Annotated in this window: 43 protein-coding genes, 2 tRNA genes and 1 pseudogene (1 of these 46 running past the window's edge); 19 read left to right on the top strand and 27 right to left on the bottom strand. The window is 64.0% G+C overall.

What is annotated here, in order from left to right:
• Positions 1-364 precede the first annotated feature (364 nt).
• Together RJT37_RS07190 and RJT37_RS07185 are read left to right on the top strand one after the other, a co-directional pair.
• Positions 365-634 carry a type II toxin-antitoxin system HicB family antitoxin gene (locus tag RJT37_RS07190; protein WP_313688995.1) on the top strand — a complete coding sequence of 90 codons (270 nt, stop codon included), beginning with the start codon at positions 365-367 and terminating at the stop codon, positions 632-634.
• On the top strand, positions 634-885 hold the full coding sequence (locus tag RJT37_RS07185) for a type II toxin-antitoxin system HicA family toxin (protein WP_313688993.1): 252 nt from the start codon (positions 634-636) through the stop codon (positions 883-885). Before RJT37_RS07190 ends, RJT37_RS07185 begins: the two co-directional genes overlap by 1 nt.
• 163 nt (positions 886-1,048) lie before the next feature.
• Here the strand turns inward: RJT37_RS07185 and mtnP are convergent, their stop codons facing one another.
• The 5 genes from mtnP to RJT37_RS07160 all read right to left on the bottom strand — a co-directional run bounded on the left by mtnP (position 1,049) and on the right by RJT37_RS07160 (position 6,787).
• Positions 1,049-1,909 carry an S-methyl-5'-thioadenosine phosphorylase gene (mtnP, locus tag RJT37_RS07180; RefSeq protein WP_313688991.1) on the bottom strand — a complete coding sequence of 287 codons (861 nt, stop codon included), beginning with the start codon at positions 1,907-1,909 and terminating at the stop codon, positions 1,049-1,051.
• Between the two features lie 113 nt (positions 1,910-2,022).
• Positions 2,023-2,979: an AEC family transporter gene (locus RJT37_RS07175; RefSeq protein WP_313688989.1), complete on the bottom strand. Its 957-nt coding sequence runs from the start codon at positions 2,977-2,979 to the stop codon at positions 2,023-2,025.
• Between the two features lie 85 nt (positions 2,980-3,064).
• Complete coding sequence (locus tag RJT37_RS07170) at positions 3,065-3,778, bottom strand: phosphoribosyltransferase (protein WP_313688987.1); 714 nt, start codon at positions 3,776-3,778, stop codon at positions 3,065-3,067.
• Between the two features lie 288 nt (positions 3,779-4,066).
• Positions 4,067-5,416 carry a serine--tRNA ligase gene (serS, locus tag RJT37_RS07165; RefSeq protein WP_313688985.1) on the bottom strand — a complete coding sequence of 450 codons (1,350 nt, stop codon included), beginning with the start codon at positions 5,414-5,416 and terminating at the stop codon, positions 4,067-4,069.
• A 105-nt stretch (positions 5,417-5,521) separates the two neighbouring features.
• On the bottom strand, positions 5,522-6,787 hold the full coding sequence (locus RJT37_RS07160; protein WP_313688983.1) for a hypothetical protein: 1,266 nt from the start codon (positions 6,785-6,787) through the stop codon (positions 5,522-5,524).
• Between the two features lie 261 nt (positions 6,788-7,048).
• Between RJT37_RS07160 and RJT37_RS07155 the strand changes: the two genes are divergently transcribed.
• From RJT37_RS07155 to RJT37_RS07140, 4 genes are all read left to right on the top strand, one after another.
• Positions 7,049-10,957: a PAS domain S-box protein gene (locus RJT37_RS07155; RefSeq protein WP_313688981.1), complete on the top strand. Its 3,909-nt coding sequence runs from the start codon at positions 7,049-7,051 to the stop codon at positions 10,955-10,957.
• Positions 10,958-11,453: 496 nt separating this feature from the next.
• On the top strand, positions 11,454-11,999 hold the full coding sequence (locus tag RJT37_RS07150) for a hypothetical protein (protein WP_313688979.1): 546 nt from the start codon (positions 11,454-11,456) through the stop codon (positions 11,997-11,999).
• A gap of 221 nt (positions 12,000-12,220) precedes the next feature.
• Complete coding sequence (locus tag RJT37_RS07145) at positions 12,221-12,907, top strand: glycosyltransferase family protein (RefSeq protein WP_313688977.1); 687 nt, start codon at positions 12,221-12,223, stop codon at positions 12,905-12,907.
• Positions 12,805-13,419 (top strand): glycosyltransferase family 2 protein, encoded by a 615-nt coding sequence (locus RJT37_RS07140; RefSeq protein ID WP_313688975.1) that lies wholly within the window; start codon positions 12,805-12,807, stop codon positions 13,417-13,419. The genes RJT37_RS07145 and RJT37_RS07140 overlap by 103 nt, the downstream gene beginning before the upstream one ends.
• Positions 13,420-13,444: 25 nt before the next feature.
• On the opposite strand, the gene RJT37_RS07135 is transcribed toward RJT37_RS07140, so the two are convergent.
• On the bottom strand, positions 13,445-13,606 hold the full coding sequence (locus tag RJT37_RS07135) for a hypothetical protein (RefSeq protein WP_313688973.1): 162 nt from the start codon (positions 13,604-13,606) through the stop codon (positions 13,445-13,447).
• 95 nt (positions 13,607-13,701) lie between these two features.
• Here RJT37_RS07135 and RJT37_RS07130 point away from each other — a divergent pair, with 95 nt between their 5' ends.
• The gene (locus tag RJT37_RS07130) at positions 13,702-14,127 is read left to right on the top strand and encodes a universal stress protein (RefSeq protein WP_313688971.1); all 426 of its coding nucleotides are present in this window, start codon (positions 13,702-13,704) and stop codon (positions 14,125-14,127) included.
• Positions 14,128-14,467: 340 nt separating this feature from the next.
• Positions 14,468-15,973 (top strand): pentapeptide repeat-containing protein, encoded by a 1,506-nt coding sequence (locus tag RJT37_RS07125; RefSeq protein WP_313688969.1) that lies wholly within the window; start codon positions 14,468-14,470, stop codon positions 15,971-15,973.
• Positions 15,974-15,985: 12 nt separating this feature from the next.
• On the opposite strand, the gene RJT37_RS07120 is transcribed toward RJT37_RS07125, so the two are convergent.
• The 3 genes from RJT37_RS07120 to RJT37_RS07110 form a co-directional block, all read right to left on the bottom strand.
• Positions 15,986-16,059, bottom strand: a tRNA-Phe gene (locus tag RJT37_RS07120).
• A 101-nt stretch (positions 16,060-16,160) separates the two neighbouring features.
• The gene (locus RJT37_RS07115; protein WP_313688968.1) at positions 16,161-16,580 is read right to left on the bottom strand and encodes a hypothetical protein; all 420 of its coding nucleotides are present in this window, start codon (positions 16,578-16,580) and stop codon (positions 16,161-16,163) included.
• Between the two features lie 75 nt (positions 16,581-16,655).
• Entirely contained in the window at positions 16,656-18,002 is a 1,347-nt protein-coding gene (locus tag RJT37_RS07110) for a glycosyltransferase family 87 protein (protein ID WP_313688967.1), read from the bottom strand.
• Positions 18,003-18,145: 143 nt separating this feature from the next.
• On the opposite strand from RJT37_RS07110, the gene gatB reads away from it, so the two are divergent.
• On the top strand, positions 18,146-19,636 hold the full coding sequence (gene gatB, locus RJT37_RS07105) for an Asp-tRNA(Asn)/Glu-tRNA(Gln) amidotransferase subunit GatB (RefSeq protein ID WP_313688965.1): 1,491 nt from the start codon (positions 18,146-18,148) through the stop codon (positions 19,634-19,636).
• Between the two features lie 152 nt (positions 19,637-19,788).
• Positions 19,789-22,389 carry a DNA topoisomerase I gene (locus RJT37_RS07100; RefSeq protein ID WP_313688963.1) on the top strand — a complete coding sequence of 867 codons (2,601 nt, stop codon included), beginning with the start codon at positions 19,789-19,791 and terminating at the stop codon, positions 22,387-22,389.
• A 27-nt stretch (positions 22,390-22,416) separates the two neighbouring features.
• Here RJT37_RS07100 and RJT37_RS07095 read toward each other — a convergent pair whose 3' ends face one another.
• Together RJT37_RS07095 and RJT37_RS07090 are read right to left on the bottom strand one after the other, a co-directional pair.
• Entirely contained in the window at positions 22,417-23,325 is a 909-nt protein-coding gene (locus tag RJT37_RS07095) for a phosphoribosyltransferase HisG-related protein (RefSeq protein ID WP_313688961.1), read from the bottom strand.
• Positions 23,326-23,405: 80 nt separating this feature from the next.
• Entirely contained in the window at positions 23,406-25,235 is a 1,830-nt protein-coding gene (locus RJT37_RS07090) for a hypothetical protein (RefSeq protein ID WP_313688960.1), read from the bottom strand.
• A gap of 209 nt (positions 25,236-25,444) precedes the next feature.
• On the opposite strand from RJT37_RS07090, the gene RJT37_RS07085 reads away from it, so the two are divergent.
• The 8 genes from RJT37_RS07085 to RJT37_RS07050 all read left to right on the top strand — a co-directional run bounded on the left by RJT37_RS07085 (position 25,445) and on the right by RJT37_RS07050 (position 35,382).
• Positions 25,445-25,606, top strand: a complete 162-nt coding sequence (locus RJT37_RS07085; RefSeq protein WP_313688958.1) for a hypothetical protein — start codon at positions 25,445-25,447, stop codon at positions 25,604-25,606.
• Between the two features lie 110 nt (positions 25,607-25,716).
• Complete coding sequence (locus tag RJT37_RS07080) at positions 25,717-29,226, top strand: ATPase, T2SS/T4P/T4SS family (protein WP_313688957.1); 3,510 nt, start codon at positions 25,717-25,719, stop codon at positions 29,224-29,226.
• Positions 29,223-31,268 (top strand): type II secretion system F family protein, encoded by a 2,046-nt coding sequence (locus tag RJT37_RS07075; RefSeq protein WP_313688955.1) that lies wholly within the window; start codon positions 29,223-29,225, stop codon positions 31,266-31,268. The genes RJT37_RS07080 and RJT37_RS07075 overlap by 4 nt, the downstream gene beginning before the upstream one ends.
• On the top strand, positions 31,268-31,789 hold the full coding sequence (locus RJT37_RS07070) for a DUF7287 family protein (RefSeq protein ID WP_313688953.1): 522 nt from the start codon (positions 31,268-31,270) through the stop codon (positions 31,787-31,789). The genes RJT37_RS07075 and RJT37_RS07070 overlap by 1 nt, the downstream gene beginning before the upstream one ends.
• Positions 31,789-32,373, top strand: a complete 585-nt coding sequence (locus RJT37_RS07065) for a DUF7288 family protein (RefSeq protein ID WP_313688951.1) — start codon at positions 31,789-31,791, stop codon at positions 32,371-32,373. The genes RJT37_RS07070 and RJT37_RS07065 overlap by 1 nt, the downstream gene beginning before the upstream one ends.
• Positions 32,361-33,335: a hypothetical protein gene (locus tag RJT37_RS07060; protein ID WP_313688949.1), complete on the top strand. Its 975-nt coding sequence runs from the start codon at positions 32,361-32,363 to the stop codon at positions 33,333-33,335. The genes RJT37_RS07065 and RJT37_RS07060 overlap by 13 nt, the downstream gene beginning before the upstream one ends.
• The gene (locus RJT37_RS07055) at positions 33,332-33,895 is read left to right on the top strand and encodes a DUF7266 family protein (protein ID WP_313688947.1); all 564 of its coding nucleotides are present in this window, start codon (positions 33,332-33,334) and stop codon (positions 33,893-33,895) included. The genes RJT37_RS07060 and RJT37_RS07055 overlap by 4 nt, the downstream gene beginning before the upstream one ends.
• On the top strand, positions 33,892-35,382 hold the full coding sequence (locus tag RJT37_RS07050) for a DUF7289 family protein (RefSeq protein ID WP_313688945.1): 1,491 nt from the start codon (positions 33,892-33,894) through the stop codon (positions 35,380-35,382). The genes RJT37_RS07055 and RJT37_RS07050 overlap by 4 nt, the downstream gene beginning before the upstream one ends.
• Before the next feature lie 73 nt (positions 35,383-35,455).
• On the opposite strand, the gene RJT37_RS07045 is transcribed toward RJT37_RS07050, so the two are convergent.
• The 3 genes and pseudogenes from RJT37_RS07045 to RJT37_RS20645 all read right to left on the bottom strand — a co-directional run.
• A complete protein-coding gene (locus tag RJT37_RS07045) occupies positions 35,456-35,827 on the bottom strand; it encodes an Ig-like domain-containing protein (RefSeq protein WP_313688944.1) in 372 nt (123 codons plus the stop codon).
• A gap of 42 nt (positions 35,828-35,869) precedes the next feature.
• Positions 35,870-36,466 (bottom strand): DUF7289 family protein, encoded by a 597-nt coding sequence (locus RJT37_RS07040; RefSeq protein WP_313688942.1) that lies wholly within the window; start codon positions 36,464-36,466, stop codon positions 35,870-35,872.
• A 61-nt stretch (positions 36,467-36,527) separates the two neighbouring features.
• A pseudogene (locus RJT37_RS20645) lies at positions 36,528-36,785 on the bottom strand (DUF7289 family protein); the annotation flags it as partial.
• A 593-nt stretch (positions 36,786-37,378) separates the two neighbouring features.
• Between RJT37_RS20645 and RJT37_RS07035 the strand changes: the two are divergent.
• Positions 37,379-40,510, top strand: coding sequence for a right-handed parallel beta-helix repeat-containing protein (locus RJT37_RS07035; protein ID WP_313688940.1), 3,132 nt, complete (start codon positions 37,379-37,381; stop codon positions 40,508-40,510).
• Positions 40,511-40,586: 76 nt separating this feature from the next.
• On the opposite strand, the gene RJT37_RS07030 is transcribed toward RJT37_RS07035, so the two are convergent.
• From RJT37_RS07030 to RJT37_RS06970, 13 genes are all read right to left on the bottom strand, one after another.
• Complete coding sequence (locus tag RJT37_RS07030; RefSeq protein WP_313688938.1) at positions 40,587-41,159, bottom strand: type IV pilin N-terminal domain-containing protein; 573 nt, start codon at positions 41,157-41,159, stop codon at positions 40,587-40,589.
• 137 nt (positions 41,160-41,296) lie between these two features.
• Positions 41,297-45,844, bottom strand: a complete 4,548-nt coding sequence (gltB, locus tag RJT37_RS07025) for a glutamate synthase large subunit (protein WP_313688937.1) — start codon at positions 45,842-45,844, stop codon at positions 41,297-41,299.
• Between the two features lie 337 nt (positions 45,845-46,181).
• Positions 46,182-47,414, bottom strand: a complete 1,233-nt coding sequence (locus tag RJT37_RS07020; RefSeq protein WP_313688936.1) for a UbiA family prenyltransferase — start codon at positions 47,412-47,414, stop codon at positions 46,182-46,184.
• 227 nt (positions 47,415-47,641) lie between these two features.
• Positions 47,642-48,286, bottom strand: coding sequence for a hypothetical protein (locus RJT37_RS07015; protein WP_313688935.1), 645 nt, complete (start codon positions 48,284-48,286; stop codon positions 47,642-47,644).
• 283 nt (positions 48,287-48,569) lie between these two features.
• Positions 48,570-49,571 (bottom strand): phosphotransferase family protein, encoded by a 1,002-nt coding sequence (locus tag RJT37_RS07010; RefSeq protein WP_313688933.1) that lies wholly within the window; start codon positions 49,569-49,571, stop codon positions 48,570-48,572.
• On the bottom strand, positions 49,568-50,245 hold the full coding sequence (locus RJT37_RS07005) for an HAD family hydrolase (RefSeq protein WP_313688931.1): 678 nt from the start codon (positions 50,243-50,245) through the stop codon (positions 49,568-49,570). Before RJT37_RS07005 ends, RJT37_RS07010 begins: the two co-directional genes overlap by 4 nt.
• Before the next feature lie 201 nt (positions 50,246-50,446).
• Positions 50,447-50,517 (bottom strand) — tRNA-Gly (locus RJT37_RS07000).
• Positions 50,518-50,704: 187 nt separating this feature from the next.
• A complete protein-coding gene (locus RJT37_RS06995; protein ID WP_313688929.1) occupies positions 50,705-51,769 on the bottom strand; it encodes an NAD(P)/FAD-dependent oxidoreductase in 1,065 nt (354 codons plus the stop codon).
• Positions 51,770-51,861: 92 nt separating this feature from the next.
• Entirely contained in the window at positions 51,862-52,656 is a 795-nt protein-coding gene (locus RJT37_RS06990; RefSeq protein WP_313688927.1) for a class I SAM-dependent methyltransferase, read from the bottom strand.
• Between the two features lie 222 nt (positions 52,657-52,878).
• Positions 52,879-55,059 (bottom strand): type II secretion system F family protein, encoded by a 2,181-nt coding sequence (locus RJT37_RS06985; RefSeq protein ID WP_313688925.1) that lies wholly within the window; start codon positions 55,057-55,059, stop codon positions 52,879-52,881.
• Complete coding sequence (locus RJT37_RS06980; RefSeq protein WP_313689902.1) at positions 55,046-56,677, bottom strand: type II/IV secretion system ATPase subunit; 1,632 nt, start codon at positions 56,675-56,677, stop codon at positions 55,046-55,048. Before RJT37_RS06980 ends, RJT37_RS06985 begins: the two co-directional genes overlap by 14 nt.
• A 209-nt stretch (positions 56,678-56,886) precedes the next feature.
• Positions 56,887-57,420 carry a DUF7549 family protein gene (locus RJT37_RS06975; RefSeq protein ID WP_313688923.1) on the bottom strand — a complete coding sequence of 178 codons (534 nt, stop codon included), beginning with the start codon at positions 57,418-57,420 and terminating at the stop codon, positions 56,887-56,889.
• 85 nt (positions 57,421-57,505) lie between these two features.
• Positions 57,506-57,671: the 3' portion of an ornithine cyclodeaminase family protein gene (locus RJT37_RS06970; RefSeq protein WP_313688921.1), read on the bottom strand. The gene runs 824 nt beyond the window's last position; 166 of the gene's 990 nt are visible here — the last part of the coding sequence; the start codon falls outside the window, past its right edge; the stop codon is at positions 57,506-57,508.

Below are 57,671 nucleotides of genomic sequence, written 5' to 3'. Positions count from 1 at the left end.
CGACCGCTCGCGCAAAAAATCTGCACCAAAAAAAGCCCGACGGCGACCGCCGGGAGCCGTCGGGGAACCGATCGCTCACTCCGTTCGCTTGCGGATGCTATCGTACGGTAGACGTCCTGGGTAGAGCGTCCGCGAGCGAGGCCGAAGGCCGAGTGAGCGGTCGGTTTTTGGTCCAGCTTTTTGCAAGGAGCGGTCGCGCGCAGCGCGACCCGACGCAGTAAAAAGGTGGGTTATACTGAACGATTCGTCGTCTCTCGTGCGAGGAACTCGGCGGAGGTTTTCAACACCGGTTTGGCTGCCGTAGGAACGCCGAAGAACCCGGTCGGACCAAATACTTATTCTCTTCATCCCGTAACAATCGGTAATGGCTACCTCAACGTGGGACGGCGACAACCACGAAGACGAAATCCGGCTCTGGCGAGAGGACGATGGGTGGATCGCCAAAGACGTCGAAACGGGAGTGACAACTCAGGGGACCTCACGAACGTTGGCACTGGAGAACCTCGATGACGCTGTTGCCCTTCGAAAGGGTGAGGCCGGACGCGAACCCACAGACGAGGAACTCAAAGAGGTGGGAATCGATCCCGAGGATAATACGACCGGTGAGCAGGGACCACCGGACGTCCTGGAGTAATGGGGAGACGGACGTTCTCCGGCCGAGAAGTGGTCAAGGTCCTCGTCAACGCAGGCGGATTCGATTGGCGTCGAACGACCGGCGATCACGCTCAGCTGTACTACGAGCACCCGACCAACGAGGACGACCAACGGAACGTAACTGTGCCGCTCCACGATGAACTTCGGATCGGAACCCTTCGAGAGATTGCCGAGGACGCAGGTGCGAACGACTTCGACGACTTCTGTGCGTGGATCGACCGGAATTCGTGAGAAAGTATCAAACGATTATTCCAGGTTACTACCGGTTCTTGAGAGCGTCAGACAAGTAACGTCGTGATTAGTCTCTGTTCCATCAATTTGTTCACTATACTCACTGTACTGACCGATTCCCGTTCGCGTGCGATAACCCTTCTATGACATCCTCGCCGTCCTCCTACCCGAGATAGTCCCCGAGCAGCGGCGCCAGATCCGCCTTCGTCGACTCGGGGATCGCCGCGTCGGGTGTGTTGATCGTGCCCGAAAGCGCGGTGTGACAGTCGCAGTCGTGGTCGTCCGGGATCGCCCGGATCGCCGCCTCGACCGTCTCCTTGATCGCGATCTCGTTTTGCTCGGCGTTCTCCAGCACCTCTTCGAGGGTGACTTGGCTTTCCTCCTTCCAGACGTCGTAGTCGGTGACGCCGGCGACCGTGGCGTAGGCCATCTCCGCCTCCCGGGCGAGTTTCGCCTCGGGGATCGTCGTCATCCCGATGACGTCCCACCCCTGCGCGCGGTAGAACTCGCTCTCGGCGCGCGTCGAGAACTGCGGCCCCTCGATGCAGACGTAGGTGCCGCCGCGGGCGACGTCGGCGTCGGTGGCCGATTCGGCCGCATCGGCGAGGATCTCGGCGAGTTCCGAACAGTACGGATCCGCGAACGGCTGGTGGACGACGACGTCCTCGTCGAAGAACGTCAACTCGCGGTGTTTCGTCCGGTCATAAATTTGATCCGGGATCACGAGCGTCTGCGGCGGGAGGTCCTCGCGGAGGCTTCCGACCGCGTTAGAGGCGATGACGTGTGTGACGCCGAGTTGCTTCAGCGCGAAGATATTCGCGCGGTACGGCAGCGTGGTCGGCGAGTAGCTGTGGTCGGGGCCGTGCCGGGGGACAAACGCCACCTCGCGGCCGGTGTCGCCGAACTCCCCGACCGTCAGCGGCGCGGAGGGTTCGCCGAACGGTGTCTCGACGTCGACTTCGCGCGTCTCCCGGAGCGGCAGGGCCTCGTAGATGCCGCTGCCGCCGATGAATCCGATAGTCATAGTGGGAGTCTGCACGCGACGGCGCTAAAACGTGGCGGGAGCGTCGCCGGCGGTATAACGTGGCGGGTGCGTCGCCGACGCTGCAACCGCCCCGTCCGATCCGAGACAGACTCTCAAATCACGACGCCGCTCTGCAGGACGGCGATGAGAACGGTCAGCGTGACGACGGAGACGAGGGTCGTCGCGAAGATGGCCGCCGAGACGAACTCCACGACCGGGACGCCCGCGACCTCCCCCTCGGTGAATTCCCCGACGAGGATCATCGGCGTCACCGCGGAGGGCATCGCGGATTCGAGCACGAACGTCCGCGCCACAACTGGCTCCCCGAAGCCGACGACGAGCGCGACGGCGATCCCGAGGATCGGCGCGACGACCATCTTCAGCCCGACGACGCCGCCGATGGCCGAGAGTGTCGAGCCGACGTCCGTGCGGGCGAGCTGGATGCCGACCAGGAGCAACATCACCGGAATCGCCGAGTCGCCGACGAGCTGCAGCGTCGTCATCGCGGTCGAGTCGGCCGGCGGGACCACATCGAGTGCGCGGGCGACGAGTGCGACGACGACCGCGTAGACGAGGGGGACGCTGAACACGCGGCGGACGCCGTCGAGGCGGCTGTCGGTGCTCCCGCGGGAGGCGATGTACACGCCGACCGTCCAGACGAGAACGGCCTGCACCGAGAGGTAGACGACGGCAGTCGCGCGCCCGGTGGTCCCGAACGCGAAGTTCGAGACCGGCACGCCGTAGTTGCCCGAGTTGGGGAAGGCGGTCACGAGGATCAGCGCCACGAGCGCCGTCTCCGACGCGCCGAACAGGCGGCCGGCGGCCTCGGCGGTGACGATCGCGAAGGCGTGGAACGCCACGACGGCGAGCGTGATCTTCGTGAGCGTCGATCCCGCGAGCGTCGTCGTCGCGAGGCTGTGAAAGACGAGCGCCGGCGCGAGGACGTAGACGATGACCGTGTTCAGGCCGTCGGTGTCGATCTCGCGGAACCGCCCGAGGAGATAGCCCACGCCGCCGACGGCGACGATCGGGAGGATCGCAGTCGCGAAGACGGAGACCAGAGAGACCACACCGGAGGGACTTGGAGTCGATACTCAAACGCTTCGATAGCCGGCGGGGACTCGGGACGGCAGGTCCGGCAGGTTCCCAGCCCAGTCAGGTCCCGATACCGTCGCTGTCGCGGAGTCGCCAGCCGTCGCCGTCGACCTGCTCGACGTGTCCGCGGCGTTCCATCTCGGTCAGTACCTCCTCCATCCGGTCGGGTTGGGCGATCTCCATCTCGATCCGGTCGATGTTGTGGTACTCCGACAGGAGGTGTCTGATCTCCTCGGTGTCGACGATGTCGGCGTCGGCTTTCTCCATCACGCCCGCGGTCAGGTCGATCAGATCCTCGATGAAGTTCCAGGGGTAGACGATCCAGGCCCACTCCTCCAGCCGCTCGCCGACGAAGTCGGGATCGAACTCGCTCGTTCCCAGCAGTTGCAGGGTCGCCGTCCGCACGTCGTCGGCGTCGCGGTCGGTCACGTACTCGTGGGCGCGCTCGATCGAGCCGCCGGTGTCGGCGATGTCGTCGATTACGAGAACGTCCTTGCCCGCGACGCTGCCCTCCGGCATCGGGTAGCGGACCTCCGGTTCACCCGACTTCTGGGCGGTGCCGACGTAGTGTTCCATCTTCAGGCTGGTCAGATCGTCCAGCCCGAGAAAGTCACAGAGACACCGGCCCGCGAACCAGCCGCCGCGGGCGAGCGCGACGACGACGTCCGGCTCGAAATCCGCGGCCTTCACCTGATCGCTGACGTCGCGACAGAGGCCGTAAATATACTCCCAGTTGGTAATCGTGCAGTTGAATTCGTCTGGCAGGTCCCCCATATGCGGTCACCACTCCGAGAAGGCGTCGGCTGCACCCTTAATCTGTTCGTCTGGGTCGGCGGCGCGGCGGTGGGACGCACGGATTCGGGTTCGGCGGCGCGGCGGTGGGACGCACGGATTCGGGTTCGGCGGCGCGGCGGTGGGACGCACGGATTCGGGTTCGGCGGCGCTCACACCGATCCGACCGCGAATGGTCTCGACCGAGTCATACTGATTACTCTCGTCTCTTCCCGCCGACTGTCATTCCCGTTGGCGGCGCTCCTCGGTGAAAAGTGAGAGTAATCAGTATCAATCCTCGCCCAGCGACGACTCGCCGACGTGCTTGCGGCCTTCGATGACCTCTTGGCCGCCGAGATACGGGCGGAGGGCTTCTGGAACAGTCACGGTGCCGTCCGCGTTCTGGTAATATTCGATGATCGCGACCATCACGCGCGGCAGCGCCAGCCCCGAGGCGTTCAGGGTGTGGAGATACTCCGCGGATTCGTGGTGTTCCGGCCGGTACTGGATCCCCGCCCGCCGCGCCTGGAACGCCTCGAAATTCGAAACCGACGACACTTCGAGCCAGCGGCCGCCCTGTTCGGGGCCGTCCTCCATATCGTCGCCGGGCGCCCAGACTTCGAGGTCGACCTGCTTTGCCGCCTTGAACCCCAGGTCGCCGGTACAGAGGTCCAGCGTCCGGTAGGGGAGGTCGAGGCGTCGGAGCACCTCCTCGGCCTCGTCGAGCAGCCGGTCGAAGTCGTCGTAGCTGTCCTCCGGCGTCACGAAGTTCACCATCTCGACTTTGTTGAACTGGTGAACGCGGACGATCCCGCGGGTCGCAGTCCCGTGTTCGCCCGCCTCGCGCCGGAAGTTCGGGGTGTACGCCTGATACTTGAGCGGGAGGTCCTCCGAGAGGAGGATCTCGTCGCGGTGCATATTCGTCACCGGCACCTCCGCGGTGGGACACAGCCACAGGTCCTCACCCTCGACCTTGTAGGCGTCCTCGTCGAACTTCGGGAGCTGTCCGGTCCCCGTCATCGAGTCCGAATCCGTCAGTATCGGCGGGAAGACGTCGACGTAGTCCTGCTCCCGATGGATGTCCATCATAAACTGGATCAGCGCGTGCTCCAGTCGGGAGCCGTCACCCTTCAGGAAGTAGAAACCGCTGCCGGAGGTCTTTCGTGCGCGTGTCTCGTCGATGATGCCCAGTTCCTCGCCGAGTTCGTAGTGGGGAACGACCTCCGCTGGGAGGTCACGCAGGTCGTCGAATCCCTCGCGTCGCCCCTCGACGTTGTCGGTTTCGTCCTCGCCGGCGGGGACGCTCTCGTGGGGAATCTGCGGGATACGGAGCCGCCGGTCCTCCAGTTCGGCTTCGAGTTCCTCTGCACGCTCCTCGATCTCCTCGATCTCGCTTTTCAGCTCCTTGGACTCCTCGATGAGTTCCTCGGCCTCGTCGGATTTGCCCTCCTGCTGGAGGGTGCCGATCCGGTCGCTGATCTCGTTGCGGCGGTGCCGGAGGTCGTCGCCGCGCTGTTTCAGCTCCCGCCACTCGTCGTCGAGTTCCAGATACGCGTCGAGGTCGACGTCCTCGTCGCCGCGTTTCTCCAGGGACGCTCTGACCTCCTCGGGGTGGTCCCTGATAGTACTCCGGTCTAACATATGTGGTTAGTATAGCCAACCGGTGCTTAAATGATGTGCAAGGGCGATCCCTGCCGTCTACGGGGCTGTGAACCGGCAACGACTTCAGCGGGGCGCGGGGGCTCGTCAGCCCTGCCAGACGCGAACGCCGTCGGGTGTCCCCGCGCCGACCGCGAGCCGGTCACCGTCGAGTGCGACACCAGTCACGTTCGTCGCGAGCGATCCGCCGAGAGCGAGCGACCACGGCGTCTCGATGCCGGTGTCGGTGCGGCGCACTGTCGCCAGCGTCCGTCGGTCTGTCGTCGGAACCAGTAGTTCACGGCGGCCATCGTCGTCAAGATCAGCAGCGAGCGCGCCGTCGACGTTCCTGGATCCGTATGTGTGGCTGGCGTATCCCCGAGCGGTCGCGGTGATGGTCAGTTCGCCATCGGCGAGTCGGTAGAACTCGACCGTCCGGTCGACGTGGGGCTTTCTGACCACCGCCAGTTCCGGTCGCCCGGCCGGACCGAACGGCGCGACACAGAGCCGGTGGCGCCAGCCCGATCCGTAGACGGGACCGGTCGCGAGTTCGCGTCCGTCGGCTCCGTACACCCTGATACGTGCGCCGGCGGTCGAATCCGAGACGGTCGTCACCAGTTCGCTGTCGCCGTCGCCGTCGACGTCGGCCACGAGTGGCCACAGCCCCTCGAACACCGCCGGCGGATCGAGCGTGACTTCGACGTCGACAGTCCCGCTTGCAGCGTCGACGACGAGCAGGCTGCCGCCCTCCGTGCTGTCCCCCAGTGCACCGTGTCTGTAGCGGTCGGTTTGCGCACCGTAGAGGGCGTACCGGTCAGCGTCGACCGCGACGAGGCGAGCGTCCACCGGCGCGTTCACGGACAGCCTCCTGTTCCCGTCCGCCCGGTGGATCACGAGGTCGCCATCCGCCGCAACGTACACCAGCCTGTCCTCGCTCACGACTGGATGGGTGAAATCGGCGCAGTCTGCGGGCCTGTCGACGAATGCAATGCCCCCATCTGCCCGGAACCCCAGCGGCGGTTGCGGCACGCGGTCGTGTGTCCCGACGCGCTCGCTACGTCCCTCGCTGACCCGGTGAGTCGTCGCCGTACCGTCCGTCGTGACGATCGTCCAGTAGCTCGCGGCGTTCCCGAACGCAAGCAGCCACGCCGGTCGGCCGTCGACAGCGATATCGACTGGGTCGGCGTCCGCGACCGAGCCACGCCCTGGGATGAACCGGTTACCGCTGGGCTGCAGATGCGTGTACGCGTAGCTCGCTCCCGTGGGCGGTACAGTCGGCGTGCCAGTATGGGTCGCTGCGTCCGGGGATCCCGCACAGCCGGCTGACGCTGACGTTGCCGAGCCGAGCGCGGCCAGCAGTTCTCGGCGGGTCACCGGCACGGGACGCGATTGTTGTGACAGTGATATAAAGCTGCGCTGAACCGACTGTCGACGCCGAGTAGTACCGGCCGAGAGCGACGTCCCACGCTCGTGGACTCCTCGTGCGGTCAGTCCTCGCGCACGTTCAACGGCAAGCGCCGAATCGTACTTCGCCGTAGTACTATATGATAATTCCAATGATGATATCGGGATCGAAAGATCACCCGTGAGAACCGCTACAATCGATTAATATGGTTGCACTGTTTAGGGTTAGTAATGTCTCAGTCGAATGCCACAACTATTTCATCGATTCGTGTCTTATATGTGAACGGCGACAGCGATTTTGCCGAATTAGCCCGGGCAAAGCTCCGGAACACCGACCCCGAATTCGAGATCACGGTCGTCGAGACAGCCGACGAGGCCTTCGAGGCGCTCACGACCGCTGCGATCGATTGTGTCGTCACCTCCTATTCGCTGCCGGACGGAACGGGCCTCGACCTGCTGGACCGGTTGCGATCGGAAGGGCACGACGTACCGACGATCCTGTTCACAGGGCGGGGAAGCGAACAGATCGCGAGCGAAGCGACGCAGGCAGGCGTATCGGATTATCTTCCGATCCACTCGGAAGGGAATAGTTTCGAGCGCCTCGCACACCGAATTCAGACACTCGTCGAAGCGGCCCGCAAAGAGCAAGTCGCCCAGCGGATGTCCGATCGGTTCCAGCGGACGCTGGAGCGCGCGACTGACGCGATCTACGCCGTCGACGAGGACTGGCGCATCGAGTATATGAACGAGAAGATGGCCGAGCGTGTCGGCCGGACCCCGGAAACTGTGGTAGGGACCACACTCTGGGAGTCGTTCCCGTCGATCGTCGGAACGACGCTCGAAGAGCGATATCGAACTGCGATGGAGACCGGTGAAACAATGGCCTTCGAACAGCATCTGGGGCCGCCGTTCGACTACTGGGTCGAAGTGCGGGTGTTCCCGGATGACGACGGTCTGACCGTCTTTTCACGGGAGATCACGGCAGAGCGAGAGCGAGAACTGGAACTGGAGCGCAGCGAAACCATCCTGCAAAACATCCACGATATGGTGTTCGTCATCGACGACGAGGGCGTAGTGGAGTTTGCGAATCGAGCCGCAAAACGGCTGATCGTCGGTGAGGAGTCGGCGGCACTCGAGGGACAGTCGCTGGAAACGGTCGTCGATGACCGCGTTGCCGAGGAAGACCGAGACCGATTCTCGGCGGCAGTCGACTCGACGCTCGATGGTATCGAGGCCGACGATGGCCTTCCCGATCTCTACGAGACGGACCTGCAAATCGATCTCGAGACGAGCGGGGACAACGAGGGGACGTTCGACGTCCGTCTCACCCCGTTTCGGAGCAGCAGAAAGCAACAGGTGCTCGTCGTCGCACGGGACGTCACCGAACAGACCGAGGTCAAACGACAGTTAGAGCGGGAACGGGATGCGCTTCGGGGACTGCAGGCCGCGATGGCAGCGAGCGACGTCTCCGCCGAGACGCGCCTCCAGCAGCTGCTGGACATCGGCTGTCAGACGCTGGATCTGGAGGTCGGGATCGTCTCGCACATTCAGGAAGGCGACTACACAGTCAGGGCCGTCCACGCACCGGCTGCCGACATCGAATCCGGGGATCAATTCGACCTCGAATCGACGTACTGCGAGGACGTCGTCGAAACTGAGAGTGTCTATTCCTTCGCGAATGCGGTTGCCGACGGGAAATCGACCCACCCTGCCTACCGTGAACTCGGGCTGGAATCGTACATCGGCACACCACTCGTCGTCGACGGCGAGCGGTACGGAACGGTCAATTTCTCGAGCCCAACGACACGAACCGCACCGTTCGGCACGCTCGAACAAACCTTCATCGAACTGTTGGCGGAACTCGTGGGCGCAGAGATTTCGCGAGATCGGGACCGGACCGAACTCAAGCGGCAGGATTTCCTCTTCGATCGGATCCAGGACATCGCGGAGATCGGCGTCTGGGAGTATTACCCATCGAGGGGCGACCTCGAGTGGTCGGACGGCGTCCGTCGGATCCACGGCGTCGAAGACGACTACGAGCCGACCCTGGACGAGGCGATCGAATTCTATCACCCCGACGATAGAGAGACGGTGGCGGACGCAGTCGAGCGAGCGATCCAGGACGGAGAGCCCTACGATCTCGATCTCCGCTTGGTCCGGGCTGATGGGGAAGTCCGTGACGTGCGTGCGTGGGGAGAGCGCGTCGACGAGACAGAAAAGCGGGACTCCGTGCTCCGTGGGGTCTTCCAGGACATCACAGTGCGGAAAGCCCAGCGACGCGAGTATCAGGAACTCGCAGAGGAATACGAAGCACTGCTGGATAGCTCGGGAGATGCGATATTCCTTCTCGACGTCGACTCGACCGGGGAAGGAGAGACATTCGAGTTCGCCCGGCTCAGTCCCGGATACGAGGAACAGACCGGGCTCACGACCGAGGCGGTTCGCGGCCGGACACCGCGGGACGTCTTCGGCGCGGACCGCGGCGGAGAACTCGAAGCGAACTACAGTCGCTGTGTCGAGAACCGTGAACCGATCTCGTACCGCGAGGAGTTGGACGTCGCTCCCGACGCGCGATTCTGGGAGACGAGCCTCGCGCCCGTCATCGTCGATGACGAGATCGTACGGATCGTCGGCATCGCGCGGAACATCACGGAACAGGTCGAACGACAAGGGGAACTCGAGGCCACGAATCAGCGACTGGAGTCGCTCATCGAGGCGGTCCCGCTCACGATTATGGAGATCGACAGGGACGGCACCGTGGTCCTCTGGAACGAAGGAGCCGAGGAGATGTTCGGGTGGTCGCCGGAGGAGGTCATCGGTGAATTCAATCCGATGATTCCCGACGATCAGCGAGGCGAGTTCAAAACACACCGGCAGCGTGCGCTGAGCGGTGAACGGATACGTGGAAAAGAAGTTCAGCGAGAGACAAAAGACGGTGCGCAGTTGGATTTACTGCTGTCTGTTGCGCCGCTCACGAACACGGATGGAACGGTGACGAGCGTCCTCGCCGTCCTCGAAGACATCACCGAACAGAAACAGTTGGAGAAGACCCTCCGTGACCTCCAGGAGACAGCACAGGAACTCAGCCGAGCGGTGTCGAGCGAAGAAGTCGGCGATATCGCCGTTGCCGCTGCCGAGGACATACTCGAGTTCGAGATCGCCGGAATCTGGGAGTACGACGAACAACAAACGGCGCTTGTACCCATCACGGAGACGGAAGCAGGCCGGGAACTGTTCGGCGAGTCGCCACGGTTCACGCCCGGGGACAGTCTCGCGTGGGAGGCCTTCGAGTCCGGCGAACTGCAACTGTACGACGATATCCACTCCCAACAGACGCTCCACAACCCGGAGACGGATCTCCGAAGCGAGATTCTGCTTCCGCTGGGCGAGTACGGACTGCTCGTCGCGAGTTCGCAGTCGCAGCAGACCTTTACCGACACCGACACCGATCTCTTCCGAATACTCGGGGCGACTGTCGAGGCGGCCCTCGCGCGTGTCCGACGGGAGCGCAGGCTCCAGCGACAGAACGAGCGACTCGATCAGTTCGCGAGCGTCGTCGCACACGACCTCCGGAACCCACTCACGGTAGCGGCAGGGTTTCTCGAACTCGCCGAGGAGACGGGGAACGCACAGCACTTCGGGAAAGTCGAGTCGGCACACACCCGGATGGAGCGGCTCATCGCGGATCTTCTCACATTGGCTCGCGGGGACACGACAATCGAAGATCCGGAACAGGTCGATCTCAGGACGATCGCGACGGAAGCGTGGGGATACGTCGATACCGACGAGGCCACGCTGACGGTTGAGGATCCGGTTCCGACGGTTGCCGGGGAGGAAGGGCGATTGACGCAACTCTTCGAGAACCTCTTCAGAAATGCCATCGAGCACGGTGGCGACGAGGTTACGGTCACCGTCGGGCAACTGCAACGGGCCCCAGGATTCTACGTCGAGGACGACGGTGACGGCATTCCACCCGAAAAGCGGGAGGGCGTATTCGATCACGGCGTGACGTATAGCACCGGCGGAACCGGCTTCGGCCTCTCGATCGTGGCCGACATTGCAAAGGCACACGGCTGGACCGTCTCCGCGACGGCGGGGACCGACGGGGGGGCACGATTCGAGTTCGAGGAGTCCGGCTAGGCGACAAGCGAGACAGTACGGACGGAGAGCAGAACAATACCGGCGGCTATCAGTTCGAAACTAGAGCCAGTACAATACTGACGGTTCCCAGTACGACACACGACGGCGACCAGTACAACACTGGCCGCGGTCGGATGCTATAGTAGCGTTTGCAACTGATTGCACATCCGATCGCACGACTGCGTGCGATCGTGTGAGTGAAGACTTGCAAACGCTACTATAGGTGAACTGATACTGTCGGACGTAACTATCCGGAAATTCTCGGCACAACGAGGTGCCGAAATGTTCCACGAACTTACGTCCGACAGTATGAGTGCTCTTTGTACCGAAACGGACTCTCCACTTCCACGTTCGATCGTCAGGCGAGATGATCTCCGTCTATATTCCACTATATAGCAATCATTGAGGTTTGTACGCCTCATAGTAGCAGTTAATCCGAAGCCCCTCACTCTTTCTATCAAGAGTGGGATCAGAGGCGACACACTCACACAGCACGATGAGTGCGCTCGCCAGGGTTATCTCCCTCGTGTCGGCAGACTCGATCCCCAAGTCAAAGAGACAAGATATGGGAACACAAACATCCTTAGAACAAAGTACGATTCTCCTCGAGGAAGCGACCGAGAACAACGCAGTCTACGGTGCGGAGTGCTTCGTGACGGGCGAAGACCTCTCTGACGGCACAGAAGCGGTGCGGATCCAATCCAACGAAGCGTCGGAGAGTTTCTATATCTCCACCGAGGGTGTCGAGACGCTCTGCCGTGATCTGGAACGAGTATCGTTCGAGGAGACAGAGCCGGTACGCATCGCCGCTGTCGAGGGAGAGGTGTTCCGACGAGAGATCGAACTCAAGTGCTTCACGGAACTGTCCGAGAACCGGACCGAGGTGCGCGACGTAACCTGTGTGATGTGCGGAGAGTCGATCGACAAAACGGACGGCTTTCTCGGTGTGTCGGACATATATACAGTCCCGCTGGTACACTCACACTGCATCGAAGCGTTCTGTTCCACCGTAGAGACAGTCGCGAAAGAGGCTAGGTCCTGAACGGCGCCCACAGCGGCTCACGTTCTCCATCGTCGCTTCCCAGGATCTTGCGCGGCCGCGGAACCGTCCAGACGACGGCCACTCGATTACGGATCAAAACGGTCAACCACCGTCTGGTCCGAAACAAGGGGACATCTCGGGCTGAATGGGCCCGATTCACAGGCAAGACGTGCTCACGGTGTCGCCGCGCTAAATAGCTCCGACCCCTCGATCGAAGTACGATGACAGCAGAACGCCTCTCGCTGACCGGGGTCGTCGCGGTGCTCGTTCTCACCGCGATCGCGGTACTCGCACCGTCTTTGACCCTCGGTTTCGTCGGTTGGCACAACACCTTCGAGCTCCTTCTTTTGGGGACGACGGTACTGTTTATCGCTACGGCGTTCGTCTGGATCGTCCTCACATACGTCGTCGGCGTGGGCTACGAACCGCCGGCTCCTGTCTACGGGGAAAGCGAAATACAGGTTCGCATCCTCACGGTCGACACCGAAGACGTCGTGCAGGCCACCGTGAACTCGCTGCCGGCCGAGTTCGACGACGTCCACGTCGTCGCTGAGGCCGATATCGACGTCGCTGGCGCGACCGTCCAGGTCGTTCCCGATAATTTCTCGTGTGCGGCCGTCCGGAAAGGACGGGCGCTCGAGTGGGCCCGCCAGACGCTCACGAACGACCGGGAGTTCGTCCTCTACCTCGACGAGGACAGCCACCTCGAGTCGTTCGAGGGACTTCCAGACGCGGATATCGTCCAATTGCGCGAACAGCCCGTCGCACCGATTCGGTGCTCTCGTATCTGGCTGATGTCTACCGGATGGGCGTCCAGATCGAGCAGCGCGCGTTCGCCCGCCTCTCGATCCCGCTTTTCGCCTGGGGTGGCGGTATCGCGGTCAAGCAAACCGTCGAAGACGAGGTGACCTGGGACCGCGAGACGATCGTCGAGGACACCGCGTTCGTGTGGGCCGCCGCCCAGAAACTCGAGGACTTCTCCTTCGAGCTTGCGACGGCGACCTGCCGGAACGAAGCGCCGCCGTCCTTGACCGAGATCACCCAGCAGCGCCGCCGCTGGTCGGCCGGCAACATCGAGGCTTCCTCCGCGTTGCCGTTCGGTTATCAAGTGCTCACCCGCGTCCGCAACTACGCGTGGGCGCTCTCGCCGATCGTGACACTGATCGTCGTGCCGCTTTCGCTTCTCGGTATCGGCGTCGGGGCCGGCGGGCTGTTCGCCGCCGCCTCGTTCTCGCTGGGGCTTTTGACCCTGTTCTGGTATCTCCGGGGGGTGCAGTACTACGGCGTCGACAGCATCGGCTGGGCGCTGGCGCTGCCGCTGGCCCCGCTCGTGATTATCATCCATTCGATGGGGACCGTCGCGGGCATCCTCAGTCCGCCGACCAGCTTCCGCGTGACGAAGAAAGTCGGGGACAGGTGATCCGACGGTCGTATTCAACAATCAGTTAGCCGTAGGTTCGTTCGTCGAGATCCTCTTCGAGTTCGTAGTTCTCCAGCAACTGATCACAGTAGTCGCGGATCGCCACGACCGTCTCGGGTTCGTGCTGTTCCAACAGCTCCTCGAGGCTCTTCGGCAGACCAGTGCCCGGATCGACGTCGGGTGCCATAGTCGTGAATTTAGCGCCGATTCACATAATAGCGCGGGCAAGAATTGGCGTGTGTCACCCCAACAAACTACTATCTAGGCAGCGAAACGCTAGCTATGTACGAAACGATTCTCGCCCCGACCGACGGCAGCGACGGCGCGAAAAACGCTGTCGAGCGAGCGATCGAGTTGGCCACTCTGTTCAACGCGGATCTGCACCTGCTTTACGTGGCTGATACCGAGCAGTTCTCTGCCGACAAACCGGAGGCAGAGCTCGAAAGGATGATCGACGACCTCGAGGAGGAGGGCCACGGAATCGTCTCGAACCTCGAAAAACAGGCGTACGACTCCTCGGTGGGCTACGTCGAGACCCGCGTCGAGCGGGGCAACCCCCACCAGAAGATACTCGAGTACGTCGACGACCACGAGATCGAACTGGTTGTTCTGGGCACGCACGGCGAAAGCGGTTACGAAACGGTCCATCTCGGTCACATCGCCCACGAGGTTGCCCGTCGGATCGACGAGCCGCTCTTGCTCGTTTAATCGTGCCACCGCTCGAACCGGGTACTGTCGTCCGTGAGAGACGCGAGCGACGATTCAAGTCGGGAGCGTGACGTTGCCGCTGCGTTGACTCGGCAGTCGGATTCAGAGAAGTGCCGCCTCCCGTATCGTGAACCTTGCCGAGACGTTCCTGCTCGCTACGCTGCGCGGGCTGCGACTCGTCTGGTTGAAATCCACTCAAGTAGCAGTTTCACTGCTCACTTCATTCGCAGGAAAAATTCCGCCTCCCGGGTTATAAACCTCGCCGGAAAAGACGACGCGAAAATGACAATCAGGCCTTTCGGTAGCCAATTTAAAGGAGGCATCAATACTTGCCAGAGGTATGTCAGACGCAGATGGAACCTGCGAATATGTACTCGACCCGGAGGATCCCGAGACGTGGGGTGGGAAAGAAGGTGAGGAGTGTCGTGCCCTTCCCGAAGTCTTGACGGATGGGACTTGGAAATGCCCCCGCGAATCTATAGGATATAATGATAAAAATAAGAAATGTTGTCTTTTCCACCAAGATCTCGATAAGAAAGATAGTGAGGACGTAACGAATAGGTTTTTGGAAGAAATAAACCAAATTGATGCGAACGATCATTCCGAACGATCAGCTCGGAGTACTCAGTTCATAGGAGCAAAATTCGGTGAATTGACTCTATCAAACGAACAGTTCGGGCACAACACGGATACTGAAGTACAGATTGACCTGTCTCACGCCCGGTTCACGGGACGGTTCGGGTTAGATACCATCGAGGTACACACAGAAGTTCGGTTTCTGGGAGCAACGTTCTCCGAGGGAGTCCAAATCTGGAATTCGACATTCAAAGACGACGTGTATTTCGGTAGTGCCAAATTCCTGTCTATGTCCTGTGTCCAAACAACTTTTGAGAAGTTAGCTAACTTCTCTGGGGCGACGTTCGAGGGGAGTGCGAATTTCCGGACGGCTACTTTCAAGGGTGAAACAATTTTCAACGCAGTTGAGTTCGGTATCACTGAGGAACGAACACTGTTAGCTTCGAAACCAGGGGTGAATTTTCGCCAAGTTGACTTAACTGAGGCTAATTTTAATCACGCAGATCTACGGGGTGCGAACCTCGAAGCTGCGCTCCTAAGTCGTGCGACGCTATTAGGTGCAGATTTGAGAGGTGCCCACCTCTCCGGAGCCGTTTTGGGAGATCTCCGAATCGATAGCGAGACCAAGCTTCTCGGCTCCCCTGAGAACAGTCGAGATACGGACTCAGGGCTAGAGACGATTACAGACATTTTTCGGAGAGAATACATCGCTTACGACCCGAACTATTCTGGAGAATACAAGTCTGAGGATATTGATAGCGGCAAGAGTGTCTACCGGGCGCTCGAAGAACTCGGGAGGCGTGCCGCACGCCCTCAACTACAGTCAGTGTGCTTTGTCCGCCGACAAGACCTCCAAAAAAAGCAATACTGGAATAATGCGTCGGATGCTGCCACCCCTCTCGGATGGCTCATCAATGTCGCAAGGGGAAGCCGGGCAAAGGTCGCACGAGCGACACTCCTGTACGGTGAAAGTCCGTGGCGAGTGGTCGCCTGGAGTCTCGGTATCATCTTCTCGTTTGCACTCCTGTACCCGCTCGGCGGATGGATGAAACCGACAGACGGTGACCCAATCACCTACGCACAGATTGCGGCTAATCCTGCGGAGATTCTAAACTCGGTGTACTACTCGACGTTGACGTACACTGCTCTCGGCTTCGTCGACTTCCAGCCAGTCGGCTTTGGCCGACTGTTGACGACGATCGAAACGGCCCTTGGAGCAGTGATGCTCGCACTGCTCGTTTTCATCCTCGGTCGAAGAGCGGCGCGGTGAAAAGTGGGAGAATGCCGCCTCCCGGATTTGAACCGGGGACAGCTCGATCTTCAGTCGAGTGCTCTCCCAGTCTGAGCTAAGGCGGCGCGCAGTCGAAGCGACGCCGAGTATATAAAAAAGCGTTTCGAAAGGGTCGGCGTCGATCGATCCTCCTTTTTTGCAGAGGCGCCGCCGACAACCGTCGTTGTCACCCCGAAGAGTACACCTGCGTCACCATCTCCGACGTGCCGGAGACCGTCTCGACGCCGTACCGTTCCAGCGCCCGCTTCGCGTCCAGATACTTCGCGATCGCCTGAGCGTTGTCCCGCAAACTGTCCCAGCGGTCACAGGGCACGGCGAACTCCTGACCGCCCTTGCTGTAGTAAGCCACGACGCCAGGATCGTCGGGGTTCGCGTCCGCGTAGGGTATATTCGGATCGTTCACGAGGTGATTCGCCGCGCTCTCGACGCGAGCGTTCTCGACGTCTCTGTGTTCCAACTCCGCGAGGACGTTCCTGAACGCCTCCCGGAGTTCGACCCGGAAGTTGTGCGGATACGGCTCGCGGTCGGCCGGATCCGTCCGGGCGAAATCACTCGGCCAGTCCAGACTCGAACTCCCGTTCGACATCTCAGCCGGGCGTAGGCTGTCATCTCACAAGAACTTTGTCGCGGTGGGAGCCCCATCCTCAGCATACCTGAAGAATCACCGAGACCGACCCGACTGCCGGCCGGAAACTGCCCGCCGGACCCGACCGACTGCCCGGAGTGCCGTCCGGTCGGGACGGAGCCCGTACTTCGCGAGCGCGCCGGCGAGCAGCATAATCGCGATCCCGTACAGGGGGACCGACGCGAAGGTTGCGAGAGAGACCAGCACAGATTCGAGGAGAGTCGGGAGACCGTACTCACGGATTCCCGACACCAGTCCTCCGGGCGTCGCGTTCGCGAACATCACTACCCCGCCGACGAGAAAGAGCCGTCGCCCCGGCCCGTCCCAGACGTACCAGAGCGGAATCATCGGGAAGAAAAGCAACACGAGGTACCACTGCAGCGCCGGAACGACCGTGACCGTCACCACGAGCGTCGCGAAGATGGCGAGGAGTCGGTCCTGACGGGTTTCGACGCCGACGTAGAAGACCGCGAGGACGGCCGCACCGACAAGCGCCGCGAGGGGCGTCAGCAGTTCCGGCGGCGCGTCCGGGAACGCGCCCCACAGGAGGTGCGACAGCGGCCGCTGGATGGTCACGTAGAACGTGCTGTCGACGGGGTAGCCGCCGGCGAAGGCCGCGGTCTCGGCGCGGTCGACAACCACGTCCGAAAAGAACGTCGCTGTCGGCTCCCACCCGTACGCGACCACGCCAGCGAGGATGCCGCCAACTCCGACGACCGTCGCGGCCGCGATCGACCGCCAGGAACGACGGCGGAGGAGCCACGCGCCCACGAGCGCAGGGAAGAGTTTGAACAGTGCCGCAAGCCCAAACGCCGTCCCGGCGACCGTCTCCCGGCCGTCGTCGAGCGCGAGAAAGCCGGAAACGAACGCTGCGGCGACGAGGAGGTTGATGTTGCCGTAGTAGATCGTCCCGAAGGTGAACGGCGAGACGAGAAATAGTCCGACGATCAGAGCGACGTCGACCCACCCGAGCCGCCGGTCGACGCGGTCCAGAAAGCGAACGATCGCGGCCGCCACACCGACCCCGGCGAGGACGTTCAGCCCAACCAGGAGCCAGTAGCCGGTCATCCACTCCAGCACCGTGAAGGGGTAGTAGGCGACGACGGTGATCGGCGGGTAGAGGTACACCGCCCACTCGGCCAGCCCCGGCGGGGCGACGCCGTAGAAGGACTGCCCCTCAAGCGCCAGTTCCGCGGCGTACCGGTAGGTGCGGAAGTTGGCGCCCACGTTGCCGCCGGGATTCCACGCCCACCCGAGCCACTCGGGGTTGAAATTGCGGTCGTAGGCGCGATAGCCCCACCAGATCGCAAACAGCATCACTGCCCGTGCGCCCTTCTCGGAGTGATTGAAAAGCGGCCGTCGGAGGGAGTCGGGGAGGTCCATTATTCGGGGGAGACCGCAGGTACGAGCACTATCCCCCGTCAGCTCCTTATACTCTCCCCGGGGAATCGGGCTGGCGCAGGGAGATCGCGGTCCGCCCCGCCATTCCCGTTAGCCTTTAGCCGCGCTGTGTCGAAAAGCGGCCAATGACTGCGAAGGCGCTCTCGGAGGGGGACCTCGTCACCGTCATCGGCCTCGAGGTCCACGTCCAACTGGAGACGGACACGAAGATCTTCTGTGGGTGTTCGACCGAACCGGCCGACGACGAGGAGCCGAACAGCCGCACCTGTCCGGTCTGTCTGGGGCTGCCCGGCGCCCTGCCTGTCCTGAACGAGGGCGCCGTCGAGGCCGCCGTCAAGGTCGGCAAGGCGCTCGGCGCCGAGATCGCGGCCCATACGCGATTCCACCGGAAGAACTACTACTACCCCGACCTGCCGAAGAACTTCCAGATCACGCAGTACGACGCGCCGATCTGCGCAGGGGGGGCGCTCGAAGTCTCCGTCGAGGGCGAACGCCGCGAGATCGGCATCGAACGCGCCCACCTGGAGGAGGATCCCGGCAGCCTCCAGCACAAGGGCGGCAGCATCGACACCGCCGATTACACGCTCGTCGACTATAACCGCGCCGGAACGCCGCTGATGGAGATCGTCACCGAACCCGACTTCCGCAGCCCGGCCGAGACCCGCGCGTTTCTCGCGAAACTGGAGGAAGTCCTGGAGTATCTCGGCATCTTCGACTCCACGCGCGACGGATCGCTCCGCGTCGACGCCAACATCTCGCTGGTCCCCGCCGAGTCGGTCGACGACGAGGGTGCGATCGGGAAAGAGACGCTCGAATCGGCGAACCGGACCGAGGTCAAGAACATCTCGAGTCACAAGAACGCCGAGCAGGCGCTCGCCTACGAGGTGACGCGGCAGAAGAACGCGGTCCAGCGCGGGCGCGCGGTCGAACAGGAGACGCGCCACTGGGACGAGTCGCGCGGCATCACCGTCTCGATGCGCTCGAAGGAAGAAGAGAAGGATTACCGATACTTCCGGGAGGCGGACCTGCCCCCGCTCGAAGTCTCGGATTGGAAAGCCAAAATCGACATCCCGGAACTCCCGGACGCCCGGCGCGATCGCTTCCGCGAGGAGTACGACCTCGACGCCGAGTCGGCGTCGAAGCTCACCTCCACGAAGGAGGTGGCGGACTTCTTCGAGGACGTCGCCGCGCAGTTCGATCCCGACCTGGCGGCGACGTGGGTCGCCGACAACTTGCTGGGGGAACTCAACTACCGCGATATGGCGATCACCGACGTCGATCACCGCCTCGACGAATTCACTCGCCTCGTCGAGTTGGTCGACGCCGAGGAGATAACCACGAAGAACGCCGAGGAGGTCGTCCTCCGGACGATGCTGGACGAGGGCGTCGATCCCGACACGGTCATCGAATCGGAGGGCCTCGGCACCGCCGACGACGACGAGGTCACCGACGCCGTCGCCGAAGCGATCGACGAACACCCCGACGCAGTCGAGGACTACCACGCCGGCGAGGAGGGCGCGATCAACTTCCTGGTCGGCCAGGTGATGAGCAAGACCGGCGGCAGCGCCGACCCCGGCGACGTGAACCGGCTGCTCCGCGAACGGCTCGAGGAGTAGCCACGGACCGAGTCGGGCGGACGCAGCGCAGACACGAACCCGAGACGACGAAGCGTAATAGAGTCGTTCCGCGCGCACACGCGCGCAGTCCGGCGATTTCTCCCGACACAGCCGCGAAAGGTTTAGGCGGACCCCTCGCTTACCGGCGGGCAATGAGCCAGGGCCCGGAACTCATCGTCACCGAGAAGGACAACGCCGCCCGGCGGATCGCGGACATCCTCAGCGGCGGGTCCGCCGAGGCCGACCGTCTCAACGGCGTCAACGTCTACAAGTGGGGCGGCAAACGCTGTATCGGCCTGTCGGGACACGTCGTCGGCGTCGACTTCCCGCCGGAGTACAACGACTGGCGGGACGTCGAGCCGGTCGAACTGATCGACGCGCCGATCGACAAACACGCCACCCAGGAGAACATCGTCGCGGCGCTGCGCCGACTCGCCCGGAAGGCCGGACGGGTGGCCATCGCGACCGACTACGACCGCGAGGGCGAACTCATCGGCAAGGAGGCCTACGAACTGGTCCGGGAGGTCAACGAGGACGTCCCCGTCGACCGCGTGCGCTTCTCGTCGATCACCGAACGGGAGGTAAAAGAGGCGTTCGAAGAGCCCGACGAACTCGACTTCGACCTCGCGGCCGCGGGCGAGGCGCGCCAGATCGTCGACCTCGTGTGGGGTGCCGCCCTGACGCGCTTTCTCTCACTTTCGGCCAGACAACTCGGCGACGACTTCATCTCCGTCGGCCGGGTGCAGGGACCGACGCTGAAGCTCATCGTCGACCGCGAACGCGAGATCGAGGCGTTCGACCCCGAGGACTACTGGGAGCTGTTCGCGGATCTGGCGAAGGATGCGGGCGCGACCGGCAGCGACGACGCGGACGACGCGGGCTCCTTCGAGGCGCAGTACTTTTATCTCGACGAAGACGGCAACGAGGCCGAACGCGTCTGGGACGAAGAGGCTGCCGAGGCCGCCTACGAGACGCTGGAAGCGGCGACCGCAGCCACCGTCGACTCGGTCCGCCGCCGGACCCGAACCGACGACCCACCGGCTCCGTTCAACACGACCCAGTTTATCCGCGCGGCGGGGTCGCTCGGCTACTCGGCCCAGCGTGCTATGAGCATCGCCGAGGACCTCTACACCGCCGGCTACCTCACCTATCCGCGGACGGACAACACCGTCTACCCCGACGATCTCGACCCCCGCGACCTCCTCGATTCGTTCGTCGGCACCCGCGCGTTCGACGACGACGCGTCGGCGCTGCTCGAACAGGAGTCGATCGAGCCGACCGAGGGCGACGAGGAGACGACCGACCACCCGCCGATCCACCCCACGGGGGAGCTGCCGAGCCGCACGGAACTCTCAGACGACGAGTGGGAGGTCTACGAACTGGTGGTGCGGCGCTTCTTCGCGACCGTCGCCGAATCGGCGACCTGGGAGCACCTCCGTGTCGTCGCGACCGTCGGCGACGACGAGGACCTCTCGTTGAAAGCCAACGGCAAGCGCCTGGTCGAGCCGGGCTATCACGCGGTCTACCCGTACTCGAACGCCAGCGAGTCGTTCGTGCCCGACGTGGTCGAGGGGGAGACCCTGACGGTCACCGACACGAGTATCGAGGCAAAGCAGACCCAGCCGCCGAGACGCTACGGCCAATCGCGGCTCATCGAGACGATGGAAGAGATGGGAATCGGGACGAAGGCGACCCGCCACGACGTCATCCAGAAGCTGTACGACCGCGGGTACATCGAGAGCGACCCGCCGCGGCCGACCCGACTCGCCCGCGCGGTCGTCGAAGCGTCCGAGGAGTTCGCAGAGCGTATCGTCAGCGAGGAGATGACCGCGCAACTGGAGCAGGATATGCAGGCGATCGCACGCGGGGAGGCCTCCCTTTCTGAAGTGACCGAAGAGTCCAGAGAGATCCTCGAAAAGGTGTTCGAGGGATTGATGGACTCCGGCGAGGAGGTCGGCGAACACTTGCGGAAGTCGCTGAAGGCCGACAAGACCGTCGGCGAGTGTCCGGAGTGCGGCAGCGACCTCGTGATCAGAAAGAGCCGCCGGGGATCGTACTTCATCGGCTGTGACGCCTACCCGGACTGTACCTACACGCTACCGTTGCCGTCGACCGGCAAGCCGCTCATCCTCGAAGAGGAGTGCGAGGAACACGGCCTCAGCCACATCAAGATGCTCGCCGGGCGGAAGACCTTCGTGCACGGCTGTCCGCTCTGCAAGGCCGAGGAGGCCGACGCCCAGGAGGACCTCGTGATCGGTCCGTGTCCGGAGTGCGGTTCCGAGGAGGACGCGACGTCGGAGACGTCGCGAGGCGAAGGCGGTGAAGCCGCCGAAGCGGGCGGGGAACTCGCGATCAAACACCTCCGTTCGGGCTCGCGGCTCGTCGGCTGTACGCGCTACCCCGACTGCGAGTACTCGCTGCCGATGCCCCGGCGCGGCGAGGTCGAGGTGACAGAGGAGGTCTGCGAGGAACACGACCTCCCGGAACTGCGGATCACCTACGAGGACGACCGCGAGCCGTGGGACCTCGGCTGCCCGATCTGCAACTACCGGGAGTATCAGGCCGAGGAGAGCGAGAGCGGCTCCGAACTTGAGAGCGTCGACGGCATCGGCGAGAAGACCGCCGCGAAGCTGAAAGACGCCGGCGTCGCCGACGTCGCGTCGCTGAAGGACGCCGAACCCGACACGCTCGCGGACCGCGTCGACGGCGTCGGCCCCGACACCGTCCGGAAGTGGCAAGCCGACGCCGACTGAGCGCGACGCGTCCGCCTCCGAGGAGAGCTAAACCGCGATTTCTGTCTCTTCTGCCGCCGCCGCGAGCGCCTCCCGGACGCGGGCAGCGGAGCCCGTCTCCTCCGTCTCCGCGACGTTCTCCATCAGAACTGTCTCGGAGGGGAAGAGATGCTCGCCGAGGAGCAGCCCGTGGTTCCGAGCGGTCGAGCCGGTCATCGTCAGATAGACGCCGAGGCCGGCGTCGGCGATTGCGGCCTCCTCCTCGCGTTCCCCGTCGGGGTACACGAAGTCGATTCCATCGAGCGACCGCGTCCCGAGTACCGCCTCCACCAGCCGCTCGTACCGCGGCGAGATGCACAGCGGCCCCTCGTAGCCCTCGACGAACCCCCGGTCGAGTTCCGCCCCGGGCGGGAGGACCTCCGGCCGGGCCATCAGCGTGTGGTACACCGTATCACCCATCCCTGAGACGACGCGGACGTCCGTGTTCATCGGATCGATCCGGGCGTTGACGTCGGCGATCGATTCGAGCCCGTCGGGTTCGAGATCGACGACTTCCTCTAAGACGAGGTCGGCGCTGTCGAAGCCGAGCCCGAACTCGTGGGTGCGGAGCGCGCGGAACGGCTCCTCGCGGCCGACGAACTGGACGGGAACGCCGGCCACGTCGACAGTCAGGCTGTCGAAGACGATCCGTCGTGGCATCCCCGATCGGTCGTCACGGAGGAGCGTAAACTCCGGCGCGTAGTCGTCGTCGAGATCCGAGTACCCCGCGAGCCGATCGTAGACGTCCGCGTCGGGATCGAGTTCGTCCTTCGTGATCGCCTTCTCGTGGCGGAGCGTGGAGATGATCTTGTCGGCGACGGCCTCGGCGTCCGCGACGTCGGCGACGCGTTCGAGGACGGCTTCGAGCGGGCGGCCCTTCCGGGGGACGGCGACGCGAATCGCCTCCGTCTCGGTCATTGTCGGAGCCAGGGGACGGGGCGTGAAACCGGTTCCGCTTCGATCTGAGGACCGTCGCGGGCCGTACGAGACGGAGCGAGTTATTCCTCAGTGGGGCCGAACGCGTCGTTCAGGCGGTCGCGGAAGGTCTGCAGTTCCTCGATCTCGCGTTCGATCGACTCGAAGCGATCGAGTTCTTCCGAGATCGTCGCCAGTTCTGCGCGGAGATCGTCGATCTCGGCCTCCAGCGAGTCGCGCACGTCGACGACGTCGCCGTCGAGCGCCGCGATGTCCTCCCGCACCTCGCCCATCTCGTCGTCGAGCCGCGAGACGTGCGCGTCGGTCTCGTCGATGTCCGCGGCCACGTTCTCGACCTCCGTCGCGACGGCGTCGACGTCGTCGGCGACCGTCTCGATCTCCGCAGCGACGTCGTCGACGTCGGCTGCGACCGCATCGATGTCGTCGAACGCGTCGTCGAGGCTCTCGTCGACGTCCGCGACGTCTCCCTCCACGCGATCGACGCGATCTTCGGTCGTCGATGCCCGCTCTTCGAGGGCGTCGACCCGCTCGGTGGCGTCGTCGACGTGCGCCTGCACCGCCTGGATGTCGTCACGAAGTTCCTCCCGGTCCGCCGCGGCGGCGTCGAGCGATGCCTGGACGTCCGCGAGCTCGTCCGTGATCTCCGCCAGTTCCGAATCGAGCCGTTCGACCAGTTCCGCGCCGGTGCCTTCCTCGTCGATGAACTCCGCCATCGCGTCGGCGTAAGCGTTGAGATCCTCCAGCTGCGACTGCACCCGCCGGATGCGGACGTCTGCGCTGCGCGGGAGGCCCGCGTCGAGTTCCTCGCGGAGGGTTTCGAGATCGGAATCGGAGACCTCGCCCGCACGGATTTCCGCCGCCAGCGTCGCCGCGAGTCCACCCTCCGCTGCGCCTTCGACCCCGGCGGCTGCTGGCGCGGCGCCCCCGGCCTCGTCGGCGTCGGCGGTACCGGCGGCTTCGACGTCAGCCTCCGCCTCGATGTCGACGTACGCGTCCGGATCCGCCGCGGCGTCGGCGTCTGCGTCGGCGGCGGTCGGTTCCTCCGCGAGCGGTTCCTCTGCGGCGGCAGTCTCGCTTCCCGCGCCTTCGTCGGCCGCGGCTTCGGCACCGTCGTCGGGTGTCGCGTCCGCGGCGTCCTCGCCGGTCCTGGGTTCGACGGCGGGGTCGTCCGCGGCGGTCCGTCGCGTCGCGGAAGCGAGATCGGTATCGAGGTCGCGTGGGGACGGTGCTTCCTCCGCGGCGTCACGGTCACGCGACGTGATCGTTTCCTCCGCGGCGGCCGCGGCGTCGGCGAGTTCGTCCTCCGACGATTCGACCGGGGTCTCGGGGGTATCGTCGGCTGCGGGTTCGACGGCTTCGGCGTCCGGTTCGTCCGTCGCGGGCGCCTCCGGCGGCAGGTCTCCCGCGCCGGTGTCTTCGACCAGCCGGCCGTTCCCCTGCAGCGCGTCGCGGACAAGTTGGCTCCGATCCGTGCCCAGGATGTCCTCGACGTCCGCACCTTCCGGTGGGTCCTGCGGCCCCTCGGGTACGGGCGGTCGTTCGATGACCGGTTCGCTCAGGAACCCCTCGATGTCTGACCTGTCCTCCAGTCGGATGCCGTACACCGTCGTCGTCGCCTCACCCGGTTCCAGTGTGCGCTCGTATTCGACGCGGTGATCCTTGTAGGCGGTCCAGTTGTCGCTCTCGTAGTCGGGGTGGAACCCGACTCCTTCCATCGGGAAATCCTCGGGGATCCCATCGACGAGGCGGATGTGGACCGGTTCGTCGCTCTCGGACAGAAGCCGGAACTTGATCGCCGGCACGGGGAACTCCTCGCCCGCGAACGATTTCTCGACGTGGATGTCGTCGTCCGCCACGACGATCGTCTGATCGGCGTCGGACTCGTTGCTCATAGGCCACCTTACCTGAACTGATCACATAAAACAACCGGGCTAAATACCGTTCGTGATACTACCACCCCCCGTCTCCGGAGGATTTGAGCGGAACGGTATCGTTGCGTTTGCGTCTGATTGCGCATCCAATCGCACGTGGTCGTGTGATCGGATGCGCGAAGACTCGCAAACGCTACTATAATGCAGCGGGCGAGCGAATCTTCCGGCTGATGTCCGACGACGATAGTCCACAGAGGGATCCGCTCTCGCCGTACTACCCCGGGGACGTTCCCGAGGTCCCGGGGAACGGCCGGACGTGGTTCGCGGTACTGATCGCGGCGATGCTCCTTCTGGGAGCGGCCTACGGCGTCCTCTCGCTGCTTTTTTTCTGATTTGAGGGCCTCTCGTGTCAACCCCTCGGGATGTTTACCGGCGAATGACGACCGTCTGGACGGCCGAAGCGGCGGAAGTCTTTTTCCGTGGTGGTGACCACTGCTGAACGATGGCAACCGACGACGACGCGTCCCCCGCCAGTGGGGAGGGCGGTGACGCGTTAGAGGGGGACGGGGAGCAACCGCCGTCTACCCTCGAGGGGGATGTCGATGGGACCGCCGGGGAGGCGGAAGCAGCGTCGCCGGGTGCGACCGCCGACGAGGGACCGACGGTCGCCGTCGGCGAGTACACCTGGGCGGATTTCCTCGACGAATACGGCGTCGACGGCGACGTCGAGTCGCTGTACCGGGGGTACGATCCCCGGGAGCACGACGAGGAAGACGATAGCGGCGGCCGCTGGGACGACGGCGAGGAGGTGGCGATCCCGACGCCGACCCGCGCGGACTGGGACTCGGTGAGCGTCGACCCCGAGTCGTATCTGAACTTTCACCCCGTCGACGCCGACGACGAGGTCGAGTCGGCCGCGGAAACTGCGGCCCGCCTGTCGCAGTCCTTCGAGTCGTTCTGCGACCCCGAAACGACGCCCGTCGTCAAGGACGTCTGGCTCTGGGAACACTACAAACGGGAGTACTACTACGAGTCGGACGGCTCGCGGCCGCGTGACGACGAGGGCGAGATCGAGCGGTTCGACCCGGCCGCGGCCCTGGGATTCGATCCGGACGCAATCGAGGAGACGCTCGCCCACGGCGGGAGGCGCGCTTCGGAACTGAAAGAGATCGTCGACGAGCGGACCGTCGACGTCGCCCCCGAGTTCGACGAGGACGCCTTTTTCACCGACGCACGCGGGATGACGACCGTCGTCAACCGCTACGACCTCGAGAAGGCCGTCCCCTTCGAGAAGAAGACGCACTTCCGGGAGGTCGAACGCTACTGGGTCAACAAGCCCCACTCCTTTGTGATCATCTTCCACTCCCGGAAGGAAAACGAGAAGAAGTACTACGCGATCCAGCCCCACCAGAACCGGATCGAGGGCGAACTCGCGGAGTTCCTCACGGGGAAGCTCCGGACGGCGATCAAATACGACGACGACAGCGTCACGGCGGAGGGGACCGACAACCGACGGAGTGTGATCGAACAGCAGTCGCTGGAACTCCTCGAACGGTACGGTCTCTACGAGCCCCCCAGCGATCCGCGGGCCGCGGGGCTCTCGATACTCCCGAAACGAACCGTCGACGCCGAGGAGGACGGAGGGCTGCTCTCCGGTCTCGACGTGAACCTCGGGATCGGTGACGACGACGAGGACGACGTCGCCGAGTCGGAAGCGTCGCCGTCCGAACGGCGGATGGCCGTCTACGCCCGTCAGCTCGGAATCCACGAGGATTCGTTCGGCGGGCGACTCGACTGGCTCTTCGAGGCCGCAAGCGACGCCGCGGAGGGCGGACTCGAGGGAATCGCCGCGCGACCGGAGCCGGCGGTGCTCGCGGAGGATCCGACCGATCTGAGCGACTATCAGGTGGAAAAGCTGCTGTACGTCCTCCGGCGGGACTTCATCGGGTACGAGCGGATCGACCCGATCAAACACGACGTCAACGTCGAGGACATCTCCTGTGACGGGTACAACTCCCGGGTGTTCGTCTACCACTCCGACTACGAGCAGATCATCTCGAACGTCGAGCACGGCGAGGACGAACTCGACGACTTCGTCGTGAAACTCGCCCAGCGCTCCGGGAAGGGCATCTCCAAGCGGCGGCCACAGGTCGACGCGACGCTTCCCGACGGTTCGCGTGCGCAGTTGACGCTCGGGCGGGAAGTCTCCGATCACGGGACGAACTACACCATCCGGCAGTTCAAGGACGTCCCGCACACGCCGATCGACCTCGTCAACTGGAAGACATTCTCCTTAGAGGAGATGGCGTTCCTGTGGCTCTGCATCGAGAACGACAAGAGCCTGATCTTCGCCGGCGGGACCGCGTCCGGGAAGACGACCTCGCTGAACGCAGTGTCGCTTTTCATCCCCTCGAACGCGAAGATCGTCTCCATCGAGGACACCCGGGAGGTCGAACTCCCCCAACGGAACTGGGTCGCCTCCGTCACCCGACCCTCGTTCAGCGACGACGACCGCGGCGACGTCGACGAGTTCGACCTGCTGGAGGCCGCGCTCCGGCAACGGCCCGACTACATCGTGATGGGCGAGATCCGCGGCGAGGAGGGGCGGACGCTCTTCCAGGTGATGTCGACCGGCCACACCACCTACACGACCTTCCACGCCGACAGCGTCGGCGAGGTGCTCAAGCGCTTCACCACCGACCCGATCAACGTCTCGAAGACGATGTTCACGGCGCTGGATCTGGTGTCGATCCAGACCTCCACCCGCGTCAAGGGCGACAAGGTCAGGCGGAACAAGTCGCTGACCGAGATCAACCACTACGACGCCGAGAACGACGAGATCAACGTCCAGGACGTCTATCAGTGGCAGGCCGAGGGCGACGAGTTCCTCAAGATGGGGTCTTCGAACACCTTAGAGGACGTCCGGTTCGACCGCGGGTGGACCCGAGACGAACTCGACGAGGAACTGTTCAAGCGGCGCGTCGTCCTCGCGTACCTGATCGACCGCGGGTTCAACACGTACACGCAGGTGGCGGCGACGCTGCAGGCGTTCATCAACGACCAGGAGACGATCCTCGCGTTGATGGCTCGCGAGGAACTGGAACGCAGCCTCGAGGACCTCCGGGAGATGGAGTCGGTGCAGATCGACGTCGACCCCGAGAAGGAGAAGATGGTCCCGCGTCCCGACCCCGGCGAGGAGGTCAGTGCGCTGTGTAAGGAGATCCTCGAGGAGGCCGCAGAGAGGCTGTGGCCCGAGTACCGCGACCTGGAAGACGTCGACGTCGCCGACGCTTTAGTCGACGTCGAACCGGCACCTGACGTCACGCCCGCTGCGGGCGAACACTCGGAACTGGACTCGCTGGCGGCGGAAGCGGACGCCCCGGCGCTCGATGCCGGGCCGGACGAGAGCGACAGTGAACTCGACAGCGGCGAGTCCTCTGCGCCGGCGCTCGATGGAGTCGTCGACGAGGAGCCGTCCGACACCGTGGAGGATGGCGTCTCCGCGGGGACCGACGACACCGGCGAGTTCGGGACCGAAGCGGAACCCGACAGCGCCGACCAGTCCGAGGCGACAGCTGATGCGGACGTCCCACCCGGTTCGGCAGATGCCGACGTATCTCCCGACCCAACTGACGCGGAAGCGTCCTCCGGCACAGCAGACGCCGACGTCGTCGACGAGAGCAACACCCAGCAGGAGAGGGACTCCGAGGGTGACATCCCCAGCGGCGACGACGAGAGCGATCTCGGTGCGGATTCGGCGGTTCCCGCCGCTGAGGACGCTACGGAGGACGGCGAGTTCGGGATCGAGGATCTGCTCGAGGAACCGAGCGACGAAGGGACAGACGACGGGGAGTGGGACTTCGGCGAGTTCGAGCAGGTCGATCCCGACGAGGGCGAGGAGTCCGACGAGACGGGTATCAGCCCGGACGGCGGAGACGAAGCCGGATCGGCGGAAAGCGACGGTGAGGGGGCCGAAGACAGTACCGACGGCGCGCGGGGGTCGGAGGAATGAGCCTCGACGTCGGCGAGGGCGACGGCGGCGAACTCGACCGGAGCACCGACACGCTCGGCGACGCGTTCTATCCTCTCTTTCAATTCCTCTTCGACGAGGAGGGTGATTTCGTCGCGGACGTCGGTCGGAAGCTCGAACAGGCGCGGATGCCGGCGACGGTAGAACTGTATCTCTCGAACGCCCTGGCCATCGGCGTCATCTCGGGCGGTGCGCTCTGGCTGCTCGGCACGTTTATCGGCTGGGCGATCTTCGAGTTCGGCCTGGTCGCGCCCGAAGTTTTCAGTATCGGCCTGCCGGTGGGCGATGCCGCGACGGCGGCGGCGCTGAATGCGCTCACCGTCCCGGCGGTCACGATCGTCTCGGGAATCGTATTCGGGTCGATCGGGTTCGCCCTCGGGTTCGGCACGCTCGTGGCAGTCCCGTACTCGAAAGCGTCGGGGCGCAGGCGCGAGATCAATATGCTGCTGCCCGACGCGATCTCGTTTATGTACGCCCTCTCGGTCGGCGGGTTGAACCAACTGGAGATCCTGGAAGCGATGGGCCGCGCCGACGACACCTACGGCGAGGTCGCAAAGGAGTTCCGGAGCATCGTCCGCGAGACCGAGTACTTCGGCACCGACTACCGGAACGCGATCCGCGAGGGCGCGATGACCACGCCCTCCGAGGAGCTGTCGCAGTTTCTGACCGATATGCTGTCGATCGTCAACTCCGGCGGCGATATGGAGCGCTTCCTCGACGACAAGAAGGAAAAGCACCTGCGGACGGCCAAACAGGAACAGGAGACCGTTCTGGAGACGCTGGAACTGTTCGGCGAGATGTACATGACGTTGTCTTTGTTCCCCCTGCTACTCATCATTATCCTCGTCATTATGAGTATGCTGGGGCAGGCCCAGGACTTTCTCCTCTACGGGACCGTCTACGGCCTCATTCCGCTGACGGGCGTTGGATTCCTCGTGCTCGTTTCGACCGTCAAACAGGACGAGCCAGGCGACGGCTACCTCCAGCCGTCGAACAGCACCGATCGGCTGGAACAGGTCAACCGCGAGGGGTTGATCCACATGGGGTTGATCGAGAGCTTCATCGGCGAATTCAGGGTCTTCGAACACATCCGGGCGCGAGAGGGGACGTACAAGACGAAACAGTTGCTTCGGCAGCCGCATCTGTTCTTCCGGGATCACCCGCTGTACACGCTCATCCTGACCGTGCCGGCGTCGCTTGCACTCCTGGGCGTCGCCATCACGAGCGGGGCGGCGCCGCTGGGCTGGGAAGGGATGCTGAACAACCCCATCTGGGGCACGTTCATCTGGTGGTACGTGCCGGTGTACATCATCGGGATCCCGCTCGCGGTCTTTCACACCTGGAACGTGCGCTCCCGGAACGCCATCACCGGGAAGCTCTCCGACAACCTCCGGAAACTGTCGAGCGCCAACGACACCGGCCAGACCTTGCTGGAATCGATCGAGACGGTCGCAGCGACCTCCTCGGGGAAGCTCGCCGACGAGTTCGAGGTGATGCACGCCAAGGTGAACTACGGGATGAGCCTCCGGAGCGCCCTCGTAGAGTTCAACAACAAGTACCACATTCCGAGGCTCGCACGAACAGTCAAACTCATCTCGAAGGCACAGGAGGCCTCGAGTCAGATCACGGAGGTCCTGACGGCGGCGGCGCAGGCATCCGAAAATCAGGACGACATCGAAAGGGAGCGGAAGTCGCGAACCCGGATGCAGGTGGCGATCATCCTGATGACGTATCTGACGCTGCTCGGCGTGATGGCGATCCTGAAGACACAGTTCCTCGATGTGATGGCTGGACTCGCCTCCGAGGCCGGGTCAGGGGGCGGCGAAGCCGCAGGCGGCCTGAACTTCGGCGGCGGCATCAACATCGACCTGCTGTCGGTGCTTTTCTTCCACGCCGTGACGCTCCAGGCGGCACTGTCTGGCTTCATCAGCGGCTACATCCGTAACGCCGACATCGTCTCGGGAGTGAAGTTCGTGGTCATCCTGCAGACGATCGCGCTTTTGGTGTGGATGGTGGTCGGGTGATGTGTGCCGCAAAGCGCCGGGACAGAGAGCGGGGACGAGTCGGCCATCGGGCGCAGACGACGATCGATTTCGCGATCGGCATCGGCGTGTTCCTGCTCGTGGTCGCCTTCGTCGTCGCCTTCGTCCCGACGATCTTCACCCCGTTTCAGAGCGCCGAAGGGCCGGGGGCCGCAGACCGGATCGCGACGTCGCTGTCGACGGATCGACTCGGCGATCCCGCGACGCCGTACGTGCTGAACGACACCTGCACGAACGCCTTTTTCGACCAGTTGCACGGCGGCGCCGACGCCCCGACGTCGTGTGGGTTCGACACGACTGCTGACACGACCGACGAGATGTTCACGCCGGGCGCGACGCGGGACGTCAACGTCTCGATCCGGACGCTCGACGGGACGGTCGTCACCGACGGCGTGCAGTACACGGCAGGACCGCCGGTCACGGAGACGACTTCGGTGACTGCCGCGACGCGCGTGGTGTACGTCAACGGGGAACCGCACAGGCTGCTCGTGAGGACGTGGTGATGGACCGCGCACAGGCGCACACGCTGGAGGCGATCACCGCCGCGATGATCCTGATCTCCAGTCTCGTGTTCGCACTCCAGGTGACGGCCGTCACGCCGTTGACCGGCAGTACCTCGAGTCAGCACATCGAAAACCAGCAGGCAGCCGTCGCCGAGGGCGTCCTCGCGTCGGCCGAAGAGAACGGAACGTTGGCTGAGACGATCCTGTACTGGAACGAATCCGCCCGCAACTGGCACGGGGCGACCCGGGAGGGGTATGTCCGCGGCGGCCCCCCGACGACGTTTGGCGGCGTATTGAACGATACGTTCATCGAACGGGGCATCGCCTTCGACCTGACGGTCTACTATATCGACGAGGACGGGACCCGCCAGAGCCGAGCGATCGTCGACCTCGGCGAGCCGAGTGATCACGCCTCGACAGCGCGACAGCTGGTCACGCTCGCCGACGGCGATCACCTCGTCAACGCGGACGGCACCCGCTCGTCGTCGACGCTTTCGAACGCGTCCTACATCGTCGACGATGGGCACGCAGAGGGGGACCTGTACTCGGTTCTGGAGGTGGAGATCGTCGTATGGCGGATGTAACCGCTCGGGACGGTGAACGTGAGGGGCGTTCCCCAGACCACGACCGCGCCCAGTTGCTTCTGGTCGGCGCGCTCGCACTCGCAGTGCTTTTCGTCGCGCTGGCGTTGCTCCTGAACACGGCGATCTACACCGGCAATCTGGCCACGAGAGAGACCGGCGTCGACGCCGTCCCGGCCGTCGAGTACGTCGGAGAAACCCGGACGGCCGGCGTCGACACCATCCGATCAGTGAATCGCCTGAACAACACCTCGACGGATGCGCTGAACTCGGCGCTCAACGCGTCGATAGATCGGTGGGACGACCTGGCATCCCACCACCGCGCAGTCGCCGGGGACGGCGCAGCGGCCAGCGTCGTCGCCGTCACGAACGGCACGCGGATCCAGCAGGACGACGCCACCCGGAGCTACATCGACGAGAGCGGCACAGCAAACTGGACGGTCGCAGCCGACGCGGATCTCTCCGGTGTCAGGTCGCTGCGGCTGAAAGTCGACGAATCGACGCTCCCGGGCGGCTTCGCCGACGACGTCTTCCACATCAACGTCTCCTCCACCGAGGGAACCTGGAGCGTCTACGTCTATACCAACGCGGCCGACGACCCCGAGATACGCGTGTTCAACGACGGCAGCGAGGTCGCACAGTGTCCGGCCGGGTCGGTCACTGACGGGACGTTCGTAATCGACGTACCGAACGAATCCGTCGGCGGCGCGCCGTGTGCGGCGCTCGGCGACGTCGACGACGTCGGCACCGACGCCGCGATCAGATACCGGTACGGCAACGAGGCGGGCGGCACGTACACGATGGTCGTCGACGAGCCACCGTCGGCGCTGACGCTGCCGGGGCTCGTCGCGGCCGGCTCGGGACAGCCTTACTACACGCCGGCGATCTACAGCGCGGATCTCTCGGTGCGCTACCGCACGCCGGAACTGGACTACGAGGCTCGAATCGGGGTGCAGCCGCCGTGACGGAACAACGCGGACGGTCGCAGTGTGAGGATCACGGCGCGAGGGCCGACCGCGCGGTGTCGATTACGGTGAACTACGTCATCACGCTGAGCATCACGGCCGTGCTCATCTCCGGACTCCTCATCGGCGCCAGCGCGTACGTCGAGAGTCAGCGCGACCGCGTCGTCCGTGAGGAACTCGACGTCATCAGCCAGGGGCTCGCTGCCGGCATCGACGACGCCGACCGGCTCTCGCGGGCGGACGCAGAGTCCCGCTCCGTGCGTGTGGGCGTAGATCTCCCACGGCGGGTGGCGGGCGAGTCCTACCAGCTCCGAATCACGGAACTCGCGAACCCGCCCGACCAACCGGCCCAGTACGAACTGACGCTGCGATCGGCGCAGTCGGACGTGAGCGTTACGCTTACCCTCTCGACGCTCGTACCGATACAGGAAGGAACAGTGACAGGGGGACCGGTCGTCGTCCGACTGGACACGGCCGGGCCGGTGCTCGTCATCGAGGCGGGCGACTCGACAGGGTTGCCGTCGTTACGCCAACCGAATATCGGGGGAGCTACGATATGACCAACCGAGCACAGTCGTCGAATATCGGCTTCATTCTGCTCTTAGCCCTGACGATTACCGGGGCGGGAGTCATCGTCGCGGTCGGCTCCTCGGCGCTCGAGGACGTCCAAGAGCAGACGTCGCTCAGCCGCGCGGAGCACTCGATGACGCTGCTCGACGCCCGGGTGGCGACCGTCGGACTGGGCGAAAACTCGGTCCAGACTGTCCGACTCGGCCGCGCCGACAGCGGCGACTACACCGTCGAATCGGAGACCGGGTGGTTGCGGATCGAGCATCAGAACTACACCGCAAACGAGAGGGAAACGATCTACAACGCCAGCCTCGGCTCGATCACCTACCAGACCGCCGGAACCGAGGTCACCTACCAGGGCGGTGGCGTCTGGCGCCATCAGGACGGCGGGACATCGATGGTGTCGCCGCCGGAGTTCCACTACCGCGGAACGACGCTGACGCTACCAGTGCTGCGGATCCGCTCGAACGACGCCGCGACTGGAGATGCGACCGCGAGGATCCAGCGCGAGGGGGAGATAGTCCGGGTCTTCCCGAACGAGGCCGAATCGTACGACGTGACGGGCGAGCCGTACGTGAATCCGATCCGGGACGGAACCGCATCGGTGACCGTCCACAGTCGGTATTACAAGGGGTGGGCCGACTACTTCCGGACCCGCACCTCCGGGAACGTCTCCGTCGACGACGGAAACCGGACCGCGACTGTCGTTCTGGAGACCGCAGACATCGCCGGTCCCTTCGAGTTCCCCGAGAAAGGTGGGGAGGTGCCCGTCCGCCGTGTCCAGTCCGGTCACTCGATTACGGATTTCGAGACGTCGATCAAGAAAGACAGCGGGACGTTCAACAACCTCTACGTCTCCTTCTACATCGAGGAGGGTGACAAGGCCTACGAGGCGGCCGTCGAGGTCCCGAACGGGATCGGGAACAACTACTGTCAGGACGGCGATCCCGGCTCCGAGGAACTGACGATGGACGTCTACTACTACGACGATGGAACGCCGGAGGGCGTCCACCGATGGTCGAACGACAGTATCCCCTCGGACTCGGGCGACGTCCAGTTGGACTGCACCGAGGACGACGACACGGTGATCCGGATCGATTTCACCGGCACGGAGCAGAATTTGACGTACGGCGGCAGCAACGTCGGCGAGGAGACCGCCATCGACTGGGACGATCGCAACGACTCGGCGACCGCAAAGCCCGACCCGACCACGTTCGCTCACACGGACGATGACGGCGAGAACACCACGTACACCTACGGTGACAAACAGAACATCCGGATTCTCACTCGCCACTACTTCGCGACGTTCGGTCCGGACTTCGAGATCCGCGTCTTCCACGGGCCGGGCGACCGCGGAACGACGCAGATCGACACGAGCGGATCGGGCGGGACGCTCCGGTACGAGCGGGCCAGCGGCGGCGCGTACATCACCTACCTACACGTCACCGAGAACAACGTGAGCGTCGAACTGAACTGAGGGGGGAGTAGCGCGCTCACCGCACGCGGAGGCCTTCAGGGATGATTGCAGCACGCGGAGAGAGTCTATTATCTCACCGCGCGCGGAGCCCTTCAGTGAGGCTGAGGATGCCGTTGCCGACCTCGATGAGGACAGTTCGGTCGGGTTCCGGACCGAGTCGACAGCGGAGAGTCTCCGTTCGCTGCCTATCCAGGGTCGCCCGAATTTCGTACTCGCCGGCCGGAACCGCGTCGAGTTCGCTTTCTGTCGCGCCGGGCTGCAGGTAATATGAATCCTGGAAGACGGTGTCGCCGTCGAGCGTCGCGACTTCGAGACGGAGATCGTACGCTTCCCTGTGGGCGTAACTGCGGATGTGGAGGTCTTCGCTGTGGACGTGGACTGTTCTCGCGCCAGTCGCCTCGTCGTCGGTTCCGCCGCGTCGCTGCTTCGCTTGCTTCGGGGACATACCTACGCGTTCACTCAGAAACGTCAAATACCTAACTTAGGCTCAAAGCCCTCTTTGACTGTCCGCCCGACGACGCTGCCTCGTGGCTGGACGCCGTCCTGAAACAGGTTTACAGATTGCAAGCAGAATGCCCCGAGGCGATTCACGACGGTGCCAAGTGACTACTCGAAGGAGGTCCGCACACGGCTCCAGACGATCGTGACGCGGTCGACGTCGGTGGCGTTGCAGGATACCGTCCCGGAGCTTCCGGGGGGTGGCCGCGTCGACGACCGAACAGTCGAAGCCGACCGACTCGTAGTGGCGACCCCACGCTTCCGGATACGGCGTCGTGACGTTCACGCGGACCAGATCGTGGCCGCCAGCGTCGTCGTAGAACAGCCGGGAACGCGACGCGGCCGTCCGGATCCGGACTGTCTGTGAGCCACCGACGGCGACCGGCCCGGAGTGCTCCTGTCTGATCAGCGTGAGCTGAACCCGGTCGTCGTCGACGACCACGGGCGGGCCGCGAATCATCGCGGCGCCGCCGCCGGCACTGTCCCGGAGGACCGCACCGTTGCTGAGGCGGATCTCCCCGCCCGCCTCGATATTGTACACCAGCGGCGAGAGGGAAAACTCCCAGTTTCGGGGGGGTTCCGCCACCCTCCGGGTCGACGGTCACGTTCATCGAAGCGTCGTCGGCGGAGCGCAGAGTCGCCTCCGCGAGTTTGACCTCGGTACCCCGGCTCGGCGCGCCCTCCAGGACGTCGTCGACGTTGTCCGCGAGCACGTCGAACGCGCGCTGGGCGTTCTCGATCCGCTCTGCATCGCGTGTGGCTTCGAGTTCCGAGACGCCGATCGCGTAGACGGCGCCGACGGAGGCGACGATGAGCGAGAAGACGAGGACGAAGCTGATTGTCTCGCTGACCGCACGGTCGGTGCGCGCGGACGGACGCCAGCCACCGTCGCGGTCGCGTCTCATAGTTCCGGTTTTGCGGTGAGGGAGTTAAGGATACTGCCGGACGACCGCCGACCCGGCAGGACGCGTCCGCTTTTCGGCGTCGGTCGCTCGGTGGAAAGGGACTGGCGGTCAGAGCTTCGATATTTCCAGCGTCTCCTGTCCACACTGGGGACACGCCCGTGCGACGAACTCTCCGGTCTAGTCCATCAACTTCGTTCCTTCGTCGCGACAGTTCGTACAGGAAACTGGCGTCTCGCCGCTGTCCATTGCTTTCCCGACTATCGAGCGCTGGCTGCTCATACTGTCGGCTGTATGTCTATGAAGGATCTCGCGACCCCGGGGTCACGAATATCTTGCAATAGTACAGCCGACAGTATCAGTCTCCCCGGATGGTAGCTGGGGGCAATTCACGTCCATATCGGGGTGGTGCCGGTCATTACGTAGCGGATCGATACGGGTCGCTACAGATATGCATCCAACCGTGGCCCCGGTGTTTTTATAAATAGAAGGAGAATGATTACAGGTTGTGGGGCAGCTGGGTGACACTATTGACACGGGGGACTGACGACTGGCTGCAGGCGATTGGGGTCGCGTTCGTAGGCGTGATATTAGTGATGTCACTTATCGCGCCTGCAGCCACGGCTACGACACAGAGTGCAGACGTGACGTTCGTCGAGTCACAGATTACGACAGAGACTACCTGGACACCGGCAGAGGGGCCATATCGGGTGATTCAGGACATCGAAATCGCGCCGGGGGCGACACTGACGGTGGAACCGGGAACCAAGATCGAATTCGCCGAGGATATCACCGTCACCGTGAGTGGTTCACTCCAGGCACGCGGGACAGCCACCCGCCCGGTGGAGATCACACGATCCGACGGCGCAGCGGCGGACCGTCGCTGGGCAAGCCTCGAGTACAACGGGACCGAAAGGAGCACCCTTCGGCTCCGGAATACGACCCTTCGAGGCGGTAGCGCGGGGATTACCGTGGCGAGCGATGCGGGGACAGTCGCGATCGTCGATTCGAGGCTGCGTGATTTCACCAGTGCCGGCCTCGCGATCGATGAGACGACCGCAGCACCACCGATCACGGTCAGGAGGACGGCGTTTCGCGACATCGGAAGCCACGCGATTCAGGCGAGTCCGAACGCTGGTACGACTGACCGCGTCTCGTTGACGGCCACACCGGACACGATAGATGATGCTGCGGAGCATACGTTCGCATATCAGCCCGGTGTTGGTGTCTCGCTGGACTCGATCCAGCTCGACTATCGTTCGGACGGTTCCGTCGCAGCAGTGGGAGCAGACAGTATCGAACGCATCGGTCTCGACCGGAACCGAAACGGCAGCATCGAACGATCGTTTGCCGATTCGGTGGCTTCGGTTTCGTCGACAGACAGCCAACTGCAGATAGCGCTCTCCGAGTCCGTCCACGTCCCGGACGACGGACAGCTGATCGTCGAATACGAGGATGCGGTGAACCCGACGACACGCGGGATCTATCCGGTTGCGGTCACGCTGCAAAAAGGGGGAATCTCGCAGATCGCCGCCGGTGTCGAAGCACCCTTTGTCGTCGGAGATGTGACGTCTCCAGCCGAAGGAAGCCCGGAGGCCGAACAGCCGACGACACGAGTGAAGGGGCTTACCGTCGTCGACTCGGCGTTCAGTGAGGTCGACGGATCCGGCATCTTCGTCGCGGCCGACCGCGCCCGGCGCTTTCAGGCTTCGCGAAACCGGATCGACGGAGTAGACGGCAGTGGTGTCGTGGTTCGTGCGGAGGAAAGCGAGAGCTACTTCTGGTACAACACGATCACGGCCGCGAATGACGGTATTCGGATCGGTACCCGTACTGCCACGTCGATGACGGCCCACGGGAATCGGATTCACAACAGCCGAACTGGAATCCGAGTGCGGCAGTCTGAGACGGATAGTTACCGAACCGGAGACATCACACTGCGGGAAAATACGCTCACCAAAAACGCCGTCCACGGCATCGGCATAAGCACCCGGAGCCTCGAACTCGCGGTCGATCTCTCCAACAACACTGTTCGGGAGAACGGCCGTGACGGCGTACACGTCTTCGGGTGGATACTTCGCCGGGGAGAGATCAGCGGTAACGAGGTCGCTGACAACGGTGACGACGGTATTGCGATAGATGGCACCGTCGTCTCAAAGCTGTCACTCTACGATAATACTATCGAAGATAATTCCGCCGACGGTGTGGCGATCCGTACCGATGCCGCAGCACGTGCGCTCGACGTCCACAACAATACGGTCAAAAACAGTGGCGAACACGGGGTCACGGTTCAGTCGGACCTCCTCGTTCACGGAACCACGGTGAGTGAAAACCAACTCACGAATAACGCCGGGGCCGGACTCGTTGTGTCCAGCCCCATCACTCATCGCGGGAATCTCTCCGTTGCGAACAACGTGATCGCTGCAAACACCTACGGGATGGTTCTCCGGGGAGTGATGGAGACGACGGTTCGCGACAACGACATCGTGTTCAACACGAACCGCTTTGCTGATCCGGTCGAGATGCCGGATGTCCAGCCAGGGACGGGAAGCTACGTCGCTGAAGGCGCTGCCGGTGTGATCGTCAATCAGGCGCAGTCCGACGTCCCGCTCTCTGAACTCGTCTCGGATCCAGCAATCACCGAGGATCTCAGAGCTGTGCGGCTCTGGGAAGGAACGGTGGCTGTCTTACGCACGGACGGACCCAGTGAAACCCGGACCGCCGAGCGGAGTGCCCTCACACTCCGACGAGTGAGCGGCGACATCCCCACCGGAATACGCGTCGCAAAAACTGGGTCGGCAAACAGGAGCTATCAGTTCACCGACAACGGTCTGTACGGGCAAGACCGCGGCCTGACAGTCGATATCGCACCATTCATCACGGCCAACACGACCGCGCTCATCATCCCCGAATCGAGTCGGACAGTCCACGCCGAATCCAATTACTGGGGGAGTCGTCGTGGCCCGTATCACTCGTCAATTCTCCCGGAAGGAGATGGGAATCCGGTCGTCACAAAACGTGGCTGGGTCGACTTCGTTCCGTTCCGGGAAACGGCGCCTGACGCCGAGTACACTCGCCCGACTGCGACGATCGACACCCCGATGAACCCTCGGCCGGGAGATGACATCCGACTCTCCGCGAGTGACTCGGCAAGCGAGCAGGGGTCGATCGTCCGGTACCGGTTCAGCGTCAACGGGGACGCGCAATCGGTTACCGATCGCCCGACGGACAGTTTCGAGATGCCGGACGAGCCGGTCGAGGTGAGCCTCGTCGTCGAAGACAACCTGGGAATCGACAGCAACACGACCTCGATCACGATCGAACCGGGAACAGCAACGACAACTGCGACGCCAGCGTCAGCAGCAGCCGAGACGGGGACCTCACCGACACCGTCGACAGCCACAACGCCGGGAGAGACACCGCCGCCGGCGGATTCGGCACCGACACTACTCGGTAGCCTGAACTCGATCTGGGGCATACTCGGCGGGGTGTTCTATCTACTGGCACTGGTTTTCGGCGGCTACGGAATGGCACTGACAGTGACGAACCGCTCTCCCCCCGTCGATGGACTGCAGATACAGGCTCTCGCGGGGGTTGGTGTGTTGATCTGGATCGTCGCCGGATTCATCGGTTCTGGCCCGTTGCTGACCGTTGGCATAGCCGCGGCAGTCGCGTGGGGTGCGCTGACGGGAGCCGCATACCTGATCGCAACACGAGGGCTAGTGTAATCGGAACACGCGAGGGGCAACTCGGCACCACCGGCCACGTCGACGAGCAGGTGTCGTTATCGCGGCCGTCAGCGACTCACGCGGTCAGTTCTTTGTCGATAACGACCGCCTGAGACGGTTTGTGGACGATCTCTACTGACACCTCGCTTCCCTGCGTCAGTGAACACTTGCTGTCCGGTATCCGAAAGATGATGACGTCACCGGCGGTGAACTGTCCACCCTGGAGCAGCGCCCCACCGTTGTCGACGCCCGCCACGCTATTGTCGATCAGGTTTAACGAACGTTCGTCGAAAATATTGTCGCCCTCGATTTGGCCGTCGGATTCGCGGATCGCGTTCCCCGATCCCGCGGGGAGGTTGACGATCCGCCCCCGTCTCGTCCCGTCGCTGCATTCGGCCCGCACCGAGATTTCGATCTCCGATATCGTGAGTGGATCACCGGAAACGTGTGTGATCTTGACGATCCCACCGCTGTTTCCGTCCTGCGGGAGAAACGCTCCGTCTGACTGTGCGACGTTCGGCGCAGGTTCCCGAAGTTCGTCGGTGAATCCGAACATCACGGTGGATATCGTCGCTGCGAGAATTACGACGATGCCAACTAGAAGTATAGTAGCAATAACATAGGAGGTAGCCCGGGATCGCCGCACCATACCGGAGTTAGCCCTGGCGAAGGTATACCGCTTCCCTTGTGGACGCGCGAACGATCGGTTCGCGGCTCGGCCCTTCCGCGTGCCTCCGAGGACGAACGGGAGCGGAGGAACCGAGAAAACGCCGTCCGGAATCCGGCTCAGTCGTCGCTGGTCTGGGCGACCGCGTCGCTGTCGTCGCCGGGGGGCGTCGCCCCCGCCGCGGGCGGGAGCTCCTTCCGGACGTCGTCGCGTGCGCGCTCCTCGATGACCTCCGCGTAGGCGTCGGGCATCACCTTCACGAAGTCGGAGACAACGTTTGCCCAGTCGTCGAGCATCCACGCCGCGCGGTCGCTGTCGGTATAGGTCGCGTGGTTCTCGACGAGCCGGCGGAGCATCTGTCTGTCGAGGACCTCAAGCGTCTCCGACAGCGAGACCATCCCGGTGTTGGTCTTGTCGGCGAACTCGTCGTCGGGGTCGTAGACGTAGGCCACGCCGCCGGACATCCCGGCCGCGAAGTTCCGTCCCGTGTCGCCGAGCACGGCGACGACACCGCCGGTCATGTACTCACAGCCGTGGTCGCCGACGCCTTCGACGACGGCCTTCACGCCGGAGTTGCGGACGGCGAAGCGCTCGCCGGCGACGCCGTTGACGTACATCTCGCCCTGCGTCGCGCCGTAGAGTGCCACGTTGCCGATCAGGACGTTCTCGTCGGCCTCGTAGGCGGCGTTCTCCGGCGTCTGGACGATCAGCTTGCCGCCGGAGAGGCCCTTGCCGATGTAGTCGTTGGCCGCCCCGGTGAGGTGCATCGTCACTCCCCCGGCGAGGAAGGCGCCGAAAGACTGGCCGGCGATGCCGTCGAAGTCACAGCGGATGGTATCGTCCGGGAGCCCGTCGCCGCCGTACGTCGCGGAGATGCGATTCGACAGCATCGCGCCGACCGCGCGGTCGACGTTCGAGACCGCCGAGTCGATCGCGACGGGCTCGCCGCCTTCGAGCGCCGGTTCGGCGCGCTCGATGAGTTCGTGATCCAGCTGGGCGGCGACCCCGGCGTGGATCTGTTCCTCCGTCTTCTGCCGCGTGTCGCCGGCGGGCTCGGCGATGACGTCCGAGAGATCCAGGTGTCTGGCCTTCTCGTGGTCGGTCTCCCGCTGGGTGAGCAGCGAGGGGCGCCCGATCATCTCCTCCAGCGACCGGAAGCCCAGTTCCGCCATAATCTCTCTGAGCTCTTGGGCGATGAACGTCAGATAGTTGATGACGTGGTCGGGCTGGCCGGGGAAGCGGTTCCGGAGTTTTTCGCGCTGGGTAGCGACGCCGACCGGACAGGTGTTCTCGTGACACTGCCTCGCCATCACACAGCCGGAGGTGACGAGCGAGGCCGTCCCGAAGACGTACTCCTCGCCGCCGAGCAGCGCCGCGACCGCGACGTCGCGGCCGGTCTTCATCCCGCCATCGACCGTGACGCGGATCCGCGAGCGCAGGTCCGTCGCCCGCAGCATCTGGTTCGCCTCGGCCAGGCCGAGTTCCCACGGCAGGCCGGCGTTCTTGATCGACGTCTTCGGCGACGCCCCGGTCCCACCGTCGTGGCCGGAGATGTGGACCACGTCGGCGTTGGCCTTCGCGACGCCGGCCGCGATGGTGCCGATGCCGGCCTCCGAGACGAGTTTGACGTTGATGTCGGCCTCGGGGTTGGCCGCCTTCAGGTCGTGGATGAGCTGTTTGAGGTCCTCGATCGAGTAGATGTCGTGCAGCGGCGGCGGGGAGATGAGGCCGACACCCGGCGTCGCAAACCGGACGTGGGCGATCATCTCGTTGACCTTCTTGCCCGGGAGGTGCCCGCCCTCGCCCGGCTTCGAGCCCTGTGCCATCTTGATCTGCAGTTCGTCGGCGTTCGTGAGGTACTCGGAGGTGACGCCGAAGCGCCCGGAGGCGACTTGCTTGACGTTACACTCCTTTTCGGTGCCGAACCGCTCGGGCGGTTCGCCGCCCTCGCCGGTGTTGGACTTGCCGCCGAGGCGGTTCATCGCCATCGAGTTGTTCTCGTGGGCCTCCGGCGAGAGGCTGCCGAGCGACATCGCGGCCGTCGAGAACCGCTGGACGATCTCCTCGACCGGCTCGACCTCCTCGATCGGGACCGACTCCCGGTCGGAGTCGAACTCCAAGAGGCCGCGTAGCGTCTGCAGCTCCTCGGTCTGGTCGTTGATGAGTTCGGCGAACTCCTGGTACTTCTCGTAGTCGCCCGATCTGACCGCCTGCTGGATCGTCCCGACAGTCTGGGGGTTCCACTGGTGGTGGATGCCGTCGGAGCGGTGTTCGTACTCGCCCTGGCGTTCCAGTTGCGGGTCGTCGCCGAACGCGACGGTATGTCGCGTGCGAACGTCCTCCTCGATCACGTCGATGCCGATGCCCTCCGTGCGGATCTCCGTCCCCTCGAAGTACTCGGCGACGAACTCGGAGTCGAGGCCGACCGCCTCGAAGATCTGGGCGCCCTGGTAGGACTCGACCGTCGAGATGCCCATCTTGGCCATCGTCTTCAGCAGGCCGTCCTCCAGCGCCTTCTTGTACGCCGCGATCGCTTCGGACTCGTCGGCCCCGTCGGGACCGGCGACGACGTCGGCGATCGTCTGGTAGGCGAGGTAGGGGTTGACGGCGTCGGCGCCGTACCCGACGAGCGTCGCGATGTGGTGGACCTCTCGGGGGTCACCGGATTCGACGACGAGGCCCGCGTGGTTCCGGAGCCCGTTGCGGACGAGACAGTGATGCACCGCGCCCGTGACGAGCAGACTCGGGATCGCGACCCTGTCCGGGCCGAGGTTCCGGTCCGAGAGGACGACGACGTCGGCGCCCGACTCGATGGCCGCGGCGGCGTCCTCGCGGACGCGCTCGACGGCCGCCTCGAGGGAGCGCTCGCGATCGTAGGTGATGTCGACGATCGTCGATGACATCGCGTCGCCGTCGGCCTCGCCCAGGGATCTGATGCTCGCCGTCTGCGCGTCGGTCAGCACGGGCGAGTCGAGCACGAGTTGGCGGGCGTGCGCCGGCGTCTCGTCGAGAAGGTTTCGCTGGGCGCCGAGTCTGGATTCCAGCGACGTGACCAGTTCCTCGCGGATGTAGTCCAGCGGCGGGTTGGTGACCTGCGCGAACAGCTGCTTGAAGTAGGTGAAAAGCGGCCGGTTGAAGTCCGACAGCACCGAAAGCGGCGTGTCGTCGCCCATCGATCCGACGGGGTCTTTGCCGTCTTTGGCCATCGGCTCAATGAGGTGACTCAACTGGTCGTGAGTGTAGCCGAACGCGGCCTGCGCCGCCCGGAGGTGCTCGAACTCGTCGCGGGGGGCGTAGTCGTCGGTGTCGACCATCGCTTCGAGCTGTCGTTGCTCCTCGTCGACCCACTCGCCGTACTTCTCGTCGGTCAGTGACTCGAAAACCTCCTCGTCGGGGATGACGCGCCCCTCCTCGGGGTCGGCCACGAACAGCTGGCCCGGCTGGAGCCGGCCGCGTTCGCGGATCTCGCTGGGGTCGGTGTCGAGCGCGCCGACCTCGCTGGCCATCACGAGCGTGTTGTCCGTCGTCACGTCGTAGCGGCACGGCCGGAGGCCGTTCCGGTCGAGGACGGCGGCGACGCGGTCGCCGTCGGTGGCGGCCACGAGCGCGGGGCCGTCCCACGGCTCGATCAGCGAGGCGTGGTAGTCGTACCACGCGCGGCGGTCGTCGTTCATCCGCTCGTCGCCGCGGAACGCCTCCGGGATCAGCATCCGGAGGACGTGCGGGAGGTCACGGCCGCCCTGCAGCAGCAGTTCGACGGCGTTGTCGACCGACGCGGTGTCGGACTGGTCGGGGTCGTTGATGATCGGCTTCAGCGTTTCGAGGTCGTCGCCGAAGGCCTCGTGTTCGAGGTCCGTCTCTCGACTCCGCATCCAGTTGATGTTCCCCTGGATGGTGTTGATCTCGCCGTTGTGGATGATGTGCCGGTAGGGGTGGGCGAGGTGCCACGCGCCCAGCGTATTCGTCGAGAATCGTGCGTGCACCAGCGTCAGTGTGGTCCGCAGGCGCTCGTCGTCCAGATCCGGGTAGTAGTCCGCGAGCTGCTCGCCCTTCAGCAGCCCCTTGTAGGTGAGCGTCTTCCGCGAGAGCGAACAGATGTAGAAGCGCGCCGAGGCCTCCGAATCCAGTTCCCCGATCTCGTTTTCGACAGCCCGCCGCGAGACGTACAGCGCGCGGTCGAAGGCGTCGGCGTCGAGGTCCTCGTCGGGAACGACGAACGCCTGCCAGACGTCGGGTTCGGAGTTCAGCGCCGTCGTACCGAGATCCGAATTGTCGGTCGGTACGTCTCGCCAGTGAACGACGTCGAGGCCGTGTTCACCGAGAACGCGTTCGAAGATCGTGACGAGGCCGGTCCGAGCGGCGTCGTCCTGCGGCATAAAGATCGAGCCGACCGCATACTCCTCGGGGAGATCGACGTCGACGACCGCATCGAAGAACTCGTCGGGGCGCTGTACCATAATCCCGGCCCCGTCGCCGGTGTTTTCCTCCGCACCGGTCGTCCCGCGATGTTCGAGGTTCTCCAGCAGTTCGATCCCGTCTGCAACAGTCTCGTGCGATCGACCGCCGTCGAGATCGATGACGGCGCCGACACCGCAGTTCGACCGTTCGTCCGTCGGATCCGCGAGACCGACGGACTCGTCGGTCGTGTCTCTCTGTGGCTTGGTCATACGTCTCAATCGGGGTGGGTCCTAAAGGGTCTTCTCCTCAAACAATAAGGGTACACTAACCACATATAAGGGCATTAATACAATACAAACGTGAGTGAATTACCGTTCGACAGGCGACGAACGGAAAGAACGATCGTGACAGTCACTTGGCAGTCGAAGATGCGAGCGGATCGAGGCTACGAGTCTGGCGACCGGCAGCAGACACGCAACGGCCGCGACAGGTCGCCCTGACGTCCCTCTTGGATCTGACGCCCCGATAGAACAGAGAGATATTATCGGAATACAGGACGGGGAAGTACAAAACCGACTCTCTGTTCGGCTAGATTGCGGTCGATACTTAAGCGGAGTTGTCCGTTGTCGAGTCAGTGTCCGAACTGCCCGCTGTTGTGTCGCTGTCTGCAACCATCGAGTCCGCGGACACAGTTCGAATCGCCTCGTGAATACCCAAAACGAGGCCCGGAACGACGATCATAAACAGATGTTCCTCGATCGGAATGCCGAACAGATCGTGCCCCGTCCGCAGCGTAATCTCGAAGACACCAACTTCCAGTGTGTACCAATCCCAGAGGTACGCGATGGGATACAGTGCAGCGATCGTGTACGCAGCACTGCGAAGCGCGTCGGCGTAGGACAGCAGTCCAAGCGCGACTGCGCCGAAGAAGAGCTCCGTTGTGAGATAGGTGTACGGCCCGAGTGCGGTAATATCCGGAAGCACGAGCCCGGAGAGCGGGCGGAACCAGACAGCCACGAACAGCAGTGCCAGAAAGACGTACGCACCCCGAATCAGTAGCATCGTCGCGATCGTCGGCTCCGCACGGATCGCGATCAGCACGATCGTGACAAAGGCGAGTGCGGCAAGCGGTGAGGCTGGTGGAAAGGCCCCGCCGAGCGTTCCCCAGAGCACACCTACGAGACCGAAAAACAGGAGCGCGGCAGCCACTCGCCGTGCCGGCCGGGGGCCGAGTAGCACGGAGACGGTCCGTTTGTCGATCGATCGGTCGTACGCGTAATCCTGCTCGTCGTCGATGATCTTGACACCGGCCAACGTCACAAGAAAGACGAGGGCGAATCCGATCGCCGCCGGAGTGAGAGTCGCGGTCTGGACGTAGAAGCCGCCGAGGATCGCAAGCGCGATCCCGGTCGGATAGCCCAGAGTCGTCGTGACTGGATTCGTGTCTAACTGTGGCGCGTGGAGATAGCCGACGAACCAGGTCGGGAGTGTGATGAGTGACGCTCCTGGCCCCACAACAATCCCGAGCGAGAGAGTACAGGCTGAGAAACCGAGGGCTGCACCGAAGAGTGCGAATCGACAACCACGCATCGACATCGGGTGATCATCGTCCTCCCCTCGGAGATAGAAGTCGACGTAGCCGTCTTTCACGTGGGCAGTGTACACGGCGAAGAACATCGCGGTCATATGGAGTGCGCCGATGGCGATCGCGAACTGGCCAGCGACAGCAGCACCGAACCAGGAGGCAGCAAGCGGCGGCAGCATAAACACGGGATGAATCTGGGAGAGCAGCGCTCGGACATCCGCACTGACACTACTTTTGTGTCGTGCGATAGCCATATTCTCACCAGGGAGTGAGAGCGATTAACACTGTTGGAGAACTTCGGGACCAGTGAATCGTATCGCAGGCTTGCTCACAACCGAATAGTTGAAGCGCGCTGTTTTCGTCCCCTGTATCGGTCGCATAGTATCTGACACCAAGGCAGATCAATTCGGCGTATGCAAGGCACAGATCGCGAGTTAGTCACGGGAAGATAGTCGAGTCCGAACGATCAGGATCGGGAGCCTCACGCGGCCGAATCCGACGAGGTCCCTTCGACAGCGGTAATCTCGGCATCCCCCGTACGGACGAGGTACCCCAATCCCAGGTTCGCAAGCACTAGCATCGCCACCACGCCAATGATTTTCGCGAGTGGGTTGTACCCCGCGATACCGGTCCCGATGTTGGTCAAAAACGTGGCCACGAGCACGAGGAATAGCACCCCGACGCGCTGGCTGTAGAGCGTCGTCCTGAGCGATGCGACCCCGTACAGGCCGAACCCTAACACGATGCCAAGGAAAACGCCCGGCAGGAAGAACATCGTGTACTCCTCGAGCGCACCGGGAATGACCCCAGCGATAACCCCGTACGAGGTCACCGCCATCGCCAGCATCGTGAGCAATCCGATTACCGCAAACACACCGCCGATCCGCGGCAGCCACTTGCTCCGCTCGGACAGTTTCGGATAGAATCCGAGGAGCGCGAGGAAAGAACACGTCCAAGCGGTCCCGATCAAGCCCTGTCCCAGCGTCAGATACTGGCTCTCCGTTCCGACTGCGAGATTATACAGCAGGATAGTCAGATCACCAGCGAACACCACCCCAGCGATTATGAACAGGAGTCCACGCCACGATTCGAGCGTCTTCAGACTATCTGTGTTAACTTTTAACATACATAAATAATAATGTTAAATTAGTATAATTGTTTCCACTGCTTTCAGCCGAGCGGCACCGAACAATGCTCTCAGGGGAATAAATCATCCGAGTACAGGACGAGCCGATAGCCGTCGCCGGCTTCTGTTCGCGTTCAGACGTCGCGGGGCGGCAGCATTCGCTCCTTCGCCACTCCGTTCACCGGCTCCTGCTCCGTGCGACTCATACTGTCGGCTATAACTATTGCGAGAGATTCGCGACTCCGGGGTCGCGAAATTCTTCACAGACTTGTAGCCGACAGTATCACCAGGCCGCGTGGTGCGTTCCTGCGAGTGCTGTTTCGAGTGAGTTGCGATGGAAAGCAACAGCACCCTCGCGGTCTAGCTCCGGATACCGTGGGTTGGTCACACGCCGTGCGGAGTCGACGGCGCTATCGGCGATTGCGGCAACGCGGTGGGCCGTGGGGACGTCTGGGTAGGGCCGCACACGTTCGTAGCCAGTTCGAAACGCCACCCGGAGGGGCGCAGGCTCGCTCACGTACCAATCGGCGACGAGATACTCCGCTTTCGCGACCGACAGCGGTGCCGGAGCGGCCAGCGGAGCTTCCCAGTCCAGCACGGCCGTCACCCGGTCGTCGGCAACGAGGGCGTTCCCGGGCCGGAAGTCCCACGGATAGAGTCGTGCCTGTGGGCTCCCGTCGATCGCCGGCTGATCGAACAGTCCTCGCAGATCGGATCGCAGCGGGTCGAACTCCTCCGGAAGGCGGTTCACCGCCCCCAGGCCGTACTCCCGGAACCACTCCTCCCAGTCCTCGTACGCTGGCGAAAGCACGTCACCGGGCGGCGAGAACTCACCCGGTGATTCGAGCCGGCCGTAGCTGTCGAACAGAAACACGTCGTGAAGTTGCGCCAGGTAACTTCCGAACGACCGCGCGAGCAGCGTTCTCACCTCGGGATCCGCCGCGGTAAACTGCTCGTGGAGGTCTTCGCCAGCGACGTAGGCGGTAAGTAGGTACGCGACACCGTCGTGTTCACCCGCCGAAAGCACCGGCGGCACCGGCACCCCCGTCCGGTCGCGGATCAGGGACAAAAGCGTCGCCTCGGTCCGCAGCCACCTCACCTCCGCGCATACCTGCACGACAACCGGTCCCCGCCTCTCGAACCGAGCGATCGCGGTCCGTTTTCTGTTGCCACGAGGGATCGGCTCCACGGCTGTTACGTTCGCTTCCAGCGTTCGGAGTGCCGCTCGTGCACCGGCCCGCACTCGCTCGTCCCCGAAGGCGTCCCCAGGTAGCTTCCCGGTCATCGCTCCCCCTCGAGTATCGCCGGCAGCTCCGACAGCGAGTCGATCACGTATTCGGGTTCGTAGGGGGCTGCAGCACTCCCCTCGCTACGCAGCCACGCGACCGGGAGTCCGGCATTTTGTGCGCCAGAAACGTCGTATGCAAGCGAGTTGCCGACGTACAGCGCCCGTTCGGACGACGTCTCGAGTTCCGCGAGCGCGCGATGGAACGGTAACGCGTGTGGCTTCTTTCGGTGCAAGTCGGCGGCGTAAACTACAGAGTCGAGGCGGTCGAGGACGCCCAGTGCGCAGAGTTTCGGCTCCTGGCGCTCTTTCGGTCCATTCGTGACGACGCCGACCCCACCGCAGCCGGCAGCACTGTCAAGTGCCGCGTTTGCCCCCTCGGTGAACGCAACTGCAGAGTCGTCGACGAACTCACGGAGTGCCGCAGCGAGGGCCAGCGGGTCGACGTCGGTACGACTGTTTTGGGCGGCGAGACGGGCAAATCCTGCGCCGATATACCCCGTCCAGTCGTCGTGATCCGGCGGGCCGTCGAGTGCGGCCCAGAGGTCTGCCGGTTCGCCGAAGGGTGTCGCACCGACGTGCTCGAACGCCGCCGCATACACAGCCGCCGTATCCTGTGTCCGACGACAGAGTGTCCCGTCAAGGTCGAATAACACGGCATCGAAGGCTGACACGGCTACCTATTGGTGTGAACGGACAAAAACCATCGCACGGGCGATCGAATCACAACCCTCGTCGATTCCTCTCACGTTCGCTCGAGAACTGCGCCGGCCGGGATTGTGAACCACGGTCGCTCTGCTCATTGCGTTCGCGCCGCTCCCTGATTCAAATCGCCGGCAGGGCGATTTCTCTGCTCACTCCGTTCGCCGAAGAAATGCGCCGGCCGGGATTTGAACCCGGGCCATGAGCTTGGAAGGCTCAGGTCCTACCACTAGACCACCGGCGCGCTACGGGCGAACACCACTCGGAGCGGTGTCGGCCGTCACCTGCCACTTTCCGGTCCCCGGATAAGGACCTTACCCTTTCGGGCTGTCAAACTGGGTCTCAAATCAGAAGACCGAGTGTCGTCTCTTACCGCCGGGGCACCGTCAACGTGGGTGGCACTCGGCGAGAACAAGTGAGAGTGATCGGTATCAGTCGTCAGCGGGCGATTCGGCCTCCGGTTGCTCGATCGGCGGTGCGCGCGCCTCCTCGAAGTCATCGGCAGCGGCGTGGACGCGCTCACCGATGCCCGGGACGGCCCCGGCGTCGACGGGACCGTCCGCGCGGATCGATTCGAGATCCCGCGGGAACTCCCGGAGGCCGTAGTGGATGTCGATACCGGCCTGGACGCCCTCGCCCATCGCGGCCGGAATCTGGTTGTGGCCGGGCGTGAGGTCGCCGACGGCGTAGACGCCGTCGACGGTCGTCTCCCCCGACTCACCGACGGCGACCGTACCGTCGTCGTTCAGTTCACAGCCGAGTTGCTCGGGGAGGTCGGTGTTGTAGTCCGAGCCGTACATCGGGAAGCCGCCGCGGTAGTTGCGGACGGTGCCGTCTTCGAACTCGAATGCTTCGAGCCAACCGTCGTCGCTCTTTTGCATTCCCGTGATCTCCGATTCGACGATCCCGATCGGATGTCCGCGGAGCTGTTCGTCCGTCTCTGCGCTCCACTCGGGCTCTGCCCCGCGGAGCAGAATATCCACGTCGTCGGTGAAGTTGAGCATAATCATCGCGACGTGGGCGGCCGCCTCGCCGGTTCCCATCACGTACACCGGCCGGTCGATGAACATATACGCGTCACAGTGCAGGCAGTAGTGCAGACCCTTTCCGGTCCGGGGAAGCGGCGGCTCCGGCCGCTCGTCGCTGAAGCCGACGCCGAGAACGACCCGCTCGGCGAGGTACGTCCGTTCGTTGCCGACGAGCCGGAAACGGCCGTCGTCCGTCTCGTCGGCCTCGGTAACGAAGTCGCGGACGACGTCGCCGCCGTAGGACTCCACCTGCTCTCTCGCCGTCGCGAGGAACTCGTTGCCCGACGTCTCCTCGGTGACGCCGATCACGTTGTGGGTGTCGAGCATCATCGCCGCGCGGCCCCCGCCGCGGTCGACGACCGCCGTGTCGTGGCCCAGCCGCGTCGTATACAGCGCCGTCTGCAACCCCGCCGGCCCGCCACCGACGACGACCACCTCGTACTCGGATGTGTCCGCTGTCTCGCTCATTCGAGTCGTACTACTCACTGGTCGGACTTAAGACCGTAGTTCGCGTGCGTCGCCGCTGACCACCCGTCGGATCGTCGTAGGACCGCAGCCCGCTACGCCGACCCGCCCGGCGCGACGACCGCATAGCAGTTGCCGCTGGAGACGACGGTATCGACGATCTGGAGGTCGCTCTCGCGGAGATCCGCCGCGAACTCCGCAGGGTCGTAGATGTGGTAGTATCGCGGCACCCGTTCGCCGCCAGGGAGCGTCCACGGGATTGTCGTGTCGAAGCCCGCCTCAGCGTCGAACCGGTCGTGGGCCGTCGACCACGCGCTCACGAGCCCGCGGCCGCCCGGCGCGAGGACGCGGGCTAACTCCGAGAGGCTGGCGACGCGACGGTCCCGCGGGCGGAGGTGGTGGAGCGTCGCGACGTAGACGACAACGTCGACAGCGTCTGTCGCAAGCGGAAGCGACGCGGCGTCGGCCTGTAGCAGCGCCAGGGCGTCGTCGAATCCGCGGTCGAGTGCCCGTTCCCTGGCAGTCCGGAGGAGTCCGCCGCTGACGTCGGCACCGACCACAGTTTCGACCCTGTCGGCCAGCACCTCGGCGTGGCGGCCGTTGCCGCAGCCGAGATCGACCCCGACGCGTGCGGTCTGATCTGCGGGCGTATCGGAGTCGTCGCCGCGGTCAGTTCCTATGGTCGACGTGTCAGTACCTCTATCCTGGCTCGCTTCGGGCGTCGCCGCACCGGACAGGATCGATGCCGCCTCGTCGGCGGGACCGTCCCCCGCGTCGCCCCCGAGGAACGCGACCACCTCCGGCCAGGGGTACTCACGCGTCGACGAGAAGTGCGTCGCGATCCGATCGTACGTCTCCCCGACCGGCGGGGGTGTCGCCTCGTCGTCCATAGTCGCCCGGAGACGGCGACCGCACAAAGCCGCGGCGGTCCGAGTGACGATCACAGAGGCATGGAGGCGACGTAGGCGAGCAGATAGCGCCGATCACAGGAACGCGAAGACGACCCAGGCGAGCAGATAGCGTCGATCACAGGAACGCGAAGACGACCCAGGCGAGCAGATAGCGCCGATCACAGGAACGCGAAGACGACCCAGGCGAGCAGATAGCGTCGATCACAGGAACGCGAAGACGACGTATGCGATGCCGAGCAGGACTGTCGCGTGTTTCACGCCGTCGGCGACGCTCCCTTCGCCGAGTTGGCCGGCGACGATACCGGAACAGATGCCCTGGATCGCTGCAGTGTGGAAAAAGAGCAGCTGGTAGGCCTCGGTGTCGACGGTCTGGAGTCCGCCCAACACCCCGGCATCGACGCCGCCGACGTCACTGGCGGCCACCCCGCCCGACTGTCCCGCCGCCTCGATCGCGGGGATGAACGCGACCGTCAGAGCGGTGACGATACCCAGGAAGACGAAAAACGAGATGTAGATGACGATGAGGTAAGTGAGCATCTCCTGGCGCCGCTCGCGGCGGAGCCGCCGTGTCTCCTGTGCCTCGTCGGCCGCGATGTGGAGTACGGGGCCGATGTTACCGCTCGCGGCCATCGCGTTGCGGATCAACGTCATCGACCGCGACACCATCGGGCTCCCCGTCCGGTGTTCCATCCGGGCGAGCGCCGATTCGACGTTCGATCCCCACTGGATGTCCCGCCAGACCCGGTCGATCTCGTCGCCGAGGCGTCCCAGTTCCGCTTTCGATAGCCGCTCGAGGCTCCCGACGATCGTCACGCCCGCCTCGTTGATGCTGGCCATCCGTTCGAGGAAGTCGGGGACTTCCGCCTCGATGCGGCGGAGCCGCCGCTTTTGAACCTCGTGGGCGAGTGCGATCCCGCCGAGCACGAAAAGCGCCACGCGGACGATCGGGCCGTCGATTGCCGCGACCAGTTCCCAGACCGCCTCCGTCGACGACGGGCCCGACAGAAACGCAGCGGCCGCCGCCAGAGCCGCCTCCTCCAGCGAAAGCCAAAACACCAGCAGTCCGAGCGGTCCCGTAACGAAAAGCGAGTACACCGGCTGCCGCAGAATCGTCTCGACGGGATCGGAGAGCGTCTCCCGGACCGTCCTGATCCGGTCGTACACCGCGAGTCGCTCCCTGTTTGCTCGGTCCGACAACCGCTCCCCGGAGGCTGTGCCGCCGTCCGTTACCGGCGATGCGTCATCGCCCCCACCCGGAGAGACCACTCCGGTGCCCTTCGTTATCCGGAGCCGGGTGGTGTCGTCCTCCGTTTCCCCGCCCGGCGCGGTGAGTCCCTCAGTGATGCTGTCGACGTAAACGATGAATCCGAACGTCAAAAGCGGGATCGCGAGGTAGCTGATGAGCCTGACTAAGGTGAGCGTATCCTGCATCACCAGCCCGATGACGACGAGGATCGTGATGAAAAACAGCGGGCCGGCGACAAGAACCGTGACGTACCCCTCCGCGAACGTCGCCAGGAGATCCAGATACCGTCGCTGTTGAGCCTCTGCTTCCTCCTGGAACCGATCGTACTGATCGTGAAGGTACGTCGAGACGCTCTGTCCCGACGAGAGCACGCTCGCGAGGTTCTCGGTGAACTCCTCGAGGTTCTCGCTCGGCGTCCGTTCGGCCGTCTCCCCCAGCGCGGTCAGGATGTCGGTCCCGAACGCGTCCATATCCCGCACCGCGACGCCAAGTTCGCGAGCGGCCTCGCCGTAGACGTCCTGGTTGTGCGAGAGCGTCCGCAGGACCGCCTGAAACGGAATTCCCGACCGGGAGAGCGCGTAGACGAACGCGACCGTCCGCGGGAGCGTCGCGTCGATTTCGATCCCGCGGGCCCGCGCTTTCTGGTCGAGATACGTCCAGCGGCCCCAGTAGGTGCCCGCGGCGAGTGCCGTCCCGAACGTCGCGCTGGCAAGAAGGAGCACGACGAACAACTGCACCGGCGAGAGGTTCGGCACCCCAGCCACCGTCGCGAGGAACTCCGCCGGTCCCGGCAGAACCTCCCGGAGAACTTCCGGATCGATCGCGAGCGAGCGGAGGACCATCGCCCCGAGGTAGACCCCGTAGACGCTCCCGGCAACGCCCGAAACAGCGGCGATGACGAGCGTCTCGGAGGCGAACACGCGGTGGCTCTCTCCGACGAACGCGGCCCGCATCCGCGTAATCTGGTCCTCCCGGTTCTGACTCCGCTCTGCGACGTACTGCCCGAAGACGTGGAGCCCGACCCGGGAGACGATCAGCCGGGCGCGTCGGCTGACGGGAAACAGCGCAACCGGTGCCGCAAGCAGTGTCACGACGACGAGCGGCAGATAGCCGACGATGAGATCAATCGTCGCCATCGACCTCGACCTCGTCGCCGTCAAACGCCGCCGCCTCGGAGACGTCGGCGTCGCTCAGGTCACTCGACGGGTTCTCGGCAGCCTCGAGTCGGTTCATCACCTTCTCGGGGTTCGAGTAGTATTCGTTGACGAGCGCCGTGAACCGTCGGAAGTCGGTCGTGTCTAGCTCCACGAGCCGCTGAAGGAACCGCTTTCGACGGTTCATCTCCTCTTTCCGCTCCGTCCGGCTCCACCCGCGGTCCCGCTGGATCTCCTCTAAGAGGTTCAGATCAGAGCGCTCGATCGTATCAGAGCCCGGATCCCAGGTGAACGCCCGCGAGTAGTCGAGTTCGCCGGTCCGCTGGTCGATCTCGCCGACCTCGCCGATCGCCTTCGAGCGGCGGACGCGCTCGCCCTCGACGCGTGTGAGCGTCTGGACGCAGAGCAGATCCAAAGACTGGACCATCGCCCGCGGCACGTTGATCGGCTCGTTCTCCAAGCGATTGATCACCGTCTCGATGCTGTCGGCGTGCATCGTCGAGAAGGTCGTGTGGCCCGTGTTCATCGCCTGGAACAGGGTCACGGCCTCGTTACCCCGCACCTCGCCGACGATGATGAACTCCGGGCGGTGGCGGAGCGCAGACCGCAGCAGGTCGTACATATCGATGTCGCTGCCCTCGTGGAGTCGCTCCCGCGTCACCGACGCCAGCCAGTTGTCGTGGTACAGAGACAGTTCGCGGGTGTCCTCGATGGTCAAGACCTTCGCGCGCGGCGGGATGAACATCGAGACGGCGTTCATCGACGTCGTCTTCCCCGAGGCGGTCCCGCCGGCGAAGATCAGACTCCGGTTGTTCTCGATACAGAGCCAGAGGTAGGCCATCTGCTCGATCGAGAAGGTCCCGTACTTGATGAGGTCGATCGGGGTGAAGGGCTCGTCGGCGTACTTCCGGATCGTGAACGCGGACCCGCGCGGCGTCACCTCCTCGCCGAGCGCGAGTTCGATCCGCGACCCGTCGGGCAGCGTCGTCCCGACGACGGGGTCGCCGACGCTGACGTGCCGGCCGGACTCCTGGGCGAGTCGGATGACGAAGTCGTCGAGGTTGTCGGCGGCGTAGGCGATGTTGGTCTCGATGTCGGTGTAGTCGTCGTGGTAGACGAAGATCGGGAGGTCGTAGCCGTCACAGGAGATGTCCTCTATGTGCGGGTCCGACATTAGCGGGTCGATCCGGCCGAGGTCCCGGAAGTCACGCGAGAGATAGTACAGAAGCGCGTGGAAGGTCCGCATCGAGACCTCGACGCCGTACTGTTCGAGCAACGTCTGCAGTTCGTCCCGCAGCGTCTCCTCGGCGGTCGGTTCCTCATTCGTTCGGTAGAGGAGCGGATCGCGGATGTCGACTTTGACCCGCGAGAGGAGTTCGGCCTCGAAGTCGTCGAGTTCGGGCTCGACCGCGTAGTAGTAGTGTTCGCTTTCCTCGTCGTCGTACGTGATCACGACGTAGGCGTACGGCGCGTTCACCCAGTACCGGTCGACGATCTCCTCGCCCGGCGGTGCCGCAAAGTCGGCGAAAATCCCGTCTTCCGGCCGATATGGCCTGATCTCGAGCGACGAGCCCCGGAGGACTTCAGCGAGACGCTGCATCCGCCGCTGGAGGTTCTCGAGGACGCTTTCGTCCCCGCTCGAAGACCCATCGGCGGCCGTCTCCGCGCCCGTAGCTGTCGCTTCCGCCTCGGCTCTCCCACCCCGTTCTTGCTCCGAATCGATCCCTGCCATCTCGTGTGGGTGTCGCGTTACCGGTTATTCTGGGCGGAGCGACTTATACTGTCGCCCGCACAGCCGAAAACGGACGCTCACGCCTCGGACTCTGGCGCGGACGACGGCGGCGTCCGATCGACAGTCAACAGGATGCCTCCGAAAAGCAGCAGGAAAACGACGCCGATCGGCAGTGGGACGCCGGGAAGCCCTCGCGTCGCGAGCAGATACGTCGCGACGACGAGCACGAGTCCCGAAAGCGTCAACAGCGCGCCGAGCAGTCGTACCGGGTCGACCGGCCACGACTCGACAGACTCCTCGTCGCGGTAGTAGGCGACTGCGACGACGACCGCGACGGCGAGAATCGCGGCACCGACCGTCCACGCCTGATAGGCGGCCTGAACCGTCTGCCCGGCCTGCAGCGCGGTCGCCGACAGGGGATCGGACACCGCAACGCGCCGAGCGGCGGCCACGTCGAAGGCATACCGCACCTGGAAGAAGGGAAAGCGGACGAAGAGCACCGACCCGCCGGCGATGTCGGGCGAGTAGGTGACGTTCCAGGGGACGAAGGCGGCCAGCCACGTCGAGACGACCGCGAGCGGCCCCGCGTACTCGGCGCGTACCCAGACCATACGTTGGCCGCGTCGGCGATTCTGTAAAAGCTACCGGAGACGCCTCGGGCGACCCGGTCTACGGTGGACGTTCCGCGCGTTTCGGCTACGCCACGCCGAATAGATCGAACGCGTAGCCGGCGTCCTTCTCGGTCGCGTGCTCGTAGACGACGTGGGCGGCCGCGACGTCCTGAATCGCAAGCCCGGTCGAGTCGAACACGGAAAGCCCGTCGTCGTCAGTCCGTCCCGCTTTTTTCCCCGCGACGATCTCA

The sequence above is a fragment of the Halobellus marinus genome (genome assembly GCF_032113415.1).
Classification (GTDB): domain Archaea; phylum Halobacteriota; class Halobacteria; order Halobacteriales; family Haloferacaceae; genus Haloquadratum; species Haloquadratum marinus.
Note: the sequence above shows the minus strand (reverse complement) of the source record. Positions and strands in the feature narration are given on the sequence as shown.

Bases quoted from the DNA above. Each gene is read 5' to 3' on its own strand.
- gatB (WP_313688965.1), top strand. From the start codon at position 18,146: ATGACTGCGAAGGCGCTCTCGGAGGGGGACCTCGTCACCGTCATCGGC.
- RJT37_RS07140 (WP_313688975.1), top strand. From the start codon at position 12,805: ATGGGCGTCCAGATCGAGCAGCGCGCGTTCGCCCGCCTCTCGATCCCG.
- RJT37_RS07065 (WP_313688951.1), top strand. From the start codon at position 31,789: ATGGACCGCGCACAGGCGCACACGCTGGAGGCGATCACCGCCGCGATG.
- RJT37_RS07145 (WP_313688977.1), top strand. From the start codon at position 12,221: ATGACAGCAGAACGCCTCTCGCTGACCGGGGTCGTCGCGGTGCTCGTT.
- RJT37_RS07185 (WP_313688993.1), top strand. From the start codon at position 634: ATGGGGAGACGGACGTTCTCCGGCCGAGAAGTGGTCAAGGTCCTCGTC.
- RJT37_RS07110 (WP_313688967.1), bottom strand. From the start codon at position 18,002: ATGGACCTCCCCGACTCCCTCCGACGGCCGCTTTTCAATCACTCCGAG.
- RJT37_RS07135 (WP_313688973.1), bottom strand. From the start codon at position 13,606: ATGGCACCCGACGTCGATCCGGGCACTGGTCTGCCGAAGAGCCTCGAG.
- RJT37_RS07115 (WP_313688968.1), bottom strand. From the start codon at position 16,580: ATGTCGAACGGGAGTTCGAGTCTGGACTGGCCGAGTGATTTCGCCCGG.
- RJT37_RS07060 (WP_313688949.1), top strand. From the start codon at position 32,361: ATGGCGGATGTAACCGCTCGGGACGGTGAACGTGAGGGGCGTTCCCCA.
- RJT37_RS07020 (WP_313688936.1), bottom strand. From the start codon at position 47,414: ATGGCTATCGCACGACACAAAAGTAGTGTCAGTGCGGATGTCCGAGCG.
- RJT37_RS07010 (WP_313688933.1), bottom strand. From the start codon at position 49,571: ATGACCGGGAAGCTACCTGGGGACGCCTTCGGGGACGAGCGAGTGCGG.
- RJT37_RS07075 (WP_313688955.1), top strand. From the start codon at position 29,223: ATGAGCCTCGACGTCGGCGAGGGCGACGGCGGCGAACTCGACCGGAGC.
- RJT37_RS07035 (WP_313688940.1), top strand. From the start codon at position 37,379: ATGTCACTTATCGCGCCTGCAGCCACGGCTACGACACAGAGTGCAGAC.
- RJT37_RS07095 (WP_313688961.1), bottom strand. From the start codon at position 23,325: ATGACCGAGACGGAGGCGATTCGCGTCGCCGTCCCCCGGAAGGGCCGC.
- RJT37_RS07155 (WP_313688981.1), top strand. From the start codon at position 7,049: ATGTCTCAGTCGAATGCCACAACTATTTCATCGATTCGTGTCTTATAT.
- RJT37_RS06995 (WP_313688929.1), bottom strand. From the start codon at position 51,769: ATGAGCGAGACAGCGGACACATCCGAGTACGAGGTGGTCGTCGTCGGT.
- RJT37_RS07050 (WP_313688945.1), top strand. From the start codon at position 33,892: ATGACCAACCGAGCACAGTCGTCGAATATCGGCTTCATTCTGCTCTTA.
- RJT37_RS07090 (WP_313688960.1), bottom strand. From the start codon at position 25,235: ATGAGCAACGAGTCCGACGCCGATCAGACGATCGTCGTGGCGGACGAC.
- RJT37_RS07030 (WP_313688938.1), bottom strand. From the start codon at position 41,159: ATGGTGCGGCGATCCCGGGCTACCTCCTATGTTATTGCTACTATACTT.
- RJT37_RS07190 (WP_313688995.1), top strand. From the start codon at position 365: ATGGCTACCTCAACGTGGGACGGCGACAACCACGAAGACGAAATCCGG.
- RJT37_RS06985 (WP_313688925.1), bottom strand. From the start codon at position 55,059: ATGGCGACGATTGATCTCATCGTCGGCTATCTGCCGCTCGTCGTCGTG.
- RJT37_RS06975 (WP_313688923.1), bottom strand. From the start codon at position 57,420: ATGGTCTGGGTACGCGCCGAGTACGCGGGGCCGCTCGCGGTCGTCTCG.
- RJT37_RS07015 (WP_313688935.1), bottom strand. From the start codon at position 48,286: ATGTTAAAAGTTAACACAGATAGTCTGAAGACGCTCGAATCGTGGCGT.
- RJT37_RS07080 (WP_313688957.1), top strand. From the start codon at position 25,717: ATGGCAACCGACGACGACGCGTCCCCCGCCAGTGGGGAGGGCGGTGAC.
- mtnP (WP_313688991.1), bottom strand. From the start codon at position 1,909: ATGACTATCGGATTCATCGGCGGCAGCGGCATCTACGAGGCCCTGCCG.
- gltB (WP_313688937.1), bottom strand. From the start codon at position 45,844: ATGACCAAGCCACAGAGAGACACGACCGACGAGTCCGTCGGTCTCGCG.
- RJT37_RS06990 (WP_313688927.1), bottom strand. From the start codon at position 52,656: ATGGACGACGAGGCGACACCCCCGCCGGTCGGGGAGACGTACGATCGG.
- RJT37_RS07085 (WP_313688958.1), top strand. From the start codon at position 25,445: ATGTCCGACGACGATAGTCCACAGAGGGATCCGCTCTCGCCGTACTAC.
- RJT37_RS06980 (WP_313689902.1), bottom strand. From the start codon at position 56,677: ATGCAGCGTCTCGCTGAAGTCCTCCGGGGCTCGTCGCTCGAGATCAGG.
- RJT37_RS07070 (WP_313688953.1), top strand. From the start codon at position 31,268: ATGTGTGCCGCAAAGCGCCGGGACAGAGAGCGGGGACGAGTCGGCCAT.
- RJT37_RS07130 (WP_313688971.1), top strand. From the start codon at position 13,702: ATGTACGAAACGATTCTCGCCCCGACCGACGGCAGCGACGGCGCGAAA.
- RJT37_RS07150 (WP_313688979.1), top strand. From the start codon at position 11,454: ATGAGTGCGCTCGCCAGGGTTATCTCCCTCGTGTCGGCAGACTCGATC.
- RJT37_RS07100 (WP_313688963.1), top strand. From the start codon at position 19,789: ATGAGCCAGGGCCCGGAACTCATCGTCACCGAGAAGGACAACGCCGCC.
- serS (WP_313688985.1), bottom strand. From the start codon at position 5,416: ATGTTAGACCGGAGTACTATCAGGGACCACCCCGAGGAGGTCAGAGCG.
- RJT37_RS07045 (WP_313688944.1), bottom strand. From the start codon at position 35,827: ATGTCCCCGAAGCAAGCGAAGCAGCGACGCGGCGGAACCGACGACGAG.
- RJT37_RS07170 (WP_313688987.1), bottom strand. From the start codon at position 3,778: ATGGGGGACCTGCCAGACGAATTCAACTGCACGATTACCAACTGGGAG.
- RJT37_RS07125 (WP_313688969.1), top strand. From the start codon at position 14,468: ATGTCAGACGCAGATGGAACCTGCGAATATGTACTCGACCCGGAGGAT.